55 protein-coding genes (1 of these 55 only partly in view) are annotated in these 57,634 nt (G+C 38.4%); 15 read left to right on the top strand and 40 right to left on the bottom strand.

All coding sequences use genetic code 11. The features are described 5' to 3' along the window. The first annotated feature begins 259 nt into the window (after positions 1-259). A complete protein-coding gene (locus NC797_RS09315) occupies positions 260-1,483 on the top strand; it encodes an HD domain-containing protein (protein WP_272436506.1) in 1,224 nt (407 codons plus the stop codon). 202 nt (positions 1,484-1,685) lie between these two features. Here the strand turns inward: NC797_RS09315 and NC797_RS09310 are convergent, their stop codons facing one another. The 3 genes from NC797_RS09310 to NC797_RS09300 form a co-directional block, all read right to left on the bottom strand. Then, entirely contained in the window at positions 1,686-2,240 is a 555-nt protein-coding gene (locus NC797_RS09310) for a GbsR/MarR family transcriptional regulator (protein ID WP_272436505.1), read from the bottom strand. Between the two features lie 104 nt (positions 2,241-2,344). Then, positions 2,345-5,305, bottom strand: coding sequence for an AAA family ATPase (locus NC797_RS09305; RefSeq protein ID WP_272436504.1), 2,961 nt, complete (start codon positions 5,303-5,305; stop codon positions 2,345-2,347). 7 nt (positions 5,306-5,312) lie between these two features. After that, positions 5,313-6,545 (bottom strand): metallophosphoesterase family protein, encoded by a 1,233-nt coding sequence (locus NC797_RS09300; RefSeq protein ID WP_272436503.1) that lies wholly within the window; start codon positions 6,543-6,545, stop codon positions 5,313-5,315. A 216-nt stretch (positions 6,546-6,761) separates the two neighbouring features. Between NC797_RS09300 and NC797_RS09295 the strand changes: the two genes are divergently transcribed. Beyond that, on the top strand, positions 6,762-6,947 hold the full coding sequence (locus NC797_RS09295) for a YhzD family protein (RefSeq protein WP_272436502.1): 186 nt from the start codon (positions 6,762-6,764) through the stop codon (positions 6,945-6,947). A 178-nt stretch (positions 6,948-7,125) separates the two neighbouring features. Here the strand turns inward: NC797_RS09295 and NC797_RS09290 are convergent, their stop codons facing one another. From NC797_RS09290 to NC797_RS09280, 3 genes are all read right to left on the bottom strand, one after another. After that, positions 7,126-7,896 carry an enoyl-CoA hydratase gene (locus NC797_RS09290; RefSeq protein ID WP_272436501.1) on the bottom strand — a complete coding sequence of 257 codons (771 nt, stop codon included), beginning with the start codon at positions 7,894-7,896 and terminating at the stop codon, positions 7,126-7,128. Positions 7,897-8,122: 226 nt separating this feature from the next. After that, positions 8,123-8,482: a YlbF/YmcA family competence regulator gene (locus tag NC797_RS09285; RefSeq protein ID WP_272436500.1), complete on the bottom strand. Its 360-nt coding sequence runs from the start codon at positions 8,480-8,482 to the stop codon at positions 8,123-8,125. Between the two features lie 81 nt (positions 8,483-8,563). Then, positions 8,564-9,700 (bottom strand): DUF445 domain-containing protein, encoded by a 1,137-nt coding sequence (locus tag NC797_RS09280; protein ID WP_272436499.1) that lies wholly within the window; start codon positions 9,698-9,700, stop codon positions 8,564-8,566. A gap of 149 nt (positions 9,701-9,849) precedes the next feature. On the opposite strand from NC797_RS09280, the gene NC797_RS09275 reads away from it, so the two are divergent. From NC797_RS09275 to NC797_RS09255, 5 genes are all read left to right on the top strand, one after another. Continuing rightward, complete coding sequence (locus tag NC797_RS09275) at positions 9,850-11,184, top strand: YheC/YheD family endospore coat-associated protein (protein ID WP_272436498.1); 1,335 nt, start codon at positions 9,850-9,852, stop codon at positions 11,182-11,184. Between the two features lie 70 nt (positions 11,185-11,254). After that, entirely contained in the window at positions 11,255-11,440 is a 186-nt protein-coding gene (locus NC797_RS09270; RefSeq protein ID WP_334313191.1) for a hypothetical protein, read from the top strand. A gap of 139 nt (positions 11,441-11,579) precedes the next feature. Then, complete coding sequence (locus NC797_RS09265) at positions 11,580-12,479, top strand: PucR family transcriptional regulator (RefSeq protein ID WP_272436496.1); 900 nt, start codon at positions 11,580-11,582, stop codon at positions 12,477-12,479. Positions 12,480-12,658: 179 nt separating this feature from the next. Further along, positions 12,659-13,756 carry an ABC transporter ATP-binding protein gene (locus tag NC797_RS09260; RefSeq protein WP_272436495.1) on the top strand — a complete coding sequence of 366 codons (1,098 nt, stop codon included), beginning with the start codon at positions 12,659-12,661 and terminating at the stop codon, positions 13,754-13,756. Positions 13,757-14,088: 332 nt separating this feature from the next. Next, positions 14,089-14,775, top strand: a complete 687-nt coding sequence (locus NC797_RS09255; RefSeq protein ID WP_272436494.1) for a DUF421 domain-containing protein — start codon at positions 14,089-14,091, stop codon at positions 14,773-14,775. A 69-nt stretch (positions 14,776-14,844) separates the two neighbouring features. On the opposite strand, the gene NC797_RS09250 is transcribed toward NC797_RS09255, so the two are convergent. The 3 genes from NC797_RS09250 to fumC form a co-directional block, all read right to left on the bottom strand. Continuing rightward, on the bottom strand, positions 14,845-15,048 hold the full coding sequence (locus NC797_RS09250) for an alpha/beta-type small acid-soluble spore protein (protein ID WP_272436493.1): 204 nt from the start codon (positions 15,046-15,048) through the stop codon (positions 14,845-14,847). Between the two features lie 69 nt (positions 15,049-15,117). Continuing rightward, on the bottom strand, positions 15,118-15,321 hold the full coding sequence (locus NC797_RS09245) for an alpha/beta-type small acid-soluble spore protein (RefSeq protein ID WP_272436492.1): 204 nt from the start codon (positions 15,319-15,321) through the stop codon (positions 15,118-15,120). Positions 15,322-15,505: 184 nt separating this feature from the next. Beyond that, the gene (gene fumC / locus NC797_RS09240) at positions 15,506-16,891 is read right to left on the bottom strand and encodes a class II fumarate hydratase (protein WP_272436491.1); all 1,386 of its coding nucleotides are present in this window, start codon (positions 16,889-16,891) and stop codon (positions 15,506-15,508) included. A gap of 371 nt (positions 16,892-17,262) precedes the next feature. Between fumC and NC797_RS09235 the strand changes: the two genes are divergently transcribed. After that, entirely contained in the window at positions 17,263-18,171 is a 909-nt protein-coding gene (locus NC797_RS09235; RefSeq protein ID WP_272436490.1) for a zinc dependent phospholipase C family protein, read from the top strand. Between the two features lie 109 nt (positions 18,172-18,280). Here the strand turns inward: NC797_RS09235 and NC797_RS09230 are convergent, their stop codons facing one another. The 7 genes from NC797_RS09230 to modA all read right to left on the bottom strand — a co-directional run bounded on the left by NC797_RS09230 (position 18,281) and on the right by modA (position 24,636). After that, positions 18,281-19,555 carry an MFS transporter gene (locus tag NC797_RS09230; RefSeq protein WP_272436489.1) on the bottom strand — a complete coding sequence of 425 codons (1,275 nt, stop codon included), beginning with the start codon at positions 19,553-19,555 and terminating at the stop codon, positions 18,281-18,283. Between the two features lie 57 nt (positions 19,556-19,612). Then, positions 19,613-20,458 carry a M15 family metallopeptidase gene (locus tag NC797_RS09225; RefSeq protein ID WP_272436488.1) on the bottom strand — a complete coding sequence of 282 codons (846 nt, stop codon included), beginning with the start codon at positions 20,456-20,458 and terminating at the stop codon, positions 19,613-19,615. 199 nt (positions 20,459-20,657) lie between these two features. Beyond that, on the bottom strand, positions 20,658-20,900 hold the full coding sequence (locus NC797_RS09220) for an IDEAL domain-containing protein (RefSeq protein WP_272436487.1): 243 nt from the start codon (positions 20,898-20,900) through the stop codon (positions 20,658-20,660). 170 nt (positions 20,901-21,070) lie between these two features. Then, positions 21,071-22,321, bottom strand: coding sequence for an MFS transporter (locus tag NC797_RS09215; protein WP_272436486.1), 1,251 nt, complete (start codon positions 22,319-22,321; stop codon positions 21,071-21,073). A gap of 211 nt (positions 22,322-22,532) precedes the next feature. Continuing rightward, entirely contained in the window at positions 22,533-23,165 is a 633-nt protein-coding gene (locus tag NC797_RS09210) for an ABC transporter ATP-binding protein (RefSeq protein WP_272436485.1), read from the bottom strand. Between the two features lie 13 nt (positions 23,166-23,178). Then, on the bottom strand, positions 23,179-23,853 hold the full coding sequence (modB, locus tag NC797_RS09205) for a molybdate ABC transporter permease subunit (protein WP_272436484.1): 675 nt from the start codon (positions 23,851-23,853) through the stop codon (positions 23,179-23,181). A 9-nt stretch (positions 23,854-23,862) separates the two neighbouring features. After that, the gene (gene modA, locus NC797_RS09200; RefSeq protein WP_272436483.1) at positions 23,863-24,636 is read right to left on the bottom strand and encodes a molybdate ABC transporter substrate-binding protein; all 774 of its coding nucleotides are present in this window, start codon (positions 24,634-24,636) and stop codon (positions 23,863-23,865) included. Positions 24,637-24,885: 249 nt separating this feature from the next. Here modA and NC797_RS09195 point away from each other — a divergent pair, with 249 nt between their 5' ends. Beyond that, complete coding sequence (locus NC797_RS09195; protein WP_272436482.1) at positions 24,886-25,764, top strand: cation diffusion facilitator family transporter; 879 nt, start codon at positions 24,886-24,888, stop codon at positions 25,762-25,764. 52 nt (positions 25,765-25,816) lie between these two features. Here the strand turns inward: NC797_RS09195 and NC797_RS09190 are convergent, their stop codons facing one another. From NC797_RS09190 to map, 5 genes are all read right to left on the bottom strand, one after another. After that, entirely contained in the window at positions 25,817-26,347 is a 531-nt protein-coding gene (locus tag NC797_RS09190; RefSeq protein WP_272436481.1) for a GNAT family N-acetyltransferase, read from the bottom strand. Positions 26,348-26,398: 51 nt separating this feature from the next. Further along, positions 26,399-26,692: an AzlD domain-containing protein gene (locus tag NC797_RS09185; RefSeq protein ID WP_272436480.1), complete on the bottom strand. Its 294-nt coding sequence runs from the start codon at positions 26,690-26,692 to the stop codon at positions 26,399-26,401. Further along, positions 26,689-27,417 carry an AzlC family ABC transporter permease gene (locus NC797_RS09180; RefSeq protein ID WP_272436479.1) on the bottom strand — a complete coding sequence of 243 codons (729 nt, stop codon included), beginning with the start codon at positions 27,415-27,417 and terminating at the stop codon, positions 26,689-26,691. The genes NC797_RS09185 and NC797_RS09180 overlap by 4 nt, the downstream gene beginning before the upstream one ends. Positions 27,418-27,457: 40 nt before the next feature. Next, positions 27,458-28,222 carry a cobalamin-binding protein gene (locus NC797_RS09175; protein WP_272436478.1) on the bottom strand — a complete coding sequence of 255 codons (765 nt, stop codon included), beginning with the start codon at positions 28,220-28,222 and terminating at the stop codon, positions 27,458-27,460. 90 nt (positions 28,223-28,312) lie between these two features. Beyond that, on the bottom strand, positions 28,313-29,068 hold the full coding sequence (gene map, locus NC797_RS09170; RefSeq protein ID WP_272436477.1) for a type I methionyl aminopeptidase: 756 nt from the start codon (positions 29,066-29,068) through the stop codon (positions 28,313-28,315). A gap of 599 nt (positions 29,069-29,667) precedes the next feature. Between map and hpaB the strand changes: the two genes are divergently transcribed. Next, on the top strand, positions 29,668-31,107 hold the full coding sequence (gene hpaB / locus NC797_RS09165) for a 4-hydroxyphenylacetate 3-monooxygenase, oxygenase component (RefSeq protein ID WP_272436476.1): 1,440 nt from the start codon (positions 29,668-29,670) through the stop codon (positions 31,105-31,107). Between the two features lie 1,863 nt (positions 31,108-32,970). On the opposite strand, the gene NC797_RS09160 is transcribed toward hpaB, so the two are convergent. The 3 genes from NC797_RS09160 to NC797_RS09150 form a co-directional block, all read right to left on the bottom strand. Next, a complete protein-coding gene (locus tag NC797_RS09160) occupies positions 32,971-33,729 on the bottom strand; it encodes a (S)-benzoin forming benzil reductase (protein ID WP_272436475.1) in 759 nt (252 codons plus the stop codon). Positions 33,730-33,744: 15 nt separating this feature from the next. Then, positions 33,745-34,248 (bottom strand): G/U mismatch-specific DNA glycosylase, encoded by a 504-nt coding sequence (mug, locus tag NC797_RS09155; RefSeq protein ID WP_272436474.1) that lies wholly within the window; start codon positions 34,246-34,248, stop codon positions 33,745-33,747. A gap of 312 nt (positions 34,249-34,560) precedes the next feature. Continuing rightward, the gene (locus NC797_RS09150; RefSeq protein ID WP_272436473.1) at positions 34,561-34,713 is read right to left on the bottom strand and encodes a hypothetical protein; all 153 of its coding nucleotides are present in this window, start codon (positions 34,711-34,713) and stop codon (positions 34,561-34,563) included. 205 nt (positions 34,714-34,918) lie between these two features. On the opposite strand from NC797_RS09150, the gene ytzI reads away from it, so the two are divergent. Beyond that, positions 34,919-35,077 (top strand): YtzI protein, encoded by a 159-nt coding sequence (gene ytzI, locus NC797_RS09145; protein ID WP_417168700.1) that lies wholly within the window; start codon positions 34,919-34,921, stop codon positions 35,075-35,077. 51 nt (positions 35,078-35,128) lie between these two features. Here the strand turns inward: ytzI and NC797_RS09140 are convergent, their stop codons facing one another. Then, positions 35,129-36,481, bottom strand: a complete 1,353-nt coding sequence (locus NC797_RS09140) for a TrkH family potassium uptake protein (protein ID WP_272436472.1) — start codon at positions 36,479-36,481, stop codon at positions 35,129-35,131. A gap of 775 nt (positions 36,482-37,256) precedes the next feature. Here NC797_RS09140 and NC797_RS09135 point away from each other — a divergent pair. Both NC797_RS09135 and NC797_RS09130 read left to right on the top strand, forming a co-directional pair. Further along, entirely contained in the window at positions 37,257-37,754 is a 498-nt protein-coding gene (locus NC797_RS09135; RefSeq protein ID WP_272436471.1) for a metallophosphoesterase family protein, read from the top strand. Positions 37,755-37,845: 91 nt separating this feature from the next. Continuing rightward, the gene (locus NC797_RS09130) at positions 37,846-38,850 is read left to right on the top strand and encodes a TIGR00341 family protein (protein WP_272436470.1); all 1,005 of its coding nucleotides are present in this window, start codon (positions 37,846-37,848) and stop codon (positions 38,848-38,850) included. On the opposite strand, the gene NC797_RS09125 is transcribed toward NC797_RS09130, so the two are convergent. The 7 genes from NC797_RS09125 to NC797_RS09095 form a co-directional block, all read right to left on the bottom strand. Beyond that, the gene (locus tag NC797_RS09125) at positions 38,847-39,131 is read right to left on the bottom strand and encodes a DUF6922 domain-containing protein (RefSeq protein WP_272436469.1); all 285 of its coding nucleotides are present in this window, start codon (positions 39,129-39,131) and stop codon (positions 38,847-38,849) included. The two genes, NC797_RS09130 and NC797_RS09125, sit on opposite strands and share 4 nt — an antisense overlap. Positions 39,132-39,306: 175 nt before the next feature. Continuing rightward, a complete protein-coding gene (locus NC797_RS09120; protein WP_272436468.1) occupies positions 39,307-41,775 on the bottom strand; it encodes a S8 family serine peptidase in 2,469 nt (822 codons plus the stop codon). A gap of 245 nt (positions 41,776-42,020) precedes the next feature. Then, positions 42,021-43,259 (bottom strand): S-layer homology domain-containing protein, encoded by a 1,239-nt coding sequence (locus tag NC797_RS09115; RefSeq protein WP_272436467.1) that lies wholly within the window; start codon positions 43,257-43,259, stop codon positions 42,021-42,023. A gap of 11 nt (positions 43,260-43,270) precedes the next feature. Then, positions 43,271-43,552, bottom strand: coding sequence for a hypothetical protein (locus tag NC797_RS09110; RefSeq protein WP_272436466.1), 282 nt, complete (start codon positions 43,550-43,552; stop codon positions 43,271-43,273). A gap of 507 nt (positions 43,553-44,059) precedes the next feature. Next, complete coding sequence (locus NC797_RS09105) at positions 44,060-44,707, bottom strand: response regulator (protein ID WP_272436465.1); 648 nt, start codon at positions 44,705-44,707, stop codon at positions 44,060-44,062. Beyond that, a complete protein-coding gene (locus NC797_RS09100; RefSeq protein ID WP_272436464.1) occupies positions 44,685-46,550 on the bottom strand; it encodes a GAF domain-containing sensor histidine kinase in 1,866 nt (621 codons plus the stop codon). Before NC797_RS09100 ends, NC797_RS09105 begins: the two co-directional genes overlap by 23 nt. A 351-nt stretch (positions 46,551-46,901) precedes the next feature. Then, positions 46,902-47,102, bottom strand: a complete 201-nt coding sequence (locus NC797_RS09095; RefSeq protein WP_272436463.1) for a cold-shock protein — start codon at positions 47,100-47,102, stop codon at positions 46,902-46,904. Between the two features lie 320 nt (positions 47,103-47,422). Here NC797_RS09095 and NC797_RS09090 point away from each other — a divergent pair, with 320 nt between their 5' ends. Continuing rightward, positions 47,423-47,725 (top strand): YggT family protein, encoded by a 303-nt coding sequence (locus NC797_RS09090; RefSeq protein ID WP_272436462.1) that lies wholly within the window; start codon positions 47,423-47,425, stop codon positions 47,723-47,725. On the opposite strand, the gene NC797_RS09085 is transcribed toward NC797_RS09090, so the two are convergent. From NC797_RS09085 to NC797_RS09075, 3 genes are all read right to left on the bottom strand, one after another. Next, positions 47,722-48,168, bottom strand: a complete 447-nt coding sequence (locus NC797_RS09085; RefSeq protein WP_272436461.1) for a CBO0543 family protein — start codon at positions 48,166-48,168, stop codon at positions 47,722-47,724. The two genes, NC797_RS09090 and NC797_RS09085, sit on opposite strands and share 4 nt — an antisense overlap. A 157-nt stretch (positions 48,169-48,325) precedes the next feature. Continuing rightward, positions 48,326-48,778: a hypothetical protein gene (locus NC797_RS09080; RefSeq protein WP_272436460.1), complete on the bottom strand. Its 453-nt coding sequence runs from the start codon at positions 48,776-48,778 to the stop codon at positions 48,326-48,328. A 15-nt stretch (positions 48,779-48,793) separates the two neighbouring features. Further along, positions 48,794-49,579, bottom strand: coding sequence for a hypothetical protein (locus tag NC797_RS09075; protein ID WP_272436459.1), 786 nt, complete (start codon positions 49,577-49,579; stop codon positions 48,794-48,796). 271 nt (positions 49,580-49,850) lie between these two features. Between NC797_RS09075 and NC797_RS09070 the strand changes: the two genes are divergently transcribed. After that, the gene (locus tag NC797_RS09070; RefSeq protein WP_272436458.1) at positions 49,851-50,954 is read left to right on the top strand and encodes a Fic family protein; all 1,104 of its coding nucleotides are present in this window, start codon (positions 49,851-49,853) and stop codon (positions 50,952-50,954) included. Positions 50,955-51,489: 535 nt separating this feature from the next. Here the strand turns inward: NC797_RS09070 and NC797_RS09065 are convergent. The 5 genes from NC797_RS09065 to NC797_RS09045 form a co-directional block, all read right to left on the bottom strand. Further along, complete coding sequence (locus NC797_RS09065; RefSeq protein ID WP_272436457.1) at positions 51,490-52,896, bottom strand: SpoVR family protein; 1,407 nt, start codon at positions 52,894-52,896, stop codon at positions 51,490-51,492. A 260-nt stretch (positions 52,897-53,156) separates the two neighbouring features. Beyond that, on the bottom strand, positions 53,157-53,603 hold the full coding sequence (locus NC797_RS09060) for a hypothetical protein (protein WP_272436456.1): 447 nt from the start codon (positions 53,601-53,603) through the stop codon (positions 53,157-53,159). Between the two features lie 296 nt (positions 53,604-53,899). Next, positions 53,900-55,093: a Ger(x)C family spore germination protein gene (locus NC797_RS09055; protein ID WP_272436455.1), complete on the bottom strand. Its 1,194-nt coding sequence runs from the start codon at positions 55,091-55,093 to the stop codon at positions 53,900-53,902. Beyond that, entirely contained in the window at positions 55,086-56,192 is a 1,107-nt protein-coding gene (locus tag NC797_RS09050) for a GerAB/ArcD/ProY family transporter (protein ID WP_272436454.1), read from the bottom strand. The genes NC797_RS09055 and NC797_RS09050 overlap by 8 nt, the downstream gene beginning before the upstream one ends. Next, a protein-coding gene (locus tag NC797_RS09045) for a spore germination protein (RefSeq protein WP_417168699.1) crosses the window boundary here: on the bottom strand, positions 56,189-57,634 show its 3' portion. 114 nt of this gene lie beyond the right edge of the window; 1,446 of the gene's 1,560 nt are visible here — the last part of the coding sequence; its start codon lies beyond the right edge, outside the window; the stop codon is at positions 56,189-56,191. Before NC797_RS09045 ends, NC797_RS09050 begins: the two co-directional genes overlap by 4 nt.

The following is a 57,634-nucleotide window of genomic DNA, read 5'->3' as shown; positions in this document are numbered from 1 at the left end:
GTTTTTATAGACTCGATTAGAGAAGTACGTTTTTGTGCCCATCGCCATTCTCCTTTCCCTTCATAACTAAATGATATCAGAACAAATGTTTGGTGTCAACACAATTTTATCTCCTCCGGAGGGGCGATTCATCCCCCACTTATTATTGGTGTTACCCACCTTCACATAATGGAAGTGGGGGTCTTCTCGCCCGTAAAAAGATAAAATGAACAAAGGAAATATAACCTTAAATATTTCTGATAGTTTGGAGTGATTATAAATGATAGATTCGTACTTTTACGACTTTATCCCAGTAGAAGTTAACTGTAATGAAATGGAACGGGAACATATTCTTGAACATTTCCCACCACCAACATTACCCGATTCTGAAGAATTCTTTGATATTCAAAATGAGCCTCCTGGTAATAATGTAAAGGTTAAAGTACTTCTTAACGAATTCAATGTACAGACAACAAAGACAAATAAACAATATCTAAAAATTATATTTAGTAATAACGCTGGTACTATTCGTGCAAAAATGTGGGATAATCAAGACGCGGTTAATAAGCATCAGCCTATGTTAGAAAATTACTCTGTTTTTGATATTGAAGGGATTGTCGATGAGTTCCGTGGACATAAATCTTTAACTATTAACCAATTAAATCCGTGTGAAGAGGAGATCAACCCTTTCTCATTATTAGCTTATACTCAACAAAGCATTGAGGATTTAACTATTGAGCTATTTTCTTACCTAAATGAATTAGAAGCACCTTACAAAGAAATAGCTTTGGCAGCTATGAGCCGATTTTGGACCCAATTTAGAATTAGACCTGCAGCAAAGGGATATCACCATAACTACTTAGGTGGCTTGTTAAAACATACGGTTGGATTAATGAGATTTGCTAGATATATTCTTAGACTTGAGGAAGATCACTATAAAGCAACAATGAAGCTTATTAGCATAGTGGAGAAAGCATATAAGAATGAGTTGTGGTCCCAATTTCAATCAGGTGGCAATCAACAGCAATTTGTATGGAAAGACACAATAGATCACCTTTACAATATGCTCCAAGGTATGATGGAGCATAAAGATACACAACCGAACTATGATTTACTAATTACTAGCATTCTATTTCATGACATCGGGAAGTTACTAGAATATGATCATGCTGGAAAAACATTTGAAGGTTTTCAATTTTTGTATCCTACAGCTGACCACTCAAATACAGATAATAGAAAACAAGCAGGAATTACAATGGACGAACTAGGTATAATGGTAGGTCACATCCCATATGGTGTTCTTATACTATCAAAGATAATTGAGCTAGAGGGAATCAATATCTCTTTGCAATCTATACATCAAATGACACACTGTATCCTATGTCATCATGGACTTCCAGAGTGGGGAGCTTGTGTTCGGAACCCTCAAACTATCGAAGGCTACATTATTCACTTTGTAGACTATTTGGATAGTAGATACGAGAACACGGAAAAGATTAAGTAAAAATCATAAATATATATGCTTTAAGTGCGTGTTCAAAAAGTCGCCGAATTAGAAGGTCGGCTAATGTTGCCACGTCCTGTGTCAAACGCAGGATCAGCCCGTCGTGGGCAAGTAGATGCGCAGCTTATCATTTGGTGACTTTTTGAACAACCTCTAATAGTTCGAAACCCCTACCATATTTTTGGTAAGGGCTTTTCAATACCTATTTGTCATCATTTTTTGGAACATAGTTAAAAATTTCACCTGTTTCAATAACCTGGATAAACTTCATCAGCCATCGATAATAGTTTTGAGCATATAACAATCGTTCCATATCACGGTTAATCTTATCAATAAGCTGCTCGTTTGTTGTATTTTTCTTCAGATTCTCTAGTTCTACCATTGCCTCTTCTGCTTCTTCTATATTTGTTTCCGTATGATGACGCCAGCGGTTTCCAAATAAAGAGGTAAATGATTTGTACCAGTCCTCTTCCGATTTATACAAATCTTTCCGTACACCCTTCTTAAAAGCTGGTTCTACCATTTTCATTTCGGAAAGCGCTCTAACACCAGTTGACATACTTGTCTTGCTCATCTCGAGTGCATCCCTCATATTATCTAGTGTCATTGGTTCATCAGCAAAGTAAAGAGCGCCATAAAGACGACCAACCGAGGAAGTGATTCCATACAAATTCATATTTTTCGCGATGACTTGTATAAATTTCTCAATCGTTTCCTCATATGCAGCCCATTCTTTTGAACTTTCGTTATTCGGCAATAGTGAACCCTCCAAAAACATATTTCGCCATTATATCTTCACATATTCTATCATTATTACCTTCATAATGCGAACACAAAACGAAAATCGTTAATATAACATCACTATCGCAAAAGATGAACCTTTCCGCTCTCTTGAGAAAGCACTTCATGCTGACTACATGTAAAGTAAATCACCTGTTGTCTTTTTGACATTTCTTTCAATAAATAAAACATTCGCTCTCCGCGTTTGTCATCAAAATGGACAAACGCATCATCTATTAGAAAAGGCAAGGAATGGGTTTGACTCATGGCTTCGCTAAAACCGATTCGTAGTGATACATACAATTGATCTGCTGTCCCCTGTGAAAGCTCATCCACCGTAAAACGCAGCCCCGATTTACTTTCTACTATTATTGGCTCATCTTTACTTGGCGGATAAACCTCCTTGTATGCTTCAGACGTTAAGACACTAAAATAGTGAGATGTTCGCTCAAAAACCATTGGGACATGCTTGTTTTGAAAAGCCACTTTCGTTTCGTGCAGCAATTCTTTCGCTGCCTGTATGACAGCCCACTTTTTCACTTGATTGTTGAGTTTTTCTTTTTCTTGATGGAAGTGGTGTCTGATCGTAGAATAGTTTTCGTTTTCCATCCTTTTAAGAACACTTTTGTATTCTGCTAATTGCTGACGTTTGCGATCAAGATCTGTTTCATGATCGGCGATTTCATTGTCATACGCCTCTATTTCCATTTGCAACTCTGTTTCTGTTTTTTCTTGTTTCTCGTCTGACAGGAGAATGGATAATTCCTGTTCAGAAAGGATGGCATGAAGCTGGTTGAACAATTCTTCTTTTTTGTTCTGCAACTGCTTCCTTTCATCTTGTTCTTTTCCCATTTTTAAATATGCTTCTTCTGTTTTCACACCTGCAGCTATCAAAAGAACACCTATTTCATCTGTATATGGCTTCATACGCTGGATTAACTTTCTCATGTTCTGCGTGCACTCTTGATATAAACGTTCATTTTGTTCGAATAAAGACTGGTTATTTCGGTGTGAGGCTTCCATTTGCTCAATTTGCTGAATCGACTCTTCTGGAAATTTATATGTCTTGCCTAAGTCTTGGAGGAGACGAGCGAGAGATTGCTCAAAAGCGCCTATATGTTGTTTTAGTTCCATTTGCTTTTCCTTTTTTTGTAGGATCGTCTTATTTTTTTGCATGCAGTTTCTTACATAGTGAAATACTTTCGGCCATGCATGTACATTAATTTTATCTAAAAACGGCAAGACTTGAATTTGTTGTTGGATCCGATTCGTGAGTTTCGTTTCTTTTTGAATGTAAAATGCTCTCCGTTCTTCTAGCTTTGACATTGCAATGGATAACTGATTGATACGATCTTGTAATTTCTCTACTCTTTCCTGCTGTCGTTCAAATGTGGCGACGATGTCCTTTGTTCTTTCAAGCTCCTGACTATCTAAATGCTGTTGTTGCTGAAGCGGATTATTTGAAAAATCATTAAAAATAGCGCGTACAGCTTGTATAGAGCGTTTAAAAAAATAAGTAGATATTCCACCAATTATAGCGAAGATGCTGGCACCTATGTAAAAGGCTGGTTGATTCCACATAACTGCACTTACAACAGAAACAATAGTTAAAACAAAAAACGTACCGAATAAAAACTTGGATTGTTGTTTGCGTTTGTTTTCCATCTCACTCCAGTGCGTCTTTTGGAAGTTTTGAAACTGTAACACTGCTTGATTGGCCTTCCGTTGTTCATCTGTCACTAACTTTTCTTTTGCCTGTTGATAAACTGCCGCGTCGGTCATTTGCTTCTCTAATTGTTCTTTGTCTTCTAGCTGCTGTCGTTTTTCATCAACCAATTCATTGTATTCCTGGTCTACAAGATTTTTCTCCGCCGTAATTTCATCCATCTGAGTCTTGAGCTGATGCCATTTATCCTCTAGATCAAACGGTAAGGATAGATGGGAAAGGTCATCGATTGAAAGTCCGATTTGCATCTGATCTAGGTCATATTGGATTTCTAGCTCTATTTCTTGAATCTCTTTTTTTAAACTAGCAAAAGATTGTCTCGCTTGCTCGTAACCCTCTTTTCCTTTTAAACAGTCATTCACCCTTTTTACTGTTTCCTCATCCATTAATAGGGAGCGTAACGTCTCCATTCTTTTTTTATATGTTGCTGCATTATCCTGTAACACATTATATTCACTTTGTAGTGGAATTAATTGTTGCTTCCATTTATGATAACGCTCTATTCCATTAGTCGGAAAATGCATGAGATCATTGTGATATTGCTTCAATTTGTTTTGGACAAGGTTACTGTGATGGAGCAAAGGTAATGCTTGTATATGTTTGTCAACTGCTACTCTTTTCTTTTTTATTTCCTGTATGGACTGTTGGATATCCCGTATTTCCATTGTTAGTGTTTCTTCTTTCTCTTTCCTATCAAGGTAAGTTTCTTCCTCCTCCTGGATCGTTTTAAATTTAGAATCAAGCTCTTGTAATTGCTTTAATTGTTTATTTATGACTGGGTTTTTTCCTTGTGGCTTAAAATAAGAAGATGCTTCTGTATCCAATTTTTTCTCAATTGCACGAACTTTGTCAGAACCCGTTAAACCTACTGCTAACAATACATTCCCAATATCTTCCTCTTTCGCCATGTATAAAGATCTCAAATCAAGTGAGCTATAAGAAAAAATAGATTGGTACGTACTGGTCGTCATGCCCTTTAATTGACCCTTTAGAAAACCTTCCCCTTGTGAACTTCCATCAGGAAAATTGATTATTGCTTCTCCATTTCTTCTGTCGTGAACTCTCTCTATTGTCCATTCCCCTTTATCTGGTGTCCAAACCGTTAAACGACCACCAATTGTTCCGCCTTTTTTCGGTCGGAAAAATTCTCTTTTCTTCGGTGGCATACCAAATAGCATAAACAAGATAAACTGACGAATGGTTGATTTTCCTGTTTCATTCTCACCAGAAATAACGGTTAAAGAAGAGCTAGAAAAATCAATCTGGAAATCCTCCCACTTACCGAAACCATATATGTTAGCATGTATTAATTTCATCGAATTCTCACTCCTCTTCCATTAACGAATGAAGTAATAAGGATTGGGCTTGTTCTATTATTTCTTCTTTATCTTTATCGGTTAATCGATCCACATATTTTCTTGCCTCGCGATGTGACAGTATTGGTTCTAAATAATGTTCCAATTTCTTGTAGTCTTCAGATAATCGCAAAAGTTCCCCAACAAAATGCTGACCTTTTTTTAATTCATTTTTATCCCAAATATCAACGGAGTGAACCGAGTAATCTTGGATGATCACAAATGGATCTGCCTCTTCATAGCTTTCATGAATCAAATCAAATATTTCGTTTATATAGCCATTGTGATACCAATCATCCAATTTTTCGTTATTGCTTCTTAACTCAACATTTAAAATAATAGATCCAAACTGTGCACGAATATCATCAATATGTCTTTCAACTTTATGTGTCAGTTGTTGCACATCACTACAAGTACTTATATCGATTGTCACGTTATCAAATTGTATCGTTTGGAGCGGACAAAAGGTGAGTTTGCAATCATTCTGTGCTAACTCCACGTAGTAACAACCTTTTTCGCCCTGTTCTTTTTTCGAGCGTCCTTGAAGATTTCCAGGATAAACAATCGGCGGATTCTCCTTTAGTATCTCACGTTTATGGATATGTCCAAGTGCCCAATAATCCATTGGGATACGGTTCAAGTCGCCGAGTTGAAAGGGTGCATATACATCATGTTCTGTGTTTGTACTTATACTGCCATGGAGCATACCGATATGAAACCTATTTTCGTCTGTGGTGTAGAATTCATTTGCTTTATTTTGAAAAATCGCTCTATTTTCATAGCTAAACCCATAAATGTTGGCTAATGGTATGCCGTCGCGTTCATGTGTGAAGTGTGTGACTTTTTCGCTTTCAAAGAGATGCACATTGGAAGGATAATGAAAAGAAAAAGTTCGACCACTTGTATAATCGTGATTGCCAAAAGACATGTACACATCTATATTTTGACTTTGTAGCCTCTGAAAGGATTGCTTTAGTTTCAACTGTGCTCTCAAGCTTTGTTTCGCACCATCAAATAGATCACCGACCATTAAGACAAAATCCACCTGTTTTTCAATTGCTAGGTCAACTAAACGCTCGAGTGCGTGAAACGTGCTATCTTTCATTTTGGTAAATGTTGATCCTTGAACATGACTTAACCCATCAAAAGGGCTATCCAAATGTAAATCAGCGCAATGTATAAAGGAAATTCTTTTCTGCATGTTCACTTTCCTCTCATGGTCTTCTCTATATCTCTATTAAAACACGAAAACGTGTTCGTAGTAAACAATTTCCGTCTCATTTTCCAATTTTGAATGTCAACTTCGAAAACCTTTCTTTGTCTTGACGTATTTTTTTGAAAAATAAGCAGGAATTAGAGTGTGAATCAAGAATAATTAATTTAAGTAAATGGATTAGTCTTAGGGGGATTTGACGTTTTGAAAACATATACACTTACTGTCTTTGAAAAAAGCGGAGCAAAATTGTTGGATGTGACATTTGAAGCAACAAATGATGAGGAAGCAAAAAAAATTGGTGGCAACCGATTGAGCGAAGAAGGGTATTTGAACCATACACATCGCTGTGTTTCACCTAATGGGAAACTCCTATTGTTTCATCGTTAAAGTGCGAGGCTGTCCTAGTATGAGGCAGCCTTTTGTGTAAAATTGTTTCTGAAGGACAAGGTTTTTATATTAGAAAAAGAATTGTTTACACTTAAACGCAATGAATAATCTGGAAAACACTGGAATTATAGCAGTGCTTTCCACTATATCGTGTATAGGATCAAAACTATTTTGCTCTTTATTCGCCTGTGAAAAATGGTTTGCGCTTGGATAAAAAGGCTTCTACACCCTCTTGATGATCTTTTGATTTTCGCAGTTCTAATTGCTTATTTTTTTCCTGCCTTAGGTATTGAATAAGCTTTTCTTTTTCAAACTGGTGATAGATTTGTTTGGTAGCGATCATCGACTTTAGTGGTTTTAATTTTAACTTCTCGGCACGTTGTTGGGCTGCTACTATTACATCTGTTTCAACTACCTCATCAATGATATTTTGATTAAATGCCTCCTCAGCACTAAGCTGCAATCCATCCCATATAAACTGCTTAGCCTTATGGGTGCCTATCCTGCCTTCGAGCCAGTAATGTCCTCCCCCATCAGGAATAAGGCCAATCCCAATAAAATTCATGGCGATTTTTGCTTTTTGATTTGCTAACACATAGTCGGCGGTTAAGGCAATACTCAAGCCTAGTCCAGCAGCAGGTCCATGTATGGCCGATAGAACGATCTTGGGCATCAGAAACAGCTTTGAAACAATACCTTCTACATCATCCATCACCTTTTCAAATGCCGCTTCATCTGCAGTTTGCTTCATCATCGTAATGTCTCCACCAGCACAAAATCCATTGTCATCACCAGTTAAGACAAGTATTTGATCCGTGTTTTGCATGACTCGTCCTAATATATGATTGAATTCTGCCAGCATTTCACTATTGAGTGCATTGTAGCGTTCCCCTCGTTGAATTCGTATTGTAGTAATGCCCTTTTCACTCTCGATATGAAAATTCGCCATTGTTTTTCATCTCCCCATGATCCATTTATATAGAGTGTTTCTATAAAGCCAGTGAGAATTCCTTCTTTTGCAAAAGATGGATACCCAGCTAACGTCTAACACGTCCTGTGTCAAACGCTGATCATCCCGTCGAGGGCAAGCAGATACACAGCTTATCATTTGGCGACTTTTTGAACATCCTCATAAAAAAACCTCATTCTCCAAAAAAGGGAATAAGGTTTCTTCATTACTGCTGATCCTGCTCCTGTGTGCCGTATAGTTCTTCTAATGGTTTCGTGATAATTTTACTGACGTCGTTAATGAGCACATTTAATTGTTGTTCTTTTTCCATGAGTTTTGAAATATCGGGATGCTGTTGAACGAGCTCGACAACGTTTTGCGCCTTCTCTACTTGTTCCTCCGAAATTTCCTCCCCTTGCATTTGCTTTTCCTGCAATTCAATCTGAATGTCCCTGAAATTTTCAAACATTTTCTTAGCTGATTCATCACCCATTACTGCAAGATACGATTCCTTTAATCCTTTAAATTCATCACTTTCACGAATTGATTTTTCTAGATCGTATGCACTATCATAAATATTTGGCAAAATGAAATCCTCCTCTATTGTAACTCCGATTCCACCCCACTATAACAAACCAAAAAAGCGATGTATAGTGAAACAGATGTCCTAGCCTAGCAGAAGTACTAGCAAACCTTGGATTAATCCGATGATCCCTCCAAGAAATGCGCCAAGATAGGTGATCATTTTGAATTCTCTTTTTGATATAGAAAGCACCAGTTGTTCTACCCGTTCAATTGGGAATGTTTCAACTTCTTTCTCAACGATTTCAGCCAAGTGTAACTGCTGCATCATCCCTTCTATTCGATTTTCTATTTGTTTTCCTAATTTGTCTATTAAGGCAGGAACAATTGCATCCAAAACATACGGTTTAATTGGTTGTGCCCATACGGATACAGGTCTAGCAAGCCACTTTTCTAACGGAATGGCTTTTGCTGCAATGCCAGTAACTGCATCTGCAATCCACTCTTCACCAACATTTTCCTCTATTGTACCAATAGGTCGTTCCAGCAAAGTGCCCCATTCTCTTAAAGCCATTTGTTTTATCCACTTTCTTGCTTCCTCAGAGCGAACATATTGTGCGATCACTGGTTGAATTTTATCTGCTAGCCCCTCATTTCCTAAAAAAGAAGAAATCATGTTACCTAAAAATCCTTTCCCTTCTAAATAGGTTTCTACGAGTGCGCCAATTTTTCTCCGTCCATCTTCCCCAGAAATATAAGAGTCCAATTGACCCTGTATTGAGACAATTACTTTGTCGATCCACTGCTCCACTTTTTGTTGCATTTCTCTGTTCAACACATTATGTAGAGGAACGGGACGATACGTTTGCACTAATGCCTCATATCGACTTTTGACCCATATGTTTAGATTTTGACGAAGTTCTGTTTCATCAACGTGAACACCTAATTGCTGTAACATCTCTTTTGAGGTCTTATTCGATTCCAGCACAACTTGCACTTCACCTTGTACCCAGCGAATCATTTGCTTTTGAAATGCAGGCTGCTGTAGCTTTTTTTTGAATCCTTCTGGTGTTAGCAGGTGCTCCACTACCATTCTCCCTAGCTGTTTTGCTAGTTCATCTCGTCTTTTTGGAATTAATCCTGGAGTAAATGGAATCTTCCATTTTTTGAAATAAATTGGGTGATACGGGCGGAATAACATTTTTATTGCAAGAGAATTCGTAATTCCGCCGATAAATGCTCCGATGATGATCATAGATAGTACTAATAAAAATCCCGTCAATCTCTTTTTCCTCCCTTTTATTACCATTATTCGTTGATTAAACGTTATACTGATAAAGGATGTTCAAAAAGGCATGTTCTCCCTTTTCTTCACATAAATATGTTAGTAATGTAACACCCAAAGCGAGACTTTATCTGGAGGGACAATACATGACTACATATACGCTAAACGTTAAATTTTATGAAGGGAACAGACAGCGCATCATTGTCCCACACCGCTTTTATCAACAATTCAAGGCTGTACAATTTTTTCGTTATGGACCAAATCAAACCCATGTAGGTTGCCTTACCCATCATCGAGACCCTTCTACTATATATATATCTTCCCAATTAAAGACAAAATTAAATATGGCAAAGCACACATCTGTTACCGTTGAAATGGATTCCAATACATGTAAGATTATACTTACTTTAGGTGTATTTATAGCTGGATTCAACGTGGACGGATTACCACTGGGTCCACGAACGACAGTATACGAATGGATGAGCAAGGCCGGTGAAGAACTCGGGTTCCGTACCGTTTTTTTTGGTTATCAGCATATGCTGAAAGAACCAAATAAAATTTTCGGCTATCACATGGATCAAAACAAGTGGAAACAAAGTTATCATGAAATTCCTCCTGTTATATACGACCGAATTCCGAATCGTAAAATAGAACATCATCCAACTGTTATAGAAACAAAAAGACACTTAAAAGAGAACGCAATTATTTTTAATCAAGGATTTTTTAACAAATGGGAAATCTACGAGCGATTAATGAAAAGCGATACTTGTTCATTTCTTTTACCAGAGACTATTTTACATCCTTCAAAGCAAAAAATAAACGTCCTTTTGAACCATCATCCTATCTATATTAAGCCTATTCACGGGAGTAGAGGAAATGGAATCATTAAATGTGGGAAACTAGACACAGGAGAAATCGAAAGTCACTTTTATTACAATGACAAGGCACAGCTTAATCGTTATGCACACATGGATGCTTTTTATAGTCAATTGTTCCCAAATGGCACCCGTGGTTATGTAGCTCAACGGGAAGTTTCTTTAGTAAAAAAGGGAGATCGTACAATTGATTTCCGTGTTCATGTCAACAAGAACCATCGGAATACGTGGGAAGTTACTGTCGTTTGCGCGAAATTTTCTGGTAAGGGAAGTTTGACAACCCATGTCAAGCGAGGTGGAACCATTCACGTCTTAGAGGAAATGTTTGAACCTGATGAAACGAAAAGAGTTGAACGTAAGCTTTCACAGGCTGCACTTTTACTAAGCGCCGAAATAGAACGCACCATGAATCATCCAATCGGAGAAATTGGTTTTGATTTTGGTGTAGATACAGAAGGAAAAGTTTGGCTTTTTGAGGCAAATTCAAAGCCTGGATTTAGTATTTTTGATCACTGGGAATTTAAAAAAGAAGCAAATCGAATCCTCTCGTATCCTTTTCAGTATGCTTTTTACTTGTATAACCAACAAAAGAATAACTTGATCTAATCTTCAACATGCATGGAACCGATAGAAATTGAAAAAAATATTCTATGAGGAAAGAAAGGAGGTTCCATGCGTGAGCAAAAAAGCGAGACATAACGATTCACATGAGCAAAGAAAAGAATATGAATTGGACGTTGACCGAATGATAAATGAAGGGATGGCTGGAGGTACAACAGCTTCCATCCATGATCAGATGCAAATTGAGCAATCAAGAAAATTACCAAAAGAAAATGAACCTTTTCCTGATGTAGAAAGATAAATATCGAAGCCGAACTATTGGGGTTGCTACGTGCTAGTGGCGACCCCAATTTTATTTTTCCTATGTAAGTAAAGAGATACAATTGCTATAATACAGTTAGAGACTAGACTTGGTTAATTCACGAAAAGAGGATGCATATATGTTTGAACAATTAAAAGAACTTTTTCCTTCATTAATTCAGGCCGAACCCCATATACAACTTGACATGGAACGTTACCATTGGTTTAAAACAAAGGAAAATGAAGTGATTGGCGTCGATAAGGAAGAGTTATCTACCAGTGAACGAGATCTGTTAAAGTTGTTTCTTGAACCTTATCAAGTCGAACAATTACCAGTCACAAACCGAGAGCACGAGTGGATTGATGTGCTATTTCATAATAAACATCATGCACCTACTTTAACAACCAAGAAGCTACAGTCCTTCCGTTTTATCTATTTTCGTTTGTCTAAAAACAGTGTAGACCCTGTAGAGTTCCGTGAAGCAATCCACGGCATTTATCCGACAAAGGTACCTATCATATGGGAAAATAATCATGAAGGAATCATTGTAGAAGAAGCATATAATGAACAGGAAAAAGATATTTCCTATGAACAAATTGTTGACGTTCTAATGGGCGATTTTTATATTAAATTACATTTTTATGTTGGCCCTGTTCTAACGGATCTTGAACGTGCTTCAGACGCATATAAATGGGGGAAACATACTTTTGATAAACTATTACAATATAACAAAAAACCGGTTACTACTTTTGTAGAAGCAGTTCCCTTTCTCATTGTTGACCATCTCGATGAAAAAAACCGCTCAAAGATAACGGAAACTGTTTTACAAGAGACCCTTTCAGATGAAGAATTACTAAAAACGATTCAACTCTTTTTGGAGTGTGGATCAAATACAACCTTAGCAGCAAAAAAATTGTATATGCACCGAAACAGCCTCCAATATCGAGTGGACAAGTTCATTGATAAAACTGGAATCGATATCCGTAATTTCAATCAAGCATTAACAGTCTATCTTGCCATCATGTTGAAAAATAAGTAACTTCTAAAAGCCCCAATGGCATACTTGATCCAAAACTATGTCATACTCACACTTCTAATGAAATGTGCACAAAATCCTTGTCCTTCTTTGTGCACATTGACCATTTACCTTCCACCCTATTTAGACTACACTTAACCTACATTAAATAAAACGCTTTCAAACTAAGGGAGGGACTTCTTTTGGCTGAATTAAGTCTAAAGAATATTAACAAAACATACGACAAAAATGTTGTCGCTGTTAACGACTTCAACCTTGAAATCAAGGATAAAGAATTCACCGTCTTTGTTGGACCATCTGGTTGTGGTAAGTCTACAACACTACGGATGATTGCTGGCTTGGAGGAAATTACAGCAGGTGATTTCTATATTGATGATAAACGGATGAATGATGTAGCACCAAAGGATCGTGATATCGCGATGGTGTTCCAAAATTATGCCTTATATCCACATATGAATGTATATGACAACATGGCTTTTGGCCTGAAACTTCGAAAGTTTAAAAAAGATGAAATCGAAAGTCGCGTACAAAATGCTGCAAAAATATTAGGATTAGAAGGATATCTTGATCGAAAGCCAAAAGCATTATCTGGTGGACAGCGCCAACGTGTTGCACTTGGTCGTGCGATCGTTCGAGATGCTAAAGTATTTTTGATGGATGAACCGCTTTCTAATCTAGATGCAAAGCTACGTGTGCAAATGCGTGCTGAAATACAAAAGCTTCACAAACGTTTACAAACAACAACAATTTACGTTACACACGATCAAACAGAGGCAATGACAATGGCAACTCGATTAGTAGTTATGAAAGACGGCCTCATTCAACAGGTTGGCATACCAAAAGAAGTATATGATAAACCAGAAAATATTTTTGTTGGTGGGTTTATCGGATCGCCTTCCATGAACTTCTTAACTGGTACACTTAAAGAAGGATATTTTGAGATCGGTTCGGTCAAGGTCAAGGTGCCAGAAGGAAAAATGAAAACCCTTCGTGAGCAAAATTATTTAAATAAAGAATTAGTACTTGGCATACGTCCAGAGGATATTCATGACGAACCTGTTTTTATCGAATCAACTCCAGAAACGAAAATCAAAGCATTTATCGATGTAGCAGAACTAATGGGATCTGAATCTTATCTCTATTCCAAGGTAGAAGATCAAGATTTCATTGCTCGTGTTGATTCACGTACAGATGTAAATGGCGGCGAAGAAATTGAACTCGCCTTTAACATGAACAAAGTACACTTCTTTGATAAGGACACCGAACAAAGAATCAGATAACGGAGAACTGTTTTCCCCTACTTTATATAGAAGACACATGACCCTTTGGCTACAAGGTTTGCCAAAGGGTTTTTTATTTAAGTACGTGTTCAAAAAGTCGGCAAATTAGAAGCAAGCAGGTCGAGGCGGCGCTGTTTTGAGTAACGGAGCGTATGCTTTTAATACGTGAGTAACGGAAAAACAAGCCAACGAAGAGATGCGCAGCTTATCATTTGTTGACTTTTTGAACAACCTCTTTAAGGAGCCTTTCCTTATTTTTCATAAAAATCGTATAAAATATACAAACAAGTAGATGATAACGTTGACCTATTTAAAGAAAGGAGAATGGAGAAATGGAAGTATATCAACTTATCTTTCGAACACTTCTCACATTTATTATTTTATACGTGATTGCAAGGATATTAGGCAAAAAATTGATTTCCCAAATGACTTTCTTTGATTTCGTTGCAGGTGTATCCATAGGTTCCATAACGGCTTCCTTGATTTTCACCACAAACATCCCCATTTTAACTGCATTGTTGCCACTCGTTATTTTTGGGATTATCATTTTTGTTTTTGACTTAATCGCAATCAAGTCGTTCAAAGGCAGGAAAATTCTAACGGATGAACCTACCCTTGTAATTAAGAACGGACAAATTCTAGAAGAAGGAATGACAAAAGCACGACTTAACGTCGATCAGTTGCTTCTTCAACTACGAAAAAAAAACGTTTTTTATCTTGACGAAGTGGAATTTGCTTTTCTAGAAACGGATGGAACGGTTTCTGCAATGAAGAAAACAGATAAACAACCTCTTACGAAAAAGGACTATAATATAATTAGCCCGAGTAGAGGTTTACCACAAACGATTGTAATTGATGGGCAAGTACTTGAAAATAGTCTTGATGCGATCGGCAAAGACATCGATTGGCTAAATAATACACTTCAGGCAAAAGGGATATCTTCTATTCAGGAAGTAGTTGTTGCCCAGTTAGATCAACAAGATACACTTTACCTTGATGTTAGAAAGGATAAGCTTTAATCACACATTAGAAAGAGGCACCTTCTACAGGTGCCTCCTATGCCATCTTATTTAGTTATTTAAAATAAATTATTGTGGTTGTCCGCCAAATTGTTGTTCTGCAGTTTGTACTAAACGTTTAGTGATTTCTCCACCTACAGAACCATTTGCACGGGAAGTAGTATCTGGACCAAGATTTACACCAAACTCTTGAGCGATTTCTGTTTTCATTTGATCAAGTGCTTGTTCTACTCCTGGTACTACTATTTGGTTAGAATTGTTATTGCTTGCCATGATTTATCACCTCGTAAAAAATTTTTTGTTTCGAAATAACTTCTGTTTTAATTTTACCTAATTAAAAAGCTATTGTTTTTGTTGTCCGCCAAATTGCTGTTCAGCAGTTTGAACTAGACGTTTAGTGATTTCCCCGCCAACAGAACCGTTTGCACGAGAAGCAGTGTCTGCACCAAGATTAACACCAAATTCCTGTGCAATTTCCGCCTTCATTTGATCTAGTGCCTGTTCAACACCAGGAACTAGCAGTTGGTTAGTATTGTTGCTGGCCATGTCTATCACCTCCTGTACCCCATATTGTGAACAGACGACTTAAATATTATCATTATTTTTTACTGGTAAAATGTGAAAACTAAAAAAACCTTGCCATGGCAAGTTCTAGCCCAGCAAGATTTTTTTTATTTATTAAAGGTGCGTGTTTAAAGTCGTCAAATTAGAAGCAAACCATCCTGTTAAATTACTTCGGATATGTCATTTCTTTTGGATTTATATAAGCGTCAAATTGTTCCTCTGTAAGAAGACCAGATTCAATTGCTGCTTGCTTTAAAGTCGTATTATCAGCAAAAGCTTTTTTTGCAATTTTTGCAGCATTTTCATACCCAATATGGGGATTTAATGCTGTTACGAGCATTAGAGAATCATTTAAGTTTTTCTCAATTTGATCGTGATTTGGCTCAATACCTTTTGCACATCTCTCATCGAAGGAAAGCATACTGTCAGCAAGGAGCTGGCTTGACTGTAAAAAATTATACGCAATCACAGGCTTAAACACATTCAATTCAAAGTTTCCTTGGCTAGCAGCAAAGCCAATCGTTGCATCATTGCCCATCACTTGTGCAGCTACCATTGTCACAGCTTCACTTTGAGTTGGATTTACTTTACCAGGCATGATTGAACTACCTGGCTCATTAGCAGGAATCGAGATTTCACCGATTCCACAACGTGGACCACTTGCCAACCACCGAACATCATTTGCAATTTTCATTAAATCAGCTGCTAGTGCTTTGAGTGCTCCATGTGCATGTACAAGTTCATCATGACTTGTTAAAGCATGGAACTTATTCGCTGCGGAAACAAAGTCTTTTCCTGTTTGTTCATTTATAGCTGTGACTACTTTTTCCGAAAAATCAGGGTGGGCATTCAAGCCTGTTCCAACAGCGGTTCCACCAATTGCAAGCTCTTTTACATATGGTAGGCTGCCTAGTAGCATTGACTCCGTTTTTTCTAGCATACGATGCCATCCACTAATCTCTTGCCCAAGTGTAAGCGGTGTAGCGTCCTGTAAATGGGTACGTCCGATTTTTACTATATCTTGAAACTCTTTCATTTTTTCCATCAATGTTCCTTTAAGGGTTTTTAATGCTGGAACAACATGATCCTCCAACTTTAACACTGCAGCAATATGCATTGCTGTTGGATACGTATCATTAGAACTTTGCGATTTGTTCACATCATCATTAGGATGAAGGGTTAGGTTACTGTTTTGCTCTTGTAACCACAGATTACCAACATGTGCTATGACTTCATTCACGTTCATGTTGGACTGTGTTCCACTACCTGTTTGCCAAACGACTAACGGAAAATGATCCGTCAATTTATTTTCAATTACTTGGTCAGCCGCATAGGATATCGCCGCTGCCTTTTCCTTTTCTAATAAACCTAATGATTCGTTAGCTATTGCCGCACTTTTTTTCAAAATGGCAAAGGCGCGAATAACTTCAAGCGGCATTTGTTCTGATCCAATCGGAAAATTTTGTTTACTACGTTGTGTCTGTGCTCCCCAAAACTTATCCATTGGAACATTTATTTCGCCTATTGTATCCCTTTCAATACGATACTCCATATAAAATCCTCCCTTATCTTGTGCGTATGTACATAATGAATGAACTTTCTCTTCTATATTAACAAATTCTAAGCTAAAAATGGAGTTGGAAGGTTTTATGTGCTATTTTTTTACATAATTTTAATTTTCTAACTATTTACATTAATTAGTTATTTATGCTATAATTGATGTAAATTAAAAGAGAGGGGAGGAGCAATCAAAAGGGAAAATTCAAAGAAGTCTGATTCATAAATTGGTTGATATAAAGTGGTTGAAGAGTTCCAATCGGGGCTCTTTTTTTTAAATTGACACAGAATTTTTCTAACAAATCGCTCCATTTACATTGTTTTTCTTTTATAATGGGAACAGGATCGTTGGAAGGAGATTGCCTTATGCCGAATGTTTGGACACATATTTTATTTTGTGAAGATATGCTAGAAGTAATAGACACTCCACCTCAACATGCACAACAAGAACCATTCTTAAACATAGGAGCGCAGGGGCCTGATCCATTTTTTTATTACAACTTTTGGCCATGGAAACAAGGGAAATTAGCCCATGAAATAGGTTCTGCACTACATACTTATAGATGTGGAGATTTTTTAATGGATTTAATTAGGGGCGCAAAGGATGCTGACGTTTCTACAAAAGCGTACGTGTTTGGCTTTGTCACCCATCATGTTCTTGATCGAAACGCCCATCCATTTATACATTATCATGCTGGTTATGAAAAAAATAAACACCAAAAACTGGAGATTATTATTGACACCGTTATATTGGAACGATTTCGTAAATTAAAAACATGGAAGGCTCCAGTATACAAAGAAATAGATGCAGGTTCCTTTTTACATCAAGGTATAACCGATTTGCTCCACCATGTCATTAAAAAACATTATCCTTTCCAATTGGATAACACGTATATTCAGAAAGCTTATCGGGACATGAAACTTGCTTTAAAGGTTTTGTATGATCCATATGGATGGAAAAACACCTTTTTTGCACCAGTTATTTCATCGTTTTCACACCAATCGATTAAGGATGATGTGGATTACCTAAATGAAAGCCACCATACGTGGTACCACCCAGCAACGAACGAACCATCCAATAAGAGTTTTTTGGATATTTATGAATGCGCCCGTGCTGAAGGACAGGTGATTATGTCTGAGTTACTATACTATTGGCATAAACCATCTACTCAATCAGAAGAGAAGCTTCGAAAGTTAATACAAAATATATCCTACGATACAGGTAAACCTGTTGAATTAGAGCTTAAGCTGCAATATTGTGAACCGATTGTATAAGGCTGTGCACTAGTAAGCGAACTCGCTTCTGCAAGCTGAAACATCAGGGAATCCCCACCTTCGCTTCGCTTAGAGGTGGGGTTCTAGAACCCTAAAACCATTCTAAAGATTAAACGTCTGATTGTGCAGCCTTTGCTTCTTCCATTCCCTTGTCAATATTTACAAATTGAAGCAAAATGACTCCCGCAACAAAAAAGACAATTAATGAAATAATTCCAAGACGACTTGATCCTGTTAATTGACCAACAAGGGCGAAGAGAAACGGACCAAATATGGCTGCAAATTTAGAAGAAATACCATAAAAGCCATAGAATTCGGCATGGCGATTTTCAGGGATCATTCGGCCAAACAATGATCTACTTAACGACTGCGCTCCTCCTTGAACAAAACCTACTGCAGTGGCAAGTAAATAAAAGTGAAGTGCTGTTGTCATGAAATATCCTAATGTCACAATGCCCATATAAATAAACAGTGCAATCGTTAGTGCTGTTTTTGCTGTTATTTTACTTGCTAGCCACCCGAACAAGAACGTGAACGGTATCCCGACAAATTGCGTAATGAGTAATGCGGTGATCAGTGCATTTGTACCGATGCCAATATCTTTTCCATAGATGGTTGCCATTTTAATGATGGTGGAAATGCCATCATTGTACAACCAAAAAGCTAGCAAAAAAATGAGTAACTGTTTGTAGTGCTTGATTTCCTTAAAGGTAGTTGCAACACGTTGGAAGCCAATTGCAGCATATGACCTTGTTCGTTTTTCCGATTTCTTTTTGTCTTCTTGAATATTTTTAAACAGTGGAATCGAAAAAACAAACCACCATACCCCTACTGTCACAAACGAAACCTGGCTAGCCACTGTCGCATTAGGCATACCAAATAGCTCGTATTTTAATATCATAAAAAGATTAATTGCGAGTAATAAACCGCCACCAATATAACCGGTTGCATATCCCCAGGCAGAAACTTTATCCATATCCTTACCTTCCGCTATTTCAGGTAAAAACGCATCATAAAATATGTTCGCACCTGAAAAACCAATCGTACCAACAATAAGTAGAATGGAGGCAAATACATAGTCGCCCTCACCAACAAGTGCTAACAATACACTTGCAGTCATCCCCATGTATGCAAAAAAACGCAGAAATTTTTTCTTAGCTGCAGAATAATCGCTAATTGCTCCAAGAATTGGTGCTAGAACCGCTACAACTAAAACGGCAATGGATTGAGAGTACCCCCAAAAGCTAGAGGCAAGTGATTGGTTTAATCCTTTAGCGGCAACATCATAATAAAAAATGGGTAATACTGCAGCCATAATCGTTGTAGAAAACGCAGAGTTGCCCCAGTCATACAATACCCAGCTAAATATCGGCTTCTTTTTCATCACTTTTCCTCATTTCCTTTAGGTAAGTGTTTTAAGGGGGCTACTCTATTCTTGCTATTAAGGAATCAAATCAAAATATTCTTCTAATGTTAGGTTTTGATTGTACATTTCTTTCGCTATTGTTTTATCACCTACATAGCGAATGTGCCATGGCTCATAGCTGTAACCTGTAATTTCACTTTTCCCTTCTGGATATCTAATCACAAAACCAAAACGATACGCATTTTCAGATAACCACGATCCCGCTTTTGTCTGTTTGAAGGTTTGTTCTAAAGCAAAGGCAGCTTCAGCACTTGTAACATCCATTGCAAGACCTGTTTGGTGTTCACTCGTTCCTGGACGAGCAGAAAATTTGTCTGCTTCCTCTTTGCCTCTCGTTTGTACATTATAGTTATATATTTCTTTTTGTCTTTGATAAGACCGGAAGCCGGAAGCAGCAACAAGGTCAACCCCATCTTGTTCAGCTCCTGCAAACAATGCTTCTAATGCTTTGGCAGCCTCTTGTCTTAATTGTTTTTTGGGATTATCTTCGTCGAAAGAGAAAGGTACATTTGGGACCATTAAGTTTTTTGGTGTGAACCCTTCTGGTAGCGTCCTTTGTTTATTGACTACAACTTCTAAGCTGTTTGGTGTGTTCACAACTACCATCCCATCTTCAGTTGTTTCCTCTTGCACATCTTTATTCTGATCTTCTCTTTGTTCTGTATTGTCTTTCTTATCCTGTTCTGCTTCTTTTGAGTCGTTACTGTCTTCTGTTGGGTCGTTGCTGTCTACTTTTGATTCCGTTTCATCTTCTTTATTTTTATTGTCTTCCTGGTTTGCGTTATTTGTCGAACTTTGCTGACAAGCAACCAATAAGACGAATAAACTGAGTAACAACAATAAGATATAACTTCGTTTCATATGCGTATCCCTTCTCTGTAAGTAAAGATTAATGTAGCCTCAAAAAAACTATAACACATTTTTCATGTAATGAGGTCTACCAATTTTTCCTGAGAAGAGCTGAGCATAGTTGCAAATAACGTACTGACAATGTAATGATTCATCCTTTAACCATAGAAAATCCTTGCGACAATAAGCAAGGATTTTCTATGCTAATCATTCATTCCCAAGTGTAAGGGACATATGATTTACTCAGTTCTATAAATTTATTCTTATCTTGAGCATCAATTGAATCATTGATTTCCTTTTCTAACCTAGCTTTGTTCCAGTTATAACATAGCTCATCTAAAAATAAACTGGATGCAAGCTTAATCTCGTATGGCACTTCTCTTTTCGCTAAAATACTGGTACCCGTTTTACCCTTGAAATGATGTAACTTATAAATAACTTTATGCTTCTTCATGGAACACGCCCCCTTGTTCCTTTTTTTTATTATCCTAGATTTTAACGTCTAATGCAATAATTTTCTGACATCTTTCATAACTTTTTCCCATTTTTAGTTTGTTTTAAACTTAAGAGATAAGATTTGGGAATGAAAAAAAGAAGGATTTAAAATGAAAATCCTTCTTTTCTTCAAACAGTTTTTTCTGAAGGGGGTGCATCTTTTTCTGGATGAATTTCTTTAAAAGCTAACAATGCTGCACCTAATGCTAGCAATGCTAACAGGCTTACCATCCAGGTTAAGCTTTTTTCCATCAATATTGCAACAGTTGGAGGCCCTCCAGCAACACCTACAAACCGCATAGCACTATAAATAGAAGTTACAGTACCACGTACATCCTTTTCAATACTTTGAGTAATCAACGAATCTAAACAGGGTAAAGAAGCACCAATACCTACACCAGAAATAAGAAAGATGATGAGTAAGTAGACGAATTGATCGGAGAAACGAACAGCAACAACCGCTACCCCAGACAGAGCAATTCCTACAAATGTCACCCACTTCATGACAACCAAATTATCCTTAATTCGTTTTCCCGTAATATATGCTGTAAGACAAAGTGCGGCTAGAGGTCCCGCTAATAAAAACCCTTTTGTAACACCTTTATAGTGGTAGTGATCCTCCAAAATATTGGATAAATAAAATAACACACCAAACAATACAAACATTAAAATAGCGCCAATCAGGAATACTGCAGTTAACCACTTTCCGTGCTGATGAAAAACAGCTTTAGTATTTTTCCAAAACTCTTTAAATTTTGGTCCAGCCTCCTCATGGGGTGGCTTTTTAACCAAAAAAATAATCAGTAGAACTGAAATTAAGCAAAAAATAGGAATAGACATAAACGGTAAAAACCATATAACCCCCGCCAATAAAGCCCCTAAGATGGGGCTTAATACTTTGCCAAACGTGTTAGCGGTTTCGATTATTCCTAATGTCGCACTTACGTCTTTTTCTCTTCTAAACATATCCCCTACAAGTGGTAACACAATTGGAGCAGTTCCTGAAACGCCGATGCCCTGGAGAATTCTTCCTGTTAATACTAGTCCAAATGGATTATCCATTTTCCATGCTGCATAGCCTGAAAGCAATCCGCCCAATCCCGCAATGATTAAGGAAGGAATGATCACAACCTTTCTACCAAACCTGTCAGACAAAAACCCAGCAATCGGAATAAGAAAAATGGCTACGATAGAATAAACGGTAATAATATAACTGGATTGCAGTTTAGATATATCCATTTCTTTTTCCATTGCTGGTAGTACTGGGATGAGCATAGAGTTTCCTAAGGTCATAATTAAAGGGATCGATGCTAAAGATACAATAGCCCACCTTTTTTCATGCACTTCACTCGCTTGGCTACCATTTTTCGTTTGTTTCATTCAAACTTTCCTTTCTATCTAATGTCTACCCATGCTAATGTCTCTCCATTAATATGTACACTTCAACCCGTTTTTATTTTAGAAAATGTGAGTGAGACAAGAAATGCCACTGTAGAATGTATCTAATAAAAAAAGCGCCTTCCTTGGAGTGGGCGCTTTTTACTGTTATTCAATTTGCAATCAGATTCCCAATATATGATCCAGCTCGATCCTATACTACCTTTCCCTTATCTATATAAATAAACCGGTCAGCCAGTTTTATTGCTTCATTGTGATCGTGGGTTACTAATAGAAAAGGGATGCCCCACTCTTTCCTAAGGCGCAGAATTTCCTCTTGACCTTGTTTCCTTGAAGCATGATCCAAAGCAGAAAAGGGCTCGTCCAACAACAAAACATCTGGCTTTGTCGCCAATGCTCTCACTAAGGCAATTCGCTGTTTTTCTCCTCCAGAAATTTGGTCTGGGTATTGCTGTCTTAAATGATCTACTTTTAAAGATGACATGAGCTGATTGATATGCTGATTAAAAGTTGACTGCTGTTTCTTTGGGACGCCATAATACACATTTTTTTCTACAGACATGTGTGGAAACAAAGCATAATCTTGAAAAACATATCCGACTTTTCTCGATTGTGGTGGTACATGCACCTTTCCAGTATCAAAAACGATTCGATTGTTGATTTGAATCTTTCCATTGTCTGGTTTCTGTATGCCTGCAATCGCGTTTAATATCGTTGTTTTACCGGATCCTGATGGGCCATAAAGAACAACAAGTTCATTAGAAATGGATAGTTCCACATGAAGTTTAAAATGACTTCGTTTCGTATCTAAAAAGGCATATAACATAAAAGGACCTCTCTCATTTTTTGTTGAATCCTATGCTGTTTTTTCCATTCCATCGGTTTAGCCAATAAATAGCTAGGAATCCGAATGAAAGCATAAGAATTACCCATATGAATGCTTGTTCATTGTCGCCAGCTTCAACGGAAAAATAGATAGCAAGCGGAAGTGTATCTGTCTTGCCAGGTATGTATCCAGCAATCATTAAAGTTGCACCAAATTCTCCTAATGCGCGAGCAAAGCTTAAAACAATGCCTGCAAGTATTCCAGGCCATGCTAGTGGGAGGGAAATCGTCCAAAACACCTTTCGTTTACTTGCACCCATTGTGTATGCTGCATGTTCAAGATTTCGGTCATGTTTCTGAAAAGCAGCTGCAGCACTTTGATACATTAATGGAAAAGACACTACTACAGCAGCTAGTACCGCTGCATACCAAGTAAAAATAAGTTGAAAATCAAACCAATTTAATAAAAGTCCACCAAACAAACCGTTCTTTCCAAATAAAAAAAGTAACCCAAACCCAACAACCGTTGGTGGCAAAACCATTGGTAGCATAATAATTGATTCGATCACGAGCTTCCCCTTAAATGTTCGTACTGACAACAAACGAGCTAAAAAGATTCCTGTTATCATCACGATACATGTCGCAAGAATGGAAATTTGCAATGATAAATATAAAGGAGACATGTTCATCTGAAAAACCTACCTTACTTCAAACCCATACGTTTTAAAAATCGACTGTGCTGTTTCCGATTGCAAAAAACGGAGAAATTGGCTTGCTCCTTCTTCATTTGCTGTTTGCGTGGTTATTCCTGCTGGATAGACAATCGGACTATGTAACGATTCTGGAATAACTTCTATTACGTTAATTGTTTTAAAAGCAATCGCATCACTTTGAAAAAGAAAACCAGCATCCACATTTCCAGACTCGACGTATACAGCTACTTGTCTTGCATTTTTCGCATATACTAGCTTACTCTGCCACGTGTCCCAAAGGTTTTTATTTTGCAAGACTTCTTTTGCATATGCCCCGACTGGAACGCTCTCTGGATCACCTATAGCAATCTGAGCTTTTTCAGTGGTCACCATATCTTCAAAGGAAATTTGCTCGTTTTTTTCATTGGTGCCGAACACAAGTCGATTGTACAGAAGCGGAACAACGGAAGACTTGTCTATAAGTCCCTCCTCGGTAGCCTGATTCATCCATTCCTTACTAGCTGATACGAAAACATCCACTGGAGCACCCTGTTTCATTTGATTGACAAGAGTCCCAGAGCTAGCATAATTGATTTCCAGTTTGATATTATTTCGTTCTTCATACATCGCTTTGATTTCATCGATTGCTACCGTTAGACTTGATGCCGCAGAAATGGACAATGTAACTTTTTCCTTATCGACATTATTTGTATCGTTTGCACAACCACTGATCCATACTATAGATAACATCCAAATGAATAGATATATCTTTTTTTTCATTTCATTTACTCCTTGTTTTTATTCCACTTACATTATACTACTAGACGTGCTTCTGATAAATCATTTTTAGAGGTTGTTCAAAAAGTCACCAAATGATAAGCTGCGCATTTTTAGAGTTGGCATAGGAAAAAACATTTTCTAGCTGTCAATTAATGTTCGTATACGACTGTATTTTTCTCTAGACCCACTCAAATTAGTTTGTTAAGCTATTAATGCTTCAAAAAATGAAAGGGTGGAGGCACACACAACATGGGACGATATAATGAATTAAAGTTAGGTGAGAAAGGTGCATGGTTAAGCATCATTGCCTATACTTTTTTAACCATTCTCAAGCTCTCTGTTGCCTACTTTGGCCATTCCGATGCTTTGCGTGCAGACGGCTTAAACAATACAACAGATATCATAGCATCGGCGGCTGTCCTAATCGGTCTAAGAATCTCAAGAAAACCTCCTGATGATGATCACCACTATGGACACTTTAGAGCAGAAACAATCGCATCTTTAATTGCCGCATTTATTATGGCTACAATTGGACTTCAAGTAATTTTTGATACTTTCCAAAAAATTGTTGAACAGGAATTTATCCAGCCTAATATGATAACAGGATGGACTGCACTATTTTCATCACTTGTCATGTATTTGGTTTATCGATACAATGTGACATTATCAAAAAAAATAAGCAGTTCCTCTCTCAATGCTGCAGCACAGGACAACAAGTCAGATGCATTAGTCAGTATTGGTGCATTTATCGGAATCACAGGTGCACAGTTTGGTTTATTTTGGCTTGATCCAGTTGCTGGCTTGATTGTTGGGTTTATCATATGTAAAACAGCATGGGATATTTTTCATGACGCAACCCATATGCTTACGGACGGATTTGACGAAAAGCAATTGTCTAAAATTAAAGCAAGTGTTGCGAAAGATTCCGATGTAAAAAAGGTAGATGACATTAAAGCCCGCATGCACGGAAACCAGGCACTTGTTGATGTTACGATTCTTGTCAACCCAAATTTGAATGTGCAAGAAAGCCATGACATTACGGAAAGAATTGAATCCCTGTTAGAAAAAAAACACAACATATATCATGCTCATATTCATATTGAACCTTACGACCAGAAAAACAAATAGGGTTTGCTCATTTTTTGTGCAAACCCTTTGTGGTTATATGCATCCCCTTTTCTCACGTTTCCTGAAAAGTTAGCTCATTAATATCTTCCCAGCCATAAGCTGTTTCCTGATATGTACCTTCCCCAATCGTCGTTTGCTCTTTTTGAATTGGTTCTGCCCCAAGTCTTTCGTAAAATTTGCTCGATGGGTTTTGAGTTAGAACCCAAACAAGAATCGATCGGTAGCCTAACGTCTTTAGTTCAGCAACAAACGCTTGTAATAGCTTCGTGCCTAACTTTTTTCGTTGATAATCATCAAGTAAGTAGATCGCATAGATTTCACCATCAAACCCGAAACGTTTTGTTCTTTCCTTGCCGCCTGAAACAAATCCGATCACACGGTTTTCGTCCTCCACTACCATGACCACTTGACCTTGTTTTGGCATTTTTAAGATGGTCTCCCACAGTGCCTTTCTGTTCTCGAATGTAGTGTTTGTTAAATCTTTTTCATTAATTAATTCCGAATACGTTGATTTCCAGCTTTCCACATGAACATGGGCAATGGCTTCTGCGTCCTTTAAATCTGCCTTTCTTATCTGATACATGTACACACTCTCCTAACACTGTGTATCTATACTTTTAATTATGAGCATCCTCTATAATGTAAATAAAAATACCGTGACAATCGATCCTACCAAAACATAGATAACATGAAGGCCGAAATAAGCAAGAATAATTGCAACTATCCCGCCAATCAATCCAACATAAGGTTTATCTGGAATGACGTTCATAATCCCTGGAAAAATAAGTGCTCCTAATGCTGCATATGGAATAGCATTTAATAAGCGGTTCAGCCAATTAGGAAAACGAAGCTTATCCACGACAAATGCTGGAATAACTCGTGGGATCATGGTTACAAGCGACATCCCAATGATCATTGCGAGAATCATCGTTTTTCCTCCTTCAATAAAATCATACCACTAGATCCGCCTAAAATCGTCCCAAGAACAATAGCCCATCCTTGATCCAGAAACTGGCTAAAGAGAAAATTAGAAACCATTGCTATGACAGCAACGCAGCCAATTCTCCATTCTTTTTTGACGGAAGGTATTAACAGGCCAATAAACATCGCATATAGAGCAATTCCCATACTTTGACCAAGTGCTTCTGGAATGATATCTCCAAGTAAACCACCCAAAAGAGAACCAATGACCCAAGTCGAATAAGCAATGAACATTAATGTTGCATAAAATAAGGCACCTTTTTCTTTTTTAGCTTCTTCCGTATGCAATGACGAAACAGCAAACGTTTCATCTGTTAAACCTAATGTTAAGGGAGCCTTCCACTTTAGTTCCATTTCCCTGACACGGTTCATAAAAGAGAAACTCATCACAAAATGACGGAAATTTAAGACAAATGTCGCAATAATTATTTCTATTACACCTGATCCAATTATGACCATATTTGCTGCCATAAACTGACTCGCACCTGCAAAAACAAGGACACTCATTAATGTTAAGTCAAGGTTGCTCATCCCAGCTTGTTTCGCTAATACACCATATGCAATTGCAATAGGAAGATAGCCTATTACGATTGGAAAGCCCTTAGAAAGCCCTTTTTGTATCATAGCTAAAGCTGGTGATGGTTGTGTTTTTTCTATTGCTTTAGATAACATATACGTTCCCCTTTAAATATAATACAAAGCGACAGCAGAGTTACTTACTCATGATTTGCGTAAGTTTTTCTATTCCTTGAAGTAATCTTGGTGAAGGTCGGCAAAATAGCGATTCTTCTAACACATGGATATTGCCTTGTTGGATGGATCGCATGCTCTCCCATCCAGGACGTCGAATGACCAATTCAGGTCGCATTTTCTCTGTTTTAACTCCTACCCATACCATACAAATATGATCAGGGTCTCTCTTTTGCACTTCTTCCCAATCTGTCTGCACACTTGCCTGATCTGCTGTTTCAAAAATATTGTAGCAACCCGCAAGTGTACTAATTTCTGTTAGCCAATTCCGTCCTCCTGGGGTGAAAACAGGCTTAGGCCACCATTCCCAATATAGGCTTTGCTTTTTAGAATCATCTACTTGTCTTTTATAGTCTAATAGCTTTTGGCGAAATGCCTTTGCTTTTATTTCCCCTTTTTCATTGCACCCCAATGCTTCTGCAACGGTTTGAATATCCTGAGCAATTTCTTCTAATGAATTTGGGTTTAAAATGATGAACGGTATCCTGCGTCGTTCCAATTCTTCAATATTTTTCTCCATTCCCGGGACACTTAACGATGCAAGTACAAGGTCTGGTTTCAATTTTTCTACTTTATTCATATCGATGGATAAATCAGGACCTACCCTAGATAAATCCAAGATAGCTGGAGGGTGATCGGAATAATCGTCAACACCCACCAATTTGTGTATTTCTCCGAGATATTCAACAAGCTCCGTATTACTTGGGCAGATCGATACAACTCGCACCTTAACCCCTCCTACTGTTCAATTTCCCATGAAGAGTGATCGGTCATGGCAGATAATAAAATGATGTTCAACCCCTCTTCCTGTCCTTGATTAAATGTCGTCTTGATCCGTTAGAATCCTCGGACCATTCTTTGTAATAACAACTGTATGTTCATACTGAGCAGACAGAGATCCATCAATCGTTCTAGCAGTCCAATTATTATCATCCATTTGGCTTGCCCAGAATCCAGTGTTCACCATAGGTTCAATTGTAACAACCATGCCTTCTTTTAAACGTTGACCCTTGTTTGGCTCACCAAAATGTGGAATATGCGGATCCTCATGTATCGTTTTACCAATCCCATGACCCGTAAAATCTCGGACAACAGAATACCCTTCTGCTTCTACATATGTTTGGATCGCATGACCAATGTCTCCAATTCTGTTACCTTCTTGTGCCTGTTCAATTCCTTTATATAGGGAGGTTTTTGTTACATCTAATAGTTTTTTCGTTGGTGCATCTATTTCACCGACTGCGTAAGTCCATGCTGAATCTGCTAACCCGCCATTTAAATTAACAACCATATCAATCGTTACAATATCACCATTGTTTAGCGGCTCTTTCCTAGGAAATCCATGACAAATCTCATCGTTGATCGAAGCACATGTTGCATATTGATAACCATTGTAACCTTTTTGTTCTGGTGTAGCGCCGTGTTTTCCCAAGAATCGTTCTACAAATTGTTCAATTTCCATCGTTGTGATTCCTGGTTTGATTCGCTTAGCGATTTCTTTATGACAGGAGGCTAATAGCTTTCCGGCTTCATGCATTAAAGTAATCTCCCGTTCGCTTTTTCTTGTAATCATTGATTTTCTCACTCCTATTTCTGCACATTCTATCCTATTGTACGTAACAGTTAAAAAAAATTTCACTAGATCCCGTCTAAAATTTTATCATACTTTTACCTACACCATGTTGAATTAACTCTACAAAGTTTAGGAAGGTTGGATTGTTGCATTTACAATTATACCAATAATGTACAGTTCCATATTCATTAAAGTGCGTGTTCAAAAAGTCGCCGAATTAGAAGCAAGCAGGTCGAGGCGGCGTAGTTTTGAGTAGCGCAGCGAAAGCTTGTTGCTTCGAAAGCATTACCTCGCACGAAGAAAAAGTGTTCTTCTTTTTCTAAGGATATGCTTTTAATACGTGAGCAACGGAAAAACAAGCCAACGAAGAGATGCGCAGCTAATCATTTGGTGACTTTTTGAACATCCTCTTAAAGAAAACAGGCTGTCGTCCAATTTTATTTTCGCGAGAATTAAGTATCTTGACGAAATCTCTGTCTCCCCTTCCTCAATCTGGAAACTTTTATTACCCCGTTAAAATGAGAGTAACACCCATTTTGTTTTCCCAATAAGATATACAAAACCATATATACTAGAATGCTTATTGAGGAGTGTGTAATATGCCTGCAATTACTGGCAAGAATTACATGGAACGAGTGGATCAATTAGATACAACAGTATGGATCGATGGGAGTAAACTAAAAGGAAAAAAGTCAGAAAGCCTCGCATTTGGCGGTGTTATGAAGACGCAAGCACACTTATATGATTTACAGTACGACAAAAACTTAGTAGAACTGATGACCTATACCTCCCCTACTACCGGGAACCAAATTGGTACCTCTTTCATGCAGCCCAGAACAAAGGATGACCTTTTAAAAAGGAGAAAGATGATACAGGAATGGGCTAAAGCTAGTGGTGGCATGATGGGACGTAGCCCAGATTACATGAATACGATACTTATGGCATTAGCTTCCTCCTCTCCACTTTTAAAGGGTATGGAACATGTATTTCCAGATAATGTTGTACGCTTTTATGAATATGCAAGAGAAAAGGATCTATCCTTCACACATACCTTTATTAATCCTCAAGTAAATAGATCGCAATTATATATAGAAGATCCTGAAGAAGCCATATCTGCAAGAATAGTTGATAAAACAAAGGATGGACTACTCATAAAAGGGGCGCGATTACTAGCTACACAAGGCGGAATAACAGATGAAATAATCGTATTAGCAACGGGTGGGGTTACAAACAACAGCCAAGCATTTGCCTTTTCCATTCCAAGTGATACAACTGGACTGAAATTCATATGCAGAGAATCGTTTGTTCACGGCCAATCCTCCTTTAATTATCCACTCAGTTCACGATTTGAAGAAATGGATAGTGTCGTCGTTTTTGATCATGTACTCGTTCCTTGGGATCGCGTTTTTTATTATGAAAATGTGGACGCTGCTCGTACATTTGTAAACGACAGTTCTTTTCAGCCCTTTGCTCTTCATCAAGTTGTAGCAAGACAAGTGGTAAAGACAGAATTCGTTTTAGGAGTTGTTCAGCAGTTGGTCGATGCAATTCATATCAGTGAATACCAGCACGTTCAAGAAAAAGTTGCCGAAGTGATTGTTGGCTTGGAAACGATGAAAGCATTGTTGGTTCAATCTGAATTGGACGCAGAGATGGACCAGTGGGGATGTATGCGCCCAAGCACTGTTCCACTAAAAGTTGCTATCACTTACTTCCCAAAAATGTACCCTCGTTTTGGAGAAATTGTACAGCAGCTCGGTGCTAGTGGGTTCGTTTCTTTACCTACTGAAAACGATTTTAATTCAGAAATTCGAACGGATCTGGATCGTTATTTACAAAGTAAAGCAAAAAATGCAGAAGAGCGTGTAAAGCTGTTTCGACTTGCGTGGGATATGACGATGAGTGCATTTGGAACACGGCAAACACTTTATGAACGATTCTTCTTTGGTGATCCTGTCAGGCTAACAAGTGACCTTTATTGCACCTACAACAAAGAAAAGTATACAAAGCATATTCAGGATTTTTTAGATAAAAGTTGATTGCAGCCTCATCAGTCGGATGACGACGTGTTGGATTGGTTTTCGGCCCTGTTTGCGTCCTCATAACTCAGATGACGACGCGTTGAATCGATTTTCGGCCCTGTTTGCGTCCTCATAACTCGGATGACGACGCGTTGAGTCGATTTTCGACCCTGTTTGCGTCCTCATAACTCAGATGACGACGCGTTGAATCGGTTTCCGACCCTGTTTGCGTCCTCATAACTCAGATGACGACGCGTTGGATTGGTTTTCGGCCCTGTTTGCGTCTTCATAACTCAGATGACGACGCGTTGGATTGGTTTTCGGCCCTGTTTGCGTCCTCATAACTCGGATGACGACGCGTTGAGTCGATTTTCGGCCCTGTTTGCGTCCTCATAACTCGGATGACGACGCGTTGAGTCGATTTTCGGCCCTGTTTGCGTCCTCATAACTCGGATGACGACGCGTTGAATCGGTTTCCGACCCTGTTTGCGTCCTCATAACTCAGATGACGACGCGTTGGATTGGTTTTCGGCCCTGTTTGCGTCCTCATAACTCGGATGACGACGCGTTGGATTGGTTTTCGACCCTGTTTGCGTCCTCATAACTCAGATGACGACGCGCTGGATTGGTTTTCGACCCTGTTTGCGTCCTCATCACTCAAATGACGACGCGTTGAGTCGATTTTCGACCCTGTTTGCGTCCTCATCACTCGGATGACGACGCGTTGGATTGGTTTTCGGCCCTGTTTGCGTCCTCATCACTCGGATGACGACGCGTTGGATTGGTTTTCGGCCCTGTTTGCGTCCTCATAACTCGGATGACGACGCGTTGGATTGGTTTTCGGCCCTGTTTGCGTCCTCATAACTCAGATGACGACGCGTTGGATTGGTTTTCGGCCCTGTTTGCGTCCTCATAACTCGGATGACGACGCGTTGAATCGGTTTCCGACCCTGTTTGCGTCCTCATAACTCGGATGACGACGCGTTGAGTCAATTTCCGACCCTGTTTGCGTCTTCATAACTCGGATGACGACGCGTTGGATTGGTTTCCGACCCTGTTTGCGTCCTCATAACTCGGATGACGACGCGTTGAGTCGATTTCCGACCCTGTTTGCGTCCTCATAACTCGGATGACGACGCGTTGAGTCGATTTCCGACCCTGTTTGCGTCCTCATAACTCGGATGACGACGCGTTGGATTGGTTTTCGACCCTGTTTGCGTCCTCATCACTCAAATGACGACGCGTTGGATTGGTTTTCGACCCTGTTTGCGTCCTCATAACTCAGATGACGACGCGCTGGATTGATTTTCGGCCCTGTTTGCGTCCTCATAACTCGGATGACGACGCGTTGGATTGGTTTTCGGCCCTGTTTGCGTCCTCATAACTCGGATGACGACGCGTTGGATTGGTTTTCGGCCCTGTTTGCGTCCTCATAACTCGGATGACGACGCGTTGAATCGGTTTCCGACCCTGTTTGCGTCCTCATAACTCGGATGACGACGCGTTGAGTCGATTTCCGACCCTGTTTGCGTCCTCATAACTCGGATGACGACGCGTTGGATTGGTTTTCGGCCCTGTTTGCGTCCTCATAACTCGGATGACGACGCGTTGAATCGGTTTCCGACCCTGTTTGCGTCCTCATCACTCAAATGACGACGCGTTGAGTCGATTTTCGACCCTGTTTGCGTCTTCATAACTCGGATGACGACGCGTTGGATTGGTTTTCGGCCCTGTTTGCGTCCTCATAACTCGGATGACGACGCGTTGGATTGGTTTTCGGCCCTGTTTGCGTCCTCATAACTCAGATGACGACGCGCTGGATTGATTTTCGGACTAGATTTAAAACTGTTGCTGAACCTAGGACCATGATTCCCAAAAATTTTATAGTAGTTCTTTGACATAATAGATTTTTCCGTTTTGGAGCTTGTTGCCATCTCTAAGAAGGTCGGCAAGTGCACCTGCTATCCTATCTGTTGATTTGAGTAGATTATTTTCTTTGTATTGCTTGAATTTTTCTACTTCTTTAAATGCATCTTCTGTTGATGACCGAATTTGATCTTGCATTTTAGTGTCCATGATTCCGGGACTAAAGGCAATTGTTTTATTGTTTGTTCCCCGTTCTTCTTGTTCCAAAGCTACTGTCTCCGTATACCTATTTAATCCAGCCTTTGTGCTACAATAGGCACTCCACCCGTAAACAGCACTTTCGCCTGCACCTGAAGTTACATTAACTGTAATTAAACAAGTAGCAGTCTGCTCTGCTCTTTGTAGGAAAAGATTCGTAATAACCATTGGAGCCAAAAGGTTTACATTAACATGATCGGATAACTTCATTGCATCTAGATTTCCAACATGATCAATCGGCTCCACTACGCCTGCATTATTAATCAAATAAACAAGTTCTGGACGTTGATCAAAAACGGTCTCCCCTATCTTTGTAAATACTTCCTCCACCTGCTTGGGATTACGTATGTCACATGGAACGTGTACATAGGAGGTCCCACATTCTTTGGCATACAGAGCCAATCCTTCATTTTCGTTTCTAGACACACCAATAATATGAATACCAATTTTCATTAATTTTTTTGCAATAGATTCTCCTAACCCTCTAGAAGTACCTGTAACGACAGCATATTGCATTTTTTCCCCACCTCTCTAAATGTAATTATTTAATTGACGATAAATATCCACAATTTCATTCATTTTCATTCTAACCAAGCCGCTCGAGGAAGGTGCTACAAATTCAATCGCTTCTCTAGAAGAAAATGGGTGGTCTTGTTTTCCCCATGAAACGTTACGTTTTTTTGCGTATTCCTGGTACACACCTTTTCCTACAAAGCAAACTACTTTTGGCTTGTATTCTATAATCTTTTTCTGCAATAACATACTTCCATGTTCGTATTCCAGTTTTTTAATATCTGCGGCCCCTTTTGTTGGTCTAGCTACAATGTTGGTTAATCCCAGCCCCAATTCTAACAGTTTTTCGTCCTCATCAGGTGTGAATTTTTTAGGAGTTAATCCCGATTGATAAAGTATAGACCAAAATCTATTGCTCGGATTGGCATAGTGATGGCCTGTTTGTGAGGAGCGAATACTTGGATTGAATCCAACAAACAATATATTAAGGTTTTTCTTTAATCGATCTGGGATTTCCTTCAACGTCTTCACTCCTATTAATAGAAAAAAACATACGAAAACACCTTATAGAGGATGTTCAAAAAGTCACCAAATGATAAGCTGCGCATCTCGGGTCCACACGATGTGGGTCATGCAGGCGTTGCCACAGGACGTGGCGGTCTTAGCCTGTATTCCTTAAATGGCTTGTTTTTCCGTTACTCACGTATTAAAAGCATACGTTCCGTTACTCAAAACTACGCCGCCTCGATCTGCTTGCTTCTAATTTGCCGACTTTTTGAACACGCACTTATATTGATCATAAGGTGTTTCATGCCCTAAAAGCAAAAAATACATTTATTCACTTGACTCCGTTATGTTAAAAAAAAGACTTTCATCTTGCGCGTTTGGTTTTCTTGCTTTCGATTTATCAATTTTCTTCTTACTCATCTCACCATCAGACTCATAGCTGCGTTCAAATTTGGGTTCCTTTCGATTTTTCTCAGACAACATGATCTCTCCTTTTTACAGTATCTTTCCCTTTTTGGGTTTACCTATACCATTTACAACCATGCGAATCATTTCAGCAAACTGAAACATCGGGGAATCAGGATGACGAAATTTTGAAGTTGTCCAAAGCCCTGAACAACGTTATGATCATGATAGGGGTTCTTTAACTTAGGTACCTGTATCACATAACTAAAGGGGAATTTAAATGGGTATGATCGTTATTTTTATTATTGGATTTTTTATCGTACTTATGGTGTTAGGCCTTAGCATATTAACGATAAATAAGGGCTATTCTTACCAACACAAGATCGATCCACTTCCGCAAGACAAAATAAATGAGGATCAGAATCAACAGGACGAATAGTAGAGGTTGCGGATTTAGGCAGCCTCTCATTTTGTTGTAATCGAAAAGTAATTAGCCAATAATCACCTTTTCTGTTGGATAATGATATAAGTCTGGCGTTTCTTTCCCTCTCATCAGGAATAAAAAGGAGAAGATCCCAATTCTACCTACAAACATAAGAAATATAATAATTATTTTACCAAACATACTTAAATCAGCAGTAATTCCCATGGACAAACCAGTAGTTCCAAATGCAGAAGTTACTTCAAACAAAATCGCAATGAAAGAAAAGTCCTCCGTATAGGTTAAGAGGATTATTGCTGTTGCACAAAGCATGGTCGCAGTCGTGATCACGATAAAAGATCGAATGATATCTTCATTATCAAGTTCCCTCCCAAATATTTTGATGCTAGAATTTCCTTTGGCATAGTTAAAAATCGACAATAACATAATTGCAAACGTGGTCGTTCGAATTCCACCACCAACACTACTAGGAGAAGCACCAATGAACATTAATCCACTAATAACAAGCAGTGTTGGAATTGTAAATTCACTTACATCCATCGTTGCTAAACCTCCATTCCTCGCAGTAATGGATTGGAATAAGCTATAGAAAAGTGTTTCGTGCCATGCTTTATCGGCAAAAAATGAAGTTCTTTCTAACACATAAATGAGCAAAGCACCTAGAACAACGAGTGCAAAAAATGTAACGGATGTAAGTTTCGTAAATAAAGAAAAGTGGTATTTATCATTAATGTCTCGGTATTTACCGCTTAGAAGCTCCTGAAGCTCAATTAAAACAGGAAAACCGATAGCGCCTAGAATAAGTAAAACCATATTAATAAATTGGACAAAATAATCATTTGCAAAAGGGAGCAAGGACGAACCAGTGATATCAAATCCTGCGTTTGTCGTTGCGCTTACCGCACCGAAAAATCCTTGCAGTAATGCTTCTTGCCACGAATCAAAATATTTTAAAAAGTATGTACTAAGAATAAGTGTTCCAACTAGTTCGATGGTCAGTACGATTTGAAGTATTTTTAGCATTAATTTAACCAAGCCAGACAATGTTGTCCGATTTTGGTCAATTCGAATCAATTGTCTACCACGCAGCCCTATTTTTTTCCCAAGTAGTATCCATATAAACGTGCCTAACGTCATGATTCCAATGCCACCAAATTGAAGGACAACAGCTAGTGCAATGTAGCCGCCAGCATTAAAAGTATCTGCTGTTGACACAACGGTTAATCCTGTCACACTAATTGCGCTAACTGCGGTAAATAATATATCGATAAACGACAAAGATACTCCCTTTTGTTGAAAAAGTGGAATACTTAAAAGTAAGGTAGACACGCAAACTGCTAAAAAGTAATACAGGACAATATGATGAATGGTAGTTAAACTTTTTAATTTTGGTTTTATCATCTAAATCTCCCCAGTGTACATACTAAATTCACGCATTATAAATATATAAAACAAAACACGGAACATAATGTACAGTATATACGACAACTTCAACGTTTAAAATACCAAACTTTTATTTTTCTGGCTAGTTGAGTATTCTGGGGGCGTAGTTGAGTATTACGAAGGGGAGGGGGGGCTGCTATCCCAGGCTCGGCGGGCATAAGATAGCCGCTGCAAATTTAGGTATTCATCCTATCAAGATCATGCATCGGTTTCTTCCTTTACTTATTCATTATTTTATCCCGCCTTAACGGGCAGTAATACCCCCACTTCAAGATTTCGAGGAAGTTAATAAGAAAGATAAGTGGGGGATAAACTGCCCGTAAAGGTCCGATTGGTTCAACTAACAATCAGTGGGGGAAGAACGAATCCCCCCACTGATTGAAGTTTCACTTTATGCGAAGATCTTCCATTAATTTTTCAAGTTCATAATCATTAAACATTTGCCATTCCCCCTTCCTTCTATAACGTCACCTAGGTCGTCGTTCGTTGATTTGGTACTCCAGTTCAAATTCATTCATACAGTTATCTCTCCTTTTTTTGTTTGCCTTACTTGACTTCATTATAGTTTGATTCTACTTTTCAAATAACGGTAGACAGAACGAACTTTTCTACGTCTAAAGTCCGATCCTAATCTCAGACCGGTTGAAAGACCTTTCCCCACAACTTGTAAAGGTTCCGTTATTCTTCCATACTTATATCCACAAGGAACACATGAAAAAGGGGATGAAGAACATTGAAAATTGCTGTAATTGGGGATACCCATATACCAAAGCGCGCAAAAAAATTGCCAGAGCAATTGAAACGCGGACTGGAATCTGTTGATTTAATTTTGCATACAGGTGATTGGCAAACACTTGATGTTTATAAGGAGCTTGTACAGTTTGCCCCTGTTGATGGGGTGGCTGGAAATGTAGACGGAGACGAGCTAATTAAAAAATTTGGGGAACGGAAACTACTTCAATTCCAACATGTGACGATTGGCCTTACTCACGGGAATGGGAAAGGAAAAACGACGGAAAAGCGGGCACTTGAAATGTTTCAAGAGGATAGCGTTGATATCATTATCTATGGGCATTCCCATATTCCTGTACTTAAAAAGTGGGAAGATATCACACTTTTCAATCCTGGATCTCCGACAGATAAGCGCAGACAGTCTGAGTACTCATATGGAATAATTGATATAATGGAACCTGTCTCCATTAAGCATGTGTTTTTTTCTGATAAAACCTAAAGAGAACCCACATTTCTGGATCATGCATAAAACCCCTCCATAAATCCAAACCTAAATATGGGATTATTTGTTTTTTGGAGGGATATAACGGATGAATTTTCAGCTAATTGAAGTATATGTACCAAAAGATTCACTGGATTCATTTCATAAAAAACTAAGCGACTTTACTGTTGTATCTCATTGGACGTCAAATGAATCAGAAAAATACTCATTATTAAGGATATTGGTAAGGACCGAGTATTCCGAACAAATACTAGATTTTTTGCAAAGAGAGGCAAAATATAACGCAAATTTAAGAGCATTATTATTTTCATTGCAGACGTATATTCCACAACAGAACGATGATAAAAAGAAAAAGCCAGAATCAAAAAATGAAGTGGACGAAATTACAAGAGCAAGTAGACAAGAGCTCTATTCCGCAGTGCAATCTTCTAGTGGGATTACATGGGGATTTACATGGTTTATTCTTTTAGCAGCGATTGTTGCAACATCTGGAATAATCAAGGATAATCAATTAATTGTAATCAGTGCAATGGTCATTTCACCACTATTAGGGCCATTTACTGCCGCCGGATTTGCCTCTGTGCTTGGAGACTATCCGTTAATACGTCAGTCCGTATTAACCTTTCTATACGGTTTAACAATTGCAGTATGTATTGCTGCAGTTACTGGCTTCTTTTTTCCACTCCCCATGGATAGCCAAGGCTTCTTGGCAAATACAGAAATAGATTATATTGATATTCTCATTGCAATGGCATCAGGAGCGGCAGGGGCTCTGTCGTTTGTCAAACGAAGCTCTGAGGCACTTTTTGGTGTGAGCGTAATGATCTCGGTTGCAACACTTCCACCTGCAGTTGTTTTTGGGTTGTTTATAGGGGCGGCAAGATGGGCGGAAGCGATCACGCCACTTCTGTTAGTATCCGTAAATATTAGCTCGATTCTTCTGTCGACCATTCTCGTCTTTTGGCTTAGCGGAATCAAGCCAATCAATTGGAAAGAAATTCAGACAGCAAACACCTCTCGAACATATTCTTTGTTTTTTATTGTATTTTTTGTCACTCTGTTAGCAGTTTTAATCTATGTCATCAATTTTTAGAGATCCCCCAATTCCAAAACACCGCATCCCCCCTCGCTCAAATGAAAAAAGTGTTGCCAATACCGGGCAGTTTTTAAAGAAAAATTTCTTCCGACGCATACTGCTTCACGGATATCACCAAGTGAATAGATAGAAAACAACCAACGTAATGTGCGATGATCTCCATGATTTAACAATCTTTCTATAACGTAAATACGATTGAACTCTAAGTCAATTGTTTTTATGTCAACATCCCAAAAAAACGGCTTAAATATCTCAGGAATATATTTGTCATGTAACATATACATACCACCTATTCTCATTATCCATTTGTGAATTCTTATGCATCCACTTAATATTACACTTTCTTATATTTCAATCATACCAAAATTCATCCTTTATCAAAACACAAAAAAAGAACCGACACAAAAAGCACCTTAAGGCACCTTCACCATGTCAGTTCCAGAATCGCTCACTCTAATTTAAAAAAGCATTGAAATATCTTGTCATCGCTACTGCGAAGTCTCCACGCGATACGTCCTTGGTAGGATAAAAGTAGGCGTGGACAGTTGGTTCTAAATCATATGCTTCTTGCGTAACAGTAAACTTTACATTGATAATATTTAAATCTAATGCCCACTGGACATATCCTTTTAAATTTTCGGGAACGTCTGCACTATCTTCTATTGCAATTCGCTCATCTTTATATTGTACAGTAAGTTCGCCTGAAAATGATTTTGCTTGTTCTTGAAGTCCCAAGCTTTGGACAAGGGAATAGGCTAACTGCGCCCGAGTTACATTGTCATCTGGAGCAAATGTGCCATCTGCTTTCGGAAGCATTACTCCACTATCTATTTGCTGCTGATCACGGAAAGCTGCACCTTGTGCCGTTACCGCTTCAACAAATGGATTATCCTCACTAGAAACATCAGTAAACGTCGATCCACTAGTTGGCAAGGATTGGCGAATTTCAGCACCCATCACAAGATACCGCGCTAATTCACTTCTTATTAATTTTTGATCAGGTTTAAATTTGCCACTTTCATAACCATCAAACAATCTTTCTTTAACACCCATTTGAATAGCAGATGCCGCTGGATTGTCTGCTATATCCCCTAATCCTGAGTATCCACTTACCTCTGAAAAAGAGAGCGTTCCTTGCACTTGTTCTGGTAGAGCAGTTCCATCAGTCGTATTTTCTTCTGCTCCCCTTAGCCCTCGAATTTCCGCCTTCCAAGTACCTTCCATTGGCGAATTCACAGACACTGTTCGATCGTAATATAAGGTGAACAGTAAACTAATACCAGAACTATATTCTGTTCCATCAGGGGCTATTAATACGAGATTAATAGGATTTCCTGTCTCTTCCAACAGGCCTTGCGCATTCACTTGTGCGACTAAACTACTTAAGCCTGCTTCAACTTGGAATTCATATTGGTTATCCGAAACATATGTTAATGGATTGTAATCCACAGTGAAATCTGAACGAGTTACACTAGAATTTACCTTGCTATTGAACGAGTTAAATAGGTTAACTGTTTTCCCATACTCCTTGCCAAACATTGCACGATCCACTGCAGCATACGCATTAACGTAACCTGCTCCTACTTCCCACGCTTCGTATCCAGGCATGTTCGTGGCTGTTTCTTGTAACATTTGCTTTACTTCATCTGGAGAGAGAAGTGGATTTGCTTCTAACATAAGGGCAACAATGCCTGCAACATGTGGTGTTGCCATTGACGTTCCACTCATCGTAGTATAATACGGCAAATAGGCTGTTTCAATGTATTCTGCATCTTGATCTAGAGCCAAAGAACTTACCGGTGCTAAAGCTCGTGTTGAAACAATATCAACTCCAGGTGCAGTAATGGTTGGTTGATCTTTCCAGGTCCAGGTTTCACCGTCCATTTCGAACGTACCACCTACCCCTTTTGTTCCTCTAGATGAGAAATCCGCTAGTGTTCCATCCTTGACACCAGCAGCAACTGAAATTACCCATGGTGCTTTAGCGTAAGGATTGTGTGTATTTTCACCAGGTCCAGAATTTCCAGCTGCAAATAATACAGTAATGCCTCGATCGTACGCTGCCTTACTTGCTATATTTACAGGGTCATTCGGATCAAATTCACCTGAGGATCCCCAAGAATTAGTGATAACACGAATATCGTATTCACTTTGATTCGTTATCGCATAGTCAAATCCACCAATTGAGTCTAGTATGAACAATGCTGCTCCTGACCCATATCCAATTAAATCTGCTCCTGGGGCAACACCTTCGTATTTCCCACCAGACATGGCACCCGTCCCACCTACTGTTCCAGCAACATGTGTACCGTGACCAGAGTTAGAGTCGGTATTCACGACATCTTCTGTATATGTGATAGGTAGTAAACCAGGTGAAAGGCTATTTAAATTTGTTGTTCCCAATGCATTTTGAACCAAATTTTTGCCGAACTCTAGGTCTTTGTGCGTGCCATCCACACCACTGTCATTTATAACAACACCAATTCCTGTTCCAGATACAGGTAAACCACCGTTTTCCTTTCTCATTCGGTCGTCTGTCCGAACTTTGTCCACACCTGTTATTGAGGTGGAATCTGCATTAAAATACTCCAGTTTTTTATTAAGGTATATCGAGCGAACTTCGCTGTTGTCTGAGAGATTTTGAATTTGTTCTTTTGTTGCCATAACCCCCGCCATTGGTAAGGATTGCAGCATGACTCCTGTCTCAATATCGAGCTTTTCCAATATGTCCACTTGCTCTGTAGTTGGAGCCCCATCACCGTTAAAAGTAACAATTACTTCAAACGGCCCCTCTCCTGTTGTCAGTTCTTTGGATAAAACTGGCCCTATGACAGTCGATGATGTTGCTTTAACCTCCTGATAGTTAGCAAACATAGGAATAAGTAAAACTGCCATTAAGAAAACATAAGTAAGACGTTTCATTAAATTGCTCCTTTCCTATTTTATTTCTATCCCTTTCATTATCTGTCATTTCAATCGATATGCCTATTCAGCAAAGGTTCTAAAATTTCCTAGTACAAAAACGAAATACAAATCGTACGAAAGTAGTATGGTACTACTAAAATTGTCTAATTCGATACCTATTCTTTCGCTACGGCATTTTGTTCAAAAGAAATCGATCATAGAAAAGCCCGTATGACACCATTACCATACGGGCTCTTCTAAACTTATTGTTGATATGCCGAAAAATACCTCGAGATCATAACGGCAAAGTCACCTCTTGTCACTGTTTCACTAGGCGCAAATGATGCTTCCATTGTCGGTTCTAAGTCATATGGGTTTTGGGTACTTGAAAAGTACGCGTTCATGATATTCATGTCAAGTGCTAACTGAACATAGCCACGTAATTCATTTGGTACATCGGCCGCATCTTTGATCGGTATTCTTTCCCCTTTGTATTGAACGGTTAACGAATCCCCATTTAGCTCCATAGCTTGTTCTTCTAAACCAAGACTTTGAACAAGCGAAAAAGCTAGATCCGCACGAGTTACATCTTTGTTTGGCGAAAATTTATCTGTCCCTGTTCTGTCCATGATTCCTTGATTAACTTGTGATATGTCCTTTAATGCTGCCCCTTTTGCAAACACAGCCTCAACAAACGGTAGATACGCTTGTTTTACATCTTTAAAGGATGGTTCCCTATTCAGTGGTAGAAACTGTCTAACACCAGCACCCATTACAAGATATTTAGCTAAATCTTTTCTCAATAGTGCTTTATCTGGTTCATACATATTATCTTTATTACTATCTAGTAGTCGTTCACTCACACCCAGTTTGATTGCCGCTTCAGCTGAATGCCCACTGATGTCCGAAAGACCAGTAAACCCTTTGGCTTGTTTAAATGTCAATTCGCCATTCACTGTTTCTGGTAAGGCTAACCCTTCCAAGCCTTCAAGTGTAATTGTCCATGTTCCTGGAATTGGGTTCACTACTTGGACGGTTCGATCTTGGTACAAAGGGAATGCTACATAAATTCCTGAGCTATATGTCGTACCATCGGGCGATGTAAGCACAAGGTTAATTGTATTACCCGTTTCCTCAAGTAATCCCCTTGCATAAATTCGCGCAGCAAACTCTGTTAACCCTTCCTCGATCTGTACAGAGTATGTGTTATCTGATGTATTTATTGGATCGTAGTCCATCGAGAAATTTTCACGATTCACTTCCATATCGACATTCGCTTGAAATGTAGTGTTCTTATTTACTGTTGATCCGTAATCACGAGAAGTAAAAGCAGCATCGACTGCAGCATAGGCATTTACATAACCTGCACCAACCTCCCATGCTTCGCGTCCAGGTATATTTGTTGCTGTTTGCTGCAACAATTTTTTCACCTCTAGTGGAGAAAGGGTTGGATCTGCGTCTAGCATTAGAGCAATGATACCAGCGACATGAGGTGCTGCCATCGATGTTCCGCTTAATGTCGTATAATAGGGAAGATAGGCTGGATCAATCGTTTCTGCATCATTTCTTGCACGGCACTGTTTGCATAGTAGTCATCAAGACCAAAACGTTCTTTGACGGTGAGATGGACGGATTTATTTCTTTTGCTATGGCCTGAACGTTTTTCTTTCGTATATGTAGCAAAGGCAAAATGTTTGGCACGATTGAAGTTAACAAGAACATCTGTAATGGCGTTGACATATGTAACGGCTATCTTGTTTTTATAGACTCGATTTCTAGAGTGAAACCTTATCACTTTCCAAAAAGTCACTTGAAATAGTGATAATTTAGTTGGTAAAAGGCTGTTTTCAAGGTATTTTCAAAAATAGATACGCCAAAGAAACCTAACGCGTCCTTCCATACTTGGCGGTGAAACAAGATTCTAAATTTTTCTTTGCACATTTATCTAGATCGATAATAGGTTCCACCTGTTTATAGTCAATCAGTTGCTAAATAGCTTCAGCATCATGAGCTACATTAAAAACACAGTACCTTAGCAGTGGAAAAATGCGAGACTCCTGCGGGAAAAGCAACAGGTGAAGACCCCGCAGGAAGCGTTTTTCTTCCGAGGAGGCTGAGGCGTTGCCCGCGGAAAGCGAGTGTTTTTCCACTGCGTTGCCAGAAGCAATTTATGTTGAATAATCAATTAACAATTCGTATGATTCAACATAAAAAATCCCCTTACAAAAAGGGGGAGGAAGAATAAAATGACGACTCAATAAAAGTGTTGAGCCGCCTAACTCGGTGAATTCTGAAAGTCTATTTAAGAACTAGGTGGCAATGGAACGAGCTGGTTTTGGACCGCATGAATCACAACTTGAGAACGGCTTTTTACATTTAATTTTTTGAAAACCTTACTAACGTGAATCTTTACCGTCTTATCACTAATAAATAGGCGTTCGGCAATCTCCTTGTTGCTTAAGCCCTCAACTAGACACATGAGCACCTCTTTTTCCCGTTCTGTCAATTGATTCCCTTTTGGCTTTTCCTGGCTTTGTTGATGAAAGGTTAGTAGTTTTTTTGTCATGGAAGGGTGAATGACAGATTCTCCTTTGGCCACTTGCCGGATTGCTTCCACAACCTGTTCAGACGGAGCATCTTTTAATAAATACCCATCCGCTCCTACCCTGATGGCCGACATAAAGTACTCATCGTGATTGTACATTGTAAGTATCACAATTTTTATATTTGGATACTTTTTCTTGATAATTTCCGTCACTGTAATTCCATCCGTATTGGGCATGTTAATGTCCATTAACACAATATCTGGATCACATTTTTTCAGCTTTAACAATGCTTCATCACCTGAAACCGCTTCACAAACAACGGTAAGATCATTCGCCATTTCAAGGATATTTTTAAGTCCGTCTCGTAACACAGCATGGTCATCAACTAACATCACTTTGATCATTCGCTTCTCCTCCTTCTACCCCCATCTTGGGTACCGTTAGCGTTATCTCTGTTCCACTTCCTTCTTTACTTTCAATTTGCAAGGATGCATTAATTTTATCAGCTGCTTCATTCATCGACAGAATCCCAAAGTGCGGCTTGTTTCGTGCCCTAATCATGGCGTGAAATAATGAGAAACCGACACCGTCATCCTTTACTCTTAGCAGGATATGCTCCATCTGATAACTTAAAAGGATCGTGATCTTTGTTGCGTTTGCGTGCTTCATACAGTTTTGAAGACTCTCTTGAAATGTATCAAACATTACCTTTTCAACGAGTGAACTTAGGCCTACCTCCTTTCCCCTAATTTCAAACGATACCTCTAAATCATGAACGTTCTCAATCGTATCAATCTTTTTTACAATCGCGGATGCAAGACCAACCCGTGCAGTAGGATCAGGCCTCAAGGCGTAAATAGATTCCCTGACATCTTTCAAAATCATTCTCATCTTACGGATACTGTCATCCAATAATTTCAACGTCTCTTCTGGTTTACTAGAAACTTTCATTTGTATCGTTTCCAGATTCATCAGAGCCCCAGCAAGTGTCTGGGCAACACCATCGTGAATTTCCCTAGCAATTCTGTTACGTTCTTCTAAAATAAGGCGTTTTTCTTGTTCTGAAATAAGTGTTCTCGTTTTAATTGCTACTGCAAGTTGATTTGCTAACGTTGCAATAGATTGAATGTCATCCTCATAAAAGCTCTTCGTGCGACTACGACTAACAATAAACATCCCAACCGTTTCGCCATCAATAACAAGAGGAGCGTAAACGAAGGCTTTTAAATCTTTACTAAAACAATTAGCTGCAACCCCATTTACTTTTCTACCATCATGATAGCAAACGGGTTCCTTCATTTTTTCGAACTGCAAAAAATCAGTAAGTGAGAGCGTAGCATCTTGATTAATAAGCCCATCTGTATAGAGACAATCCCATTTTTCTTTTCCTTTCACCCAAAACATGCTGGCATCGACATCAATAAATTCACGAAATTTATATTTTAAGCTTCCTAGCCATTTTCTTGTTGGCAGCATTTTGTTCAATTCGCTCGTAATCGAGAATAATGCCTTGAGCCGATTCTTTTCTTTTCTTAACCGAACTATCACCGAGCTGAGCATCGAAATACCAACTAACGGCGAAAAGAAGAAAAAATAGGTGAAGCCATCAATTTCCCCTCTATTTTGACTTCCTAAAAAGAAAAATAGCATACCATAGACAAATGAAATTATAGCACTCATTGTTTCGGTCAATGATTTTTGTTTCCAAGCCTTTGCCGTATATTTCTGAGGACGTATCAAAAGAACTAGGTCAATTAAAATATTGTTTAAAACGTAGAAAAGAACGAGGACGAAAAAATACTTTGTTAACCCAAATGATAAAGTCCCTTCCTGTAGTCCAGTAAGGTTGGTCATCATAAATTCAGTTGTGATAACTGCAATAAAGAAGCTAAATACATATTGAGCGGGATTAAAACTTACAATTCGGAGAGGTCGTCGTTGCATTAGGTTGATCAATAAAACGACTCCCGCAAATAACACAATAGCGTATGAGGTGCCGTACAATAAGTAAATGACGTATATGATCGGAAAGTTGATCGTTGAAAAACCCCTCCAAACCGGAATGGGGAAATATTCAGTAATGACTAAATAAATAACAAGAAGTCCTAGAATATACCATTCATTTGGTGGGTATACGTTAAAAAAACTACGAATAACTACCAACCATCCACAAATGGATATAGTGATCATAAACAAACTAGCATGCTTTTCTTGCTGAAGATGGGACAATTTTTTCAATTTAATCACCCTCACCGTTCATTTTCTGAATTTTTGTATCTTAGAAAATATTAACATAAAAAAGCCGGACTGGTCGAATGATCTCTCACTTACCAATCCGGCAAGACTCTTTCCGAGCCTCGTTCCCTATTATCCCAATGTACAAATTTAAATGCTATTACCTTTTAGATGTAAATCAATTACTACTTTGGTAGTAATGTCCTCCTTTTGATCATAAAAAACGCACCTCATCGGCTCTAGGTACGTCCTGTACATCAGCGTTGGACGTGACGAACCAGTAGATCCGTTATTACATACCAATAAAAACAAACAGACCCCATAAGAAGTCTGTTTGTTTTTAAGCTTATGGTTTTTAGTATGCTATGCTTTGCTAACGTTAGTCGCTTGTGGACCACGTTGACCTTCTTCAATATCAAAAGTGACCTCTTGTCCTTCATCCAAAGTCTTGAAACCCTCACCTTGAATAGCAGAGAAATGAACAAAAACGTCATCTCCGTCTTCTCGCTCGATAAAGCCAAAGCCTTTGTCAGCATTAAACCATTTTACTTTTCCATTTTCCATTTTTGTTGCCTCCTAGCATGTTCCTATACATAAAATTGCAATGTAACTTGCAGTTTTATTATAACCAATTAATTAAAAATAAAACATTTTTTATAAACTGTTTCCATGTATGGCATTTTTGCATCGACAGGACGTGGCGACCTTAGTCGACCTTCTAATTCGGCGACTTTTGAAACGCACTAAGAAGGTTTTACAAAATTTAATTACGGGAATATAAGAGGATGGATATTCAAAAAGTCACCAAACTCAAAATAAGGTTTACGAAAATTTATCCATCGGGAGTATCTGAACATCCTCTTTAAGAAAGGAGAAGGGAACAGATGAAAGGAAGACCAGTCATTGTTTATTTAATTAATCTTGTCATCGGTATAGCTCAGTTTATCTTAGGGTTACGTATTGTTTTAAAATTATTTGGGGCAAATGAGGTTGCACCCTTTGTTAGCTGGACCTATCAGACTAGTGCACCTTTACTTTATCCATTTGAAGGAATTTTCCCAACCAGATCTTTAGACGGAGGGTTCATCATTGAATTTTCCTCCTTATTTGCGTTAATTGTTTATACACTAATTGGCTACTTTCTGACAGAACTTATTATGATGTTTGATGGAAAGACGAGAAGTTAAACCGGTTTTTTTCGAATAAAACACCGATGAAGAAGAAGTAACCATAAAAGCAAGGGATAAGTGAATGCCGAATACCATAGGTTCCACCCACTATGGTAAAAGAATCCACTTATAAGTGCTGCCCATTCATAAAGTAAACTGAAGGCAGTCCACATAATAAAATAAAAAGTCTTTTTAAATAAGCCCTTTTGTGCTGGGTAAAAATTAAGAAAAAGGATGCCCATTGCGGGGAATAATCCTACATTCGTTACTAGTCCTGTAAATTGGAACCCTTCTTCCAAATAACCGTAGACATTAAGATAAACATCCAATACCATATCAACAGTTAATCCTAAGGAAAGGGAAAATAGCGCAGTTGAATAGACTTCTATCCTAGTCATGTGTTTTGGAACAATATAAGCAACAACATTAGAAAAAATTACAGATATAAGCAAAAAAACCATAAGTGGTTCCTTCCTGAATTCCTTTCATTGAATTCTAGTTATGCGTGTTCAAAAAGTCGGTAAATTCGAAGGTCTACTAATGTCGCCACGTCCTGTGCGTCGCAAGCAGGTCGAGGCGGCGTTGTTTCTGATAACCGCAGTGAAAAAAGTGGTCAATCTATACTACTTTTGCTACACCAAGCGCTAGGTTCGTCCATAAGATGTCTTCAACCAATTTCCCCTGATCGGATTGGCATTCAATAATAAGAATGACTTCCGAATTCTTTCCTTTTAATAGCTTTGTTGGACTTTTTCTTATTTTATATCTAATTAAATCAATGATAACGCCTAAGATGAAACCAATCAGGGCACCGATTACCCCCCAATATATAGGACCCCATTCCAATACGAATCCTCTGTTTGCACCAATGGTTGATGTGAAAACAGCTAGAATCATTCCAGTACCAATAAAGGATGTCCCATCTGAACGGTGAATAGTATCAAACAACTTCCTTTCTTCTGTGCGGTTATCTAAAGGTACAGCAAATATATCTTGAATCCCATTTTCTTCTAAATGCTTAATTGCAAGTTCTATATAAGTGGAATGTTCAAAAGTTGCATAGACTTGCATTTTATCTCACCTTTCTTACCTAACCTTGTTCCCCTTTTTTATTTTAAAATGAGTTGGCTGATACTGTTGTTTCAAATAATTTCTTTGCTCGGCTTCAAACAATTTGTTGTTTTCAACCGTGTTCATATAAGAATCATATATAGTAAAAAAATAGAAGGAAGGGATATAGAGAAGCCACTGTTTGTTTATTACGGCTGTTGATTTTTCTAACTCGCCTTGAAAAAGATAATGAATTCCTTCTAAAAAATGAGAATAATATATGAATATCACTGTATAGATGAGCGTAAAAAAGCCGTTGATAACTCTATGGTTATACAGTTGCCCTACACTTGGAATTGTCATTGCCCAAAAAGCCGCAAGCAAAGGATTTCTTTTATCTAAGTAATTGATCTCCAAAGGTTTGACAGTCAACACTTTTATTTCAGGCTTTTCTTTTTCACCAAGAAAGTAGATCTTATTTAAATCTACTGTAGTACGGTAACTATCCCATATGGAAAATAAGTATATGGGTATATATAAGCTCATCAATCGAACATTTAGAACTTCTTTTGCCGATTCTATATCACCCATAAATGAATAAACCATGGCTAAGTTTAATTGTGAAGCTTGGTTGATAAACAGTTCCCAAATAACCAAACCTAAACCCCTTATGTATTTCGATAAAAGAAGATGGCCAAAGCCTGGGAATGCAACGGACCATAATGCCATAATGTAAGGATTCCTTGGATGAATTTGTGTGGTTCCTAAAATGCTTAGATTGGCAACTTTGCGTCGCGTGTCACGATTGTTTGATGTGTTCATTGCTCACCTCAGCATGTCTCTACCTCAATTATTAACATCATTCACAATTGTATTTAAATGCATACTTGATAATTTGTAATAGCAGGTTAATTTTATATAAAGGGGTTTTCAAATTGAAATTTTCGGAAACTCAACTTGATGACATTGAGCCTAACTCCTTACCAGCACTTGAACTATACGATATTTTACTTAATTATAATATCACAATTGTTTACATTTTATTGTTTTATAATATAATATAACTAATATATATTATAATGAGGTGTTAAAAGTGAAGAAACCTTATCCATTACCACTTCTACCAATAACATTTGACGCAGAGTCTGAACTTACTTTTTACAAAAAAGTCGTAGAAGCCTCATCCGTATTGGAAAAGCTAAAACAGAAAATTCACTATTCTTTAGTTAGTGAATCATTCGTACAGTTATTAACACTGCACGAATCTGTTCAATCTACAAGAATTGAAGGAACACAAGTTACTTTTAGTGAAATGTTAGAAGATGAAATTGATCAAAAGGAGGACTGGGAAAAAGTTGAGGTTCGTAATTACCAAAGGGCATTAAAACTTGGAGTTGAAACCATCCAGACAGGATACCCATTATCAGAGCGTTTGATTCGTGATATGCACAAGGAGTTAATGAAAGATGCTCGTGGATCTACAAGTGCTGCAGGAGAATATAGAACCATCCAAAACTTTATAGGGCCGACCAAGCAGTTGAAAGATGCTTCTTATGTTCCTCCTGAACCACAATTAATGGGAGAATATATGTCTAATTTGGAGCGATATATAAATGGTCATCCTTATATAGAAGATACGGGAGACAAGCTTCACCCTCTAATCAAAGCAGCAATCATCCATGCACAATTTGAATCTATTCATCCATTTTTAGATGGAAACGGTCGTTTAGGAAGAATTCTAATCGTACTTTACATGTTGCAATCAAAGCTAATTGACTCCCCTTTCTTTTTCTTAAGTGAAGAGCTTGAAAAAGAAAAGTTTAAATATTATTCAATGTTAAATGGCGTTCGTGCCATTAACAAGGATGAACCTGATTGGAATAGCTGGATAACCTTTTTTCTTAATGCAACAATACGAATGGCTGAGCGACAATTTAATAAGCTTGATCAAGCAGAAAGATTATATGAAGAAGGACTAACTAAGTTAAAACAACCTTCTACAGAAAAAGTTTGGGGGGCCCTCTTTAAATATCCTATCGCCACGGTTCATCAAGTAGAAAAAGATACAAGTTTAGCACCTGTAACGATCCGAAAAAGCTTGAATGAGCTTGTTCAATTGAACATGATTTATGGTGATGATAGAAAAAGAAACAGAAGATTTTATCATTATGATCTTATTAGGATAATGAATGACTAAACCTCAAGCTAATTTGTTAGTATATAGGAACAAACAATCGAATATGTTATAATGATTTTAACAATAGACTGGCTTCGCATGAGGGATTATGGCGCACGTTCCACCTTCTGGGAATTTTCCAAGAAGGGAGGGCTGCCTATGGATATTGAATATGTATTAACGCTGATGATTTCATTCGGCATGTTAATCGCATTTATCATGTCCGATAAAAATGATAAACGATAATCCCTCATGTACTTTAGCTAGGCCGTGAGGGATTATCTCTCTGTGCCACCCCTTTTGTTGGGGTTGGTTTATTGTAACCGTTCCATGTTGTAGCATGGGACGGTTTTTAATATTCTATGAACTTATATAATTATTATACCATAAATGAAGATTTTGTCACCAATGAGTATTTTAAAACAATACCGTTACCACACAATTGCGTCCTATAACAAAATAACAATCGTTACATATCCCAATCCTGGATCCATTGTTTTGGTAACCTTTGATACTAACGAGGACAGGCCTTGTTTATGTGAAGTATCACTCATTTCTATAAATACTTCTTTTGTACTTTCGTTCCCTCATAGGTGAACATCACATTTTTATCTTCCACAACTGTCTCCATATGGACTGTTCTTCCCCAAAGCTGATGTATATATGGAAGCGTTTTTTCTAAATAGTTCAGATCCAGCTCCACTCCTTCATACTCGTGCTTCAAATAGAGCTCGCCATTATGAAAGAAGTCACCGTTTTGAACGGTAATGTAGGGAAATCCTCCGTTTATCCGCATTGCAATAAGCTGATCTCTCACATTTTCCCAGCTTTTATCTGACACCTTGTATTCGTTCCCTTGTTTTTGAAACAAATATAGATCCTCTCTATCGACAAACTCTTTTGTCAAATAGTTGCGCAGAAAAGAGATGTCTGATTCAATTTCTCGCACCTCAAATATTTTTTCCCTTCCTGCACCAGGCTCTACACCCCATCGTTTCATTTCATCTGTTGGATGATCAAAACGTTCTTCAATATCCTCAAACATTTTTACACCTAAATAATAAGGATTGATCTGCGTCTTGGATGGTTGAACGACCCCTGCGTTTAATGATGCAAATTCAATCGCTTCATCCGTAGTTAAATCCATTTCACGGAGAATCCGCTGATGCCAATAGGAAGCCCAACCTTCATTCATGATTTTCGTTTCTAACTGTGGCCAAAAATACAGCATTTCTTTTCGCATCATCGTAAGAACGTCTCGTTGCCAGTCTTCAAGATTACGGCTATATTCTTCTATAAATAAGAGGAGATCTTTTTCTGGTTTGGAGGGAAAGTTTTTTTGCTTCTTTACCTTTTTTTCTATTTTTTTTGGTTCATCTAGATTCCACAAGTCATTGTATGGGGACGGTTTCGGGTTCGGTGTGATTTCAAGTTCTTCTGATTCTAGGTATTCCTTTGGTCTTACAATCGTTGGATCAATATGTTCTTGAATTGCAAGAATGGCATCTAAAAAGGATTCTACTTCCTCTTTTCCATGAATTTTTTCATACGCAGCAATCCGCTCAGCTGTTGCTGCCATACTTTCCACCATATCACGGTTTGTGTTTTGAAATCGGGCGTTGTTTTTAAAAAAGTCACAATGTGCCAAGACGTGGGCAACGATCAATTTGTTTTGAATGAGACTGTTTGAATTGAGAAGGAAGGCATAACAGGGGTTCGAATTAATCACAAGCTCATAAATTTTACTTAATCCAAGATCATACTGTAGTTTCATTTTATGGAATTGTTTTCCGAAACTCCAATGTGAAAAACGTGTCGGCATTCCATACGCCCCGAACGTATAAATAATATCAGCGGGACATACCTCATATCGCATCGGATAAAAATCAAGGCCAAACCCTTTACCTATTTCCGTAATGTCATCGATCGCCTTTTCCAACTGCTTTTGTTCCGCCTGTTTCAATACGATCTCTCCTTTTCATTGATTACTTTACTATATGATGGAAAAGAACAGATGATGAAAACGGATGGGGAGATGATTCTTTGCAGATGCATTTTTTTTAATGCCACTGACTTTTTTTGACGAAAAATGAATAACATCCTATTCAACTTATCAAGTAAGGTATGTGGACTCGGTCCCCTTACAGCTTATCGTATGCGCTCTCACCACGGTGTGAGGATATCCACATAGAAAAACTGTCTCTAAATTCTGGAGACAGCTCACTATTTTCTAATGAATGTTAATACAATCCATCGAATAACATATCCCGTAAAAACTCCAGGAAGTACAAATAAAATCGGCAGCCAAACAGGTCCTATTAATGCTCCAAAAATAGTCATTTTTGAGGAATAGATTAATCCTACTGTAACAAAATAAGCGGAAAATACGAACGGAAGAAATAAATAAGGAGAGGTCTCATCCATTGCATCCTTGTAGGCATCCCACATCGCAAAAAAGTAAAGACATGGGTAAAACATAAGCCACGGGTAGTTCGTTTGCTCAATCGCAGCTTGAATGTTCCCCTGAAAACTGAAAATGATCACTTCATTAAAATTCGCTTGAGCATTGACAAGAAACTCTAGAAAGATGAATATAATCCCTTTCACATATTTCTTGTTTAATAATTGGCCAAATCCAGGTAGTGCAATGGACCAAAGCAGTTTTTCCATTACATTGATCATCCCTCCTACACGTATGTCTAATAAACGATTGCCGAACCTTTTAAAGGAACCTGTATTAGGAAAGGCAGTAGAGACTTTCTTCACTTGTGAGTATTTTTACCTAAAAAAGCAACTCTTATCCATTCAAACTGCTGAATTAGTCTATTTTTTCTTCCATGGTGGATCGCCATAGTTGTGCAGCGCCTGATTGATTTTGTAGATAGAATAAGGTATCACAAAAGACAGTACAGTACAAAACAATATTAAATTTTCGGATAATCTGCCTACGAGGTTGTTTAAAATATTCATTCTATGATCCCACTTTTCGTTTGGTCTGCAACCCCAGTTATTCGAACAATCGCATTTGCTTCCACATTCACATCACTTTTCGCAAAGTAATTATCCCCACGATCCCAGTTTTTTCGAACCTGTTCCCAAAGATCGTAATCTGTCCTCCTTAGGCGGCGATCAAAACCGAGCACGTCAACTTTCAGCTCCTTCTGCACTTTATCGATCGTTTGTTGTGCTATATTTTTGATTTCCTGCTCAATTTTACTTTCCACTTTTTTTAAGTACCTTTCGTCAATAAGATCATCCTTGGATCCGTAATCCTCCGCTATATTTCCTTCCATTTCAATTGAAACCGTAAATTTTAAGTCGTCTTTCGATTTCGCTTCACACTGAATCTTACTTTTTGCATTGACAATTTCATAAATAACCGAATCACCGTCTACGTTTACATGAAAAACACCAGATGAAGTTTCTCCTTTTATAAAATTCAACCCTTTTGTCTCTGTCTTATTAAGTGTTCCAACCAGTACGTTCGACTTCCCATGCAAAACCGCGACACCTTCATCCTTTAATTTATTATTAACTAAGGATATTGTGGGAAGAACATAACTATTTCTGTTTAAAAGCAGCTGATGGACTTTCCCAATACGTACAGGTTCTATAATGCTCGCATTTTTTCGAGTGTTTTTAATAATCGATTCAATTTTCAAACTGGGCAACTTCTCCTGCTCAGATTCCATATTCAAAAAGTTTTTCGATTTGCCTTCCGCAACTAAAACTTTTACGCTTCGACGCATTTCTGGATCCCGAATAAACGTATCCATGGTTTTCGAAAAAAGGCCTGGTTTCTGTGCTAGTTCTTTTGAGACGATGATTACTTTTAAATGTTCATAAAAAGGGGTTCTGCTCGTTTGTTTTGCCATGTCTCGATTAATTTCAAATATACTTGACCCCGTGCCAGAAATATTTAGAAAAGCCTTTTGTTGCCCACCACCAGTTGTCGTCGAGCCCAGGCCTCTAGGATTGGCTAGTTGAAGTGTGAGTTCTATCTGTTGATCGCCATCACTTGCACCACCTGATTGTTCCTCTGCTAAGTCTATTGCGACGCCGACAACAAAACCACGCTGTTCAATCTCCACCCTGTCCCAACATCCTGAAAGCACCAAGAAAATCACAAAAGACAGTAAGATAAGATGACATCTATACATCCCCTTTCACTCCCCTTAATTTCGCGATGATCAATAAAAGAATTGGCACTGCAACCGTAAACACAACGCTATAATACGTGATAAATTTGCCAAGCAATGAAATATCTTTAAAGTTTTGGGGATACATAGCAACAAGATAAACGATTGGAGACAAGGTAAATATGATCGCTAATTTGGACATTTTTTTTAAAACGGAACGAATCGCTAATACAGTTACATCAAATGACAATGCCGTTGTATTAAAAATGGCCATAATCCAGATGACAAAGAAAATCGATTCAAACCGCTCAAAAAACTCCCCTGGAATTTCCACTTCTTTCGCTAACTCAACGGTCGGGTAAATCATATTTCCAGCAGCAGAGTCTGCAAATACACCAATACACGCTACATAAATGAGCAAATATGTGAATACTGGAAGAATCATAGCGACAGCTGTCCGTTTCGGTACAGCTTTTGGTTGCTCCACTAATGCAACATAAAACAAAAGGATACCAAAACCAAGAAAGGATAAAAAACTAAATTTTGTTGCGCTCCTATAACCGTCAAAGCTTGTTTGAAAAAATGGAGCCAAGTTGTTCATTTCAAACCATCCAAGTGTAAAAATAGATACTACCAAAGCAATAAAAAGAATAATTGGCAAAAACAATAAATTTAAACGAAACAATCCTGCCCTTGATCCTGATACACCATAGATGACAACAAGGAAAAAAGAAAGAGCGATGAACTCAATAGGTGTACGATCAAATAAGTACAGCTTTGAAACACTTGCAATCGATCTTACTTCATAAGAGGTAAAAAGGAGAAACTGAATCGAAATGAGTAACGTTAAGATAATGGCAATCGGTTTAGAGACGATTAATGACGCATAATCTACAAATGTTGTTTTAGGGAATCGAGCTGCTAAAGTGGCTACGATCCAAGTCATAAACATAGCCAGTCCTCCGCCTAGTAGGATAGAAACCCAACCATCCACACCATTCGTTTCTTGCGCAATTACCCTTGGCAACGATAGAACCCCTACTCCGATCACAATCGATGGAATGGCAAACCGTAGTTCTTTTTCTCCGATTTGTTCATCTCCATACTCGAAATCCTTCATTGCTTCTTCTCTCCTTTATCCATCGGTTTACTATCGTTAGGTTTTGTATATTTTGGTCGTTCGGTTAACATCGTAAGTGGTGCACGAACAACTAGATCCAACCAATCCTTTACAAAACTAGGAGCAAACGGTGTGGTATAAGGGACACCAATGCTCTTTAGATTGACGATATGGATGTTAAGTACAATGTATAATAGGATGACACCGTAAAGTCCAAGGACGGAAGCAGCAATCATAAAACCAAAACGAATCATGCGAAACGAAATTGCAATACTATAGGAAGGAAGTGCAAATGATGCTATTGCAGTAAGCGCAACAACAATTACCATAATCGGACTTACAATTCCAGCTTGAACGGCTGCGTCGCCTATGACAAGACCACCAACGATACCAATCGTTTGACCAATCGTTTTTGGTAGACGTACACCAGCCTCTCGTAACAGCTCCATCGTAAGCCCCATTGATATTGCTTCGACAACAGAAGGAAAAGGAACCCCTTCCCTTGTGGCCGCAATTGAAAATGCTAATTTAGAAGGAATCATTCCAGGTTGGTACGAAACGAGTGCAATGTACAAAGCTGGCAAAAACATCGCAATAAAAGCAGCACCATATCGCAGCATTCGAATCAATGTTCCAACGAACCATCTTTCATAGTAATCTTCGGGGGATTGAAATGAGTTCCCTAATGTTGATGGCGCAGTTAACACAAATGGCGTACCATCCAACAAAATTGCGGCTTTCCCCTGCAAAAGGGCTGCCGATACCTTATCAGGCCTTTCCGTATGAAAAATTTGCGGAAAAGGGGATAGAAAGCTGTCTTCAATCCATTGCTCGATATAACCAGATTCAGGTGCATCATCCATATCGATTGACTCTAATCTACGTTTTAGCTCCTTGACAATATCTGGGTGGACAATCCCATCAACATAAGCTAGGACGAGTGCTTTTTTAGAACGACGGCCAACTTTGTATGTAGTAAAACGCAAGTTGGAATCCCGAATATAACGACGTATGAGAACCATGTTCGTCCCTATGTTTTCCACGAATCCCTCTCTTGGTCCTCGGATTAACGATTCGGTAATAGGCTCTTGAATGGAACGGGTTTCCCAGCCCATCGTATTCATAATTAAAACCTTATTGATTCCGTCGAGATAAAAGGCAGTCCCTCCCGATAGAATCGAATTGGAGACATCGTCTAAAGTGTTTCCTTGTTCTACATGACTCACTGAAATAATTTCGCGCTGCACCTCATCTAAAATAGCAGCATCTGATGATGGTAATGTTTTATTCTGCAATTGGGTCTGAAGGTTTTTTAAAATTTTACCATCGACTACTTTTTTATCAATCAATCCATCAATAAACACAATTGCACAGCGATGATTAGCAGAACCAATTGTCAATTCCCGAATAACCAAATCACTTGGATTATCCAACATCTTATT

It is taken from the genome of Terrihalobacillus insolitus (assembly GCF_028416575.1).
Classification (GTDB): domain Bacteria; phylum Bacillota; class Bacilli; order Bacillales; family Amphibacillaceae; genus Terrihalobacillus; species Terrihalobacillus insolitus.
This window is presented reverse-complemented; position numbering and strand designations above follow the sequence as displayed.

Excerpts from the sequence above, each read along its gene's own strand:
- NC797_RS09315 (WP_272436506.1), top strand. The coding sequence starts at position 260 with ATGATAGATTCGTACTTTTACGACTTTATCCCAGTAGAAGTTAACTGT.
- NC797_RS09305 (WP_272436504.1), bottom strand. The coding sequence starts at position 5,305 with ATGAAATTAATACATGCTAACATATATGGTTTCGGTAAGTGGGAGGAT.
- NC797_RS09300 (WP_272436503.1), bottom strand. The coding sequence starts at position 6,545 with ATGCAGAAAAGAATTTCCTTTATACATTGCGCTGATTTACATTTGGAT.
- NC797_RS09290 (WP_272436501.1), bottom strand. The coding sequence starts at position 7,896 with ATGGCGAATTTTCATATCGAGAGTGAAAAGGGCATTACTACAATACGA.
- NC797_RS09275 (WP_272436498.1), top strand. The coding sequence starts at position 9,850 with ATGACTACATATACGCTAAACGTTAAATTTTATGAAGGGAACAGACAG.
- NC797_RS09265 (WP_272436496.1), top strand. The coding sequence starts at position 11,580 with ATGTTTGAACAATTAAAAGAACTTTTTCCTTCATTAATTCAGGCCGAA.
- NC797_RS09255 (WP_272436494.1), top strand. The coding sequence starts at position 14,089 with ATGGAAGTATATCAACTTATCTTTCGAACACTTCTCACATTTATTATT.
- NC797_RS09250 (WP_272436493.1), bottom strand. The coding sequence starts at position 15,048 with ATGGCAAGCAATAACAATTCTAACCAAATAGTAGTACCAGGAGTAGAA.
- NC797_RS09245 (WP_272436492.1), bottom strand. The coding sequence starts at position 15,321 with ATGGCCAGCAACAATACTAACCAACTGCTAGTTCCTGGTGTTGAACAG.
- fumC (WP_272436491.1), bottom strand. The coding sequence starts at position 16,891 with ATGGAGTATCGTATTGAAAGGGATACAATAGGCGAAATAAATGTTCCA.
- NC797_RS09235 (WP_272436490.1), top strand. The coding sequence starts at position 17,263 with ATGCCGAATGTTTGGACACATATTTTATTTTGTGAAGATATGCTAGAA.
- NC797_RS09230 (WP_272436489.1), bottom strand. The coding sequence starts at position 19,555 with ATGAAAAAGAAGCCGATATTTAGCTGGGTATTGTATGACTGGGGCAAC.
- NC797_RS09225 (WP_272436488.1), bottom strand. The coding sequence starts at position 20,458 with ATGAAACGAAGTTATATCTTATTGTTGTTACTCAGTTTATTCGTCTTA.
- NC797_RS09220 (WP_272436487.1), bottom strand. The coding sequence starts at position 20,900 with ATGAAGAAGCATAAAGTTATTTATAAGTTACATCATTTCAAGGGTAAA.
- NC797_RS09215 (WP_272436486.1), bottom strand. The coding sequence starts at position 22,321 with ATGAAACAAACGAAAAATGGTAGCCAAGCGAGTGAAGTGCATGAAAAA.
- NC797_RS09210 (WP_272436485.1), bottom strand. The coding sequence starts at position 23,165 with ATGTTATATGCCTTTTTAGATACGAAACGAAGTCATTTTAAACTTCAT.
- modB (WP_272436484.1), bottom strand. The coding sequence starts at position 23,853 with ATGAACATGTCTCCTTTATATTTATCATTGCAAATTTCCATTCTTGCG.
- modA (WP_272436483.1), bottom strand. The coding sequence starts at position 24,636 with ATGAAAAAAAAGATATATCTATTCATTTGGATGTTATCTATAGTATGG.
- NC797_RS09195 (WP_272436482.1), top strand. The coding sequence starts at position 24,886 with ATGGGACGATATAATGAATTAAAGTTAGGTGAGAAAGGTGCATGGTTA.
- NC797_RS09190 (WP_272436481.1), bottom strand. The coding sequence starts at position 26,347 with ATGTATCAGATAAGAAAGGCAGATTTAAAGGACGCAGAAGCCATTGCC.
- NC797_RS09185 (WP_272436480.1), bottom strand. The coding sequence starts at position 26,692 with ATGATTCTCGCAATGATCATTGGGATGTCGCTTGTAACCATGATCCCA.
- NC797_RS09180 (WP_272436479.1), bottom strand. The coding sequence starts at position 27,417 with ATGTTATCTAAAGCAATAGAAAAAACACAACCATCACCAGCTTTAGCT.
- map (WP_272436477.1), bottom strand. The coding sequence starts at position 29,068 with ATGATTACAAGAAAAAGCGAACGGGAGATTACTTTAATGCATGAAGCC.
- hpaB (WP_272436476.1), top strand. The coding sequence starts at position 29,668 with ATGCCTGCAATTACTGGCAAGAATTACATGGAACGAGTGGATCAATTA.
- NC797_RS09160 (WP_272436475.1), bottom strand. The coding sequence starts at position 33,729 with ATGCAATATGCTGTCGTTACAGGTACTTCTAGAGGGTTAGGAGAATCT.
- ytzI (WP_417168700.1), top strand. The coding sequence starts at position 34,919 with ATGGGTATGATCGTTATTTTTATTATTGGATTTTTTATCGTACTTATG.
- NC797_RS09140 (WP_272436472.1), bottom strand. The coding sequence starts at position 36,481 with ATGATAAAACCAAAATTAAAAAGTTTAACTACCATTCATCATATTGTC.
- NC797_RS09130 (WP_272436470.1), top strand. The coding sequence starts at position 37,846 with ATGAATTTTCAGCTAATTGAAGTATATGTACCAAAAGATTCACTGGAT.
- NC797_RS09125 (WP_272436469.1), bottom strand. The coding sequence starts at position 39,131 with ATGTTACATGACAAATATATTCCTGAGATATTTAAGCCGTTTTTTTGG.
- NC797_RS09120 (WP_272436468.1), bottom strand. The coding sequence starts at position 41,775 with ATGAAACGTCTTACTTATGTTTTCTTAATGGCAGTTTTACTTATTCCT.
- NC797_RS09115 (WP_272436467.1), bottom strand. The coding sequence starts at position 43,259 with ATGGCAGCACCTCATGTCGCTGGTATCATTGCTCTAATGCTAGACGCA.
- NC797_RS09105 (WP_272436465.1), bottom strand. The coding sequence starts at position 44,707 with ATGATCAAAGTGATGTTAGTTGATGACCATGCTGTGTTACGAGACGGA.
- NC797_RS09095 (WP_272436463.1), bottom strand. The coding sequence starts at position 47,102 with ATGGAAAATGGAAAAGTAAAATGGTTTAATGCTGACAAAGGCTTTGGC.
- NC797_RS09090 (WP_272436462.1), top strand. The coding sequence starts at position 47,423 with ATGAAAGGAAGACCAGTCATTGTTTATTTAATTAATCTTGTCATCGGT.
- NC797_RS09085 (WP_272436461.1), bottom strand. The coding sequence starts at position 48,168 with ATGGTTTTTTTGCTTATATCTGTAATTTTTTCTAATGTTGTTGCTTAT.
- NC797_RS09080 (WP_272436460.1), bottom strand. The coding sequence starts at position 48,778 with ATGCAAGTCTATGCAACTTTTGAACATTCCACTTATATAGAACTTGCA.
- NC797_RS09075 (WP_272436459.1), bottom strand. The coding sequence starts at position 49,579 with ATGAACACATCAAACAATCGTGACACGCGACGCAAAGTTGCCAATCTA.
- NC797_RS09060 (WP_272436456.1), bottom strand. The coding sequence starts at position 53,603 with ATGGAAAAACTGCTTTGGTCCATTGCACTACCTGGATTTGGCCAATTA.
- NC797_RS09055 (WP_272436455.1), bottom strand. The coding sequence starts at position 55,093 with ATGTATAGATGTCATCTTATCTTACTGTCTTTTGTGATTTTCTTGGTG.
- NC797_RS09050 (WP_272436454.1), bottom strand. The coding sequence starts at position 56,192 with ATGAAGGATTTCGAGTATGGAGATGAACAAATCGGAGAAAAAGAACTA.